Raw genomic sequence first — 56,521 nt, forward strand, 5'->3', positions numbered from 1 at the left:
TCGAGTCCCGTCGGGGTCGCAGAGCAGTGCGAACGGGCCCACACCGTCAGGTGTGGGCCCTCGTGCTGTGCCGCACCCCCCGGGAAGGGCGGCCAGTGCAGTGCCAGGCGGCCGCGCTCGCTCTGCGCCCTCCGCCCCACCGTGCTCGACTTCCCGACCTTCTCACGGTTGATGCGACCTGGGACGAAACGCAACGACGCCTCGCGGCGTACTCAGGGTGAAGCACCGGCCCGCCCCCGTGGGTCGTTCACCTCGTGGACCACCGCTGGTCGAGGATCCACGATCTCCGGAAGGTCATCCATGTCTCGTCGACGTCTCCCCCACCCCGCACGGGGCACCGTGCCCGCCTCCCGTGGTCGAACCCGTCCACGGCTCCTGTCCCTCGCCGCCCTCGGCGTCGCGGCTGCCCTGGTCATGGCGCCGAACGCCGCCTTCGCTGCCGACTTCCCCGGTACGACGGATGACGACGTCATCACCGGGACGACCGGTGACGACACCATCGATGGAGGCATCGGCGACGACACCCTTTCCGGCGGGAACGGCAACGACACCATCGAAGGTGGCAACGGGAACGACGACATCAACGGTGGGAACGGGGATGACATCCTGGGCGGTGGCAACGGCATCGACACCATCGAGGGCGGCACCGGCAACGACACCATCAGCGGTGGGAACGACGGCGACCTCATCGACGGCGGGAGCGGGAACGACACCATCGACGGCGGCACCGGAAACGACGATGTCAACGGTGGGGCAGGCAACGACACCATCCGCGGCGGCACCGGCAACGACACCGTCGAAGGAGGCGCCGGGGACGACCTCATCGACGGTGGGGTCGGCGACGACGACCTCAGCGGTGGCGCGGGCGACGACACCATCGACGGCGGGATCGGCAACGACACCCTCGAGGGAGGGACCGGCAACGACACCCTCGACGGTGGCTCCGGGAACGACACCCTCGCCGGGGGGACGAATGACGACGTCCTGAACGGCGGCTCCGGCAACGACATCCTCGACGGCGGGACAGGGAACGACGAGCTCAACGGCGGCGCCGGGAACGACACCCTCAACGGCGGGACAGGGAACGACGAGCTCAACGGCGGCGTCGGGAATGACGAGCTCAACGGGGGCACCGGCGACGACGTCCTGTGCGGCCAGAGCGGCGAAGACACCCTGATCGGCGGCCTGGGCGACGACCTCGCCTGCATCTCGGGCGACAGCCTCGCCGGGCCGGCGGAGAACGGCAGCTTCGATCTGTCCGCGAACGACGAGACCCTTGACGACGAGGCCTCGCAGGCCAACGACCTCATCTACACGCTGCTCGGTGTTCCAGAGGCGCTCCGGAACGCCATGATCGATGCCGACGGCCTGTTCACCTACGCTGCCGCGTGCGAGACCGGTGACTTCTCCCTCGCCTACTCCACCACGCGCGGCATCGACGGCCCGTCGCTCGTCGCGGGCATCGCCCTGACCATCACCGAGGCGTCCACCGGACCGCTGTGCGTCGACCCCGGCCCGATCGATCCGGAGCCGGTCGACCCGGACCCGACCACCCCGGACCCGACCACCCCGGACCCGACCACCCCGGACCCGACCACCCCGGGCCCGACCACTGCGGCCCCGGCCACCCCCGGTGACACCCTGGACCCGGTCAACAACGACCTCGTGGTGGTCGCCACCGACGGTCGAGGCGCGGCCGTCGGTGCGCAACCCACGGCCGCTGGCGGTACGGAGCTCCCCAGCACCGGCGCCAGCAACGACGTGCGGCTGCTGCTGCCCGTCGGGCTCGTCGCACTGCTCGCCGGTGGCGTGATCGTCGCCGCCGGTCGTCGGGGCAGGCATCTCGCCTGAGCCGAAGGTCGATCACCAGCACGGCACGGCGACGGGCATCCACCTCACGGAGGGTGCCCGTCGTCATGCGCGCCCGAGGCTTCGAGGCCCGAACCCCGGCAGTGCCAGCGGTTGCCGTGCGATACGGTGGTCGCTGCCCGTCAGCGGGCACGGCCAGGTAGCTCAGTTGGTACGAGCGTCCGCCTGAAAAGCGGAAGGTCGCCGGTTCGACCCCGGCCCTGGCCACTCATGCACCCGCCGGATCCGACACGTCGACCCGTTCAGCCTCGATCGCACGGCCTGCCTCGCGTTGCAGTGATCACGCGCCTTTCCCGGGCGGTGCGTGGCGGTTCTGCAGACCCTCCTCTCGTGGCCCGCGCATCCGCCGGGTCCGCCATTCTGGCCACATCTGGGGCGGAAGTGAACTAACGTGCCGGGTGTGATGAACCGGCAGTGACCTCGGCGCCATGTCCACGACACCACCGAATGACCCCCTTGGAGGGCCGTGAGCTTTCTCGAGTATCTCGAGCGAAACTACGACAACTTGATCGAGCTCTCGATCGAGCACGTGCAGCTCGTGGTGATCTCGATGGCGCTGGCGATCGTGATCGGCCTGCCGCTGGGCGTCGTCGCACATCGCAAGCGGCTGCTCCGGACGCCGATCCTGAGCGCCACCTCGTTCTTCCTCACGCTGCCCTCGCTCGCGCTCTTCGCGCTCTTCATCCCGCTCTTCGGGCTGGGGGCGCCGCCGGCCATCGCCGGCCTCACGCTGTACGCGCTGCTCCCCGTGGTGAGCAACACCGTCGCCGGGCTGGCCTCCGTCGATCCCGCGGTGGTCAAGGCCTCCCGCGGCATGGGGATCGGGTCCGGGCGCCGACTGCTGCAGATCGAGCTGCCGCTGGCGTGGCCGGTCATCGTCACCGGCATCCGCGTCTCCACCCAGGTGATCGTGGGCATCGCCGCCATCGCGGTCTTCGTCGGCGGCCCCGGCCTGGGCAACGAGATCTTCCGCGGCCTGCGCTCGGTCCCCAACGACAACGCACCCAACCTCATCTACGGCGGGACGCTCGCGATCATCGTGCTCGCGCTGCTGTTCGACGCCGTCTTCGTCCTGATCCGCCGACTGACCACCTCGCGAGGTATCCGATGACCACGACCGAGCCCACGCCGGCAGCACCTCAGCAGACCCGGGACGACGACCGGCCGATGATCGAGCTGGTCGAGCTCACCAAGCGATTCCCCGGGCAGAAGAACGCCGCCGTCGACCGCCTCAGCCTGTCGGTCCGACGCGGGGAGATCGTGGTCTTCGTCGGACCCTCCGGTTGTGGGAAGACGACCTCGATGGAGCTCATCAACCGGCTCATCGAGCCGACGTCGGGACACATCATCCTCGACGGCGAGGACGTCACCAAGGGCAACCCCGACGAGCTGCGACGTCGCATCGGGTACGTCATCCAGGAGACCGGCCTGCTGCCGCACCGCACCATCGCCCAGAACATCGCCACCGTGCCTCGCCTGATCGGTTGGGACAAGGCCAAGGCGAACGCCCGCGTCGATGAGCTGCTCGGCATGATCGGCATGGACCCCGACCTCTACCGCAGCCGCTACCCCAAGGAGCTGTCCGGCGGCCAGCGCCAGCGCGTCGGCGTGGCCCGGGCCATGGCGGCCGACCCGCCGGTCATGCTCATGGACGAGCCGTTCGGCGCCATCGACCCGATCACCCGCGAGCGGCTGCAGAATGAGTTCCTGCGCCTGCAGCAGGAGATCCAGAAGACGATCATCTTCGTCACGCACGACATCGACGAGGCGATCAAGATGGGCGACCGGATCGCGGTGCTGCGCGACCAGTCGCACATCGCGCAGTTCGACACCCCCGAGAAGATCCTCTCCGACCCCGCCGACGACTACGTGGCGGACTTCATCGGTGCCGGTGCCTCGTTGAAGCGCCTGAACCTCAGCCGCATCCGCGACGTGGAGATGACCACCGACACCCCGACCGGCCTGCTCTCGGAGGACCCCGCCGCGCTGCGTCGGCGTCTGATGGACTCCGACTGGTCGGCCATGCTGCTGCTCGATGAGAACCGTCGTCCGCAACGGTGGGTCACCAGCTCCGACCTGAGCCGCGCGGGCAGCGGCCTGGGCCGCGCCGGCCTGCAGGCGCACGCCGTGGTCGAGCCCCACGCGACGCTCGCCGACGCGCTCAACGAGCTCATCACGTCCAACGGTGGGGTCGCGATCGTCGTCGACACCCGTGGCGCTTACCAGGGCATCGTCGACCTCGAGACCATCATGACCGCCGTCCGGGCGATGCGTGAGCAACACTCGGCGTTCTACCTGGCCCAGAAGACCCACCACGATGAGGTGCCGCAGTGAGCGACGACGCTGCCAGCATCGTCCCGACGACGACCGGGGCGGCACCGGTCAAGATCGCGAAGGCCTCCGACGGCGGCTCGCTGATCTCGTGGATCGGCATGCCCCTGTTCCTCCTGGCCATCGGCGGCGCGACGTGGCTCTGGGTCGGCTCGCAGGACCTCGACACCATCGAAGCCCGGGTGCTCACCCGCGACCAGCTCGTCGAGCGCACCCTCGAGCACCTGCAGCTGACCGCCGTCTCGACCCTCATCGTCATCCTCATCGCCATCCCCATCGGCGTCGTGCTCACCCGGCGCGCAGCCCGCGCGGCCGTGCCCGTGGTGATCGGCATCGCCAACATCGGGCAGGGCATCCCGTCGCTCGGCCTGCTGGCCGCGATCTTCGTGGCGTTCGGCCAGCTCGGCTTCACCCCGGTCATCTTCGGGCTCGTGGCCTACTCCACGCTGCCGATCCTGCGCAACACGATGGTCGGGCTGCAGCAGGTCGACCCGAGCCTCATCAAGGCCTCGCGCGGCATGGGCATGTCGCCGATGGGCGTGCTGCTGCGAGTGGAGCTGCCCCTGGCCATCCCGGTGATGATCGCCGGCATCCGCACGGCCCTCATCATCAACGTCGGCACCGCGACCCTCGCCACCTTCTTCGGTGCCGGTGGGCTCGGCTACATCGTCTACAACGGCATCACGTTGAACCGTACGGCCATCCTCATCACCGGGGTGGTGCTGGTCTCCGGCTTGGCCCTGCTGGTCGACTACCTGGCCGGAGCGGCCGGCCGGCTGCTGTCGCCTCGCGGCCTCTGACCCACCGAACGCCACACCCACGACGCTCTTGAAAGGAGCATCATGAACAAGAAGATCCTCTCCGCAGCGGGAACACTCACCCTCATGGCAGGCCTCGCGGCCTGCGGAGGCGACGAGGGCGGAGGCGGCGCCACCGAGGGAATCCTCGAGGGCGCCTCGATCACCGTCGGCTCGAAGGACTTCGACGAGCAGCTGATCCTGGGCCACATCAGCCGACTCGCCCTGGAGAACGCCGGCGCCGAGGTCACCGACGAGATCAACACCGGTGGCACCGACGTCGCCCGGGCGGCTCTTGAGTCCGGCGACATCGACACCTACTGGGAGTACAACGGCACCGCCTGGATCTCCTTCTTCGGCGAGACCGAGCCCGTCCCGGACCGCATCGAGCAGTACGAGGTCGTGCGAGATCGAGACCTGGAGGAGAACGACCTCCACTGGCTCGCTCCCTCGCAGTTCAACAACACCTACGCGCTGGCCTACGCCCCGGAGGCTGCCGAGGACCTCGGCAACCCCGAGACGCTCTCCGACCTCGGCGACCTGATCGAGAACGATCCCGACGCCGCCACCTTGTGCGTCGAGAGCGAGTTCTCCGCCCGTGACGACGGCCTGCCGGGCATGGAGGAGGCGTACGGCTATGAGTTCCCCGACGAGAACGTCGAGGAGCTCGACACCGCCGTCGTGTACTCCGCCACGGCCGATCGCGACCCGTGCAACCTGGGCGAGGTCTTCTCCGCCGACGGCCGGGTCAGCGGACTCGACCTGACGGTCCTGGAGGACGACGAGGGCTTCTTCCCGCTCTACAACGCCAGCCCCGTCTTCACCGACGAGATCTTCACCGAGTACGGCGACGAGCTCTCGGAGATCTTCGACCCGATCTCGGAGGCCCTGACCCAGGAGGAGATGACGACGCTCAACGAGCGCGTCTCCGTCGACCTCGAGCAGCCCGAGGACGCGGCCGAGGACTGGCTGTCGGAGAACGGCTTCATCTGAGCCGCAGCACCACCTCAGCACCACCGCCCGGGGCGGTCCCGCACGACGGGGCCGCTCTGCGGCGTTCCCGGGCGACCTAGGATGGCCGCCGTGTCTGCCCCGGGGACGGTCTACCGCCAGCACGTCGTGCCCCGTTGGGTGCTCTGGGGGCTGCTGGCCGCGCTCGTCGCCCTCGGTGTCTGGGCGCAGTGGCGCGACCCGGGAGAGCGCGGCAACACCGGCGCGGCCTCCTTCGCGGCGGGTGCCCTCGTCTACGCACTCGTCTGGGGGATCCCGATCTGGGTCGCCCTGATCACGGTGTGGAGCGTCAACCGCTACGGGAGCATCACGCTGGACGGGGAGCAGCTACGCGTCGGACGCGAACGGGTGCGCGTCGAGGACATCGAGAGGGACAGCGTCCTGCGAGCCGCCTCGCGCCCGCCCGGGCGGCGGGCCGCGCGGGCCGACACCTACGCGGCGAGCGGGAAACGACCCGCGGGGGGATCCCTCGCGCTGCCGACGGGCGTCGGGGCCATCACCGTCACCCTGCGCGACGGCCGGGAGGTGGTCCTGCAGACGAGGGACCGTGCAGGTCTCCTCGAGGCGCTCCTGTCCGTGGTCCCCGCGACCGACGACCCGCAGGAGCCCGTCCTCACCGAGGACGGCCGCCGGACCCGCACGCTCTTTCGCCGCGCCGCCTGGGGCCCGGCGCGGCTGCACGCCGCCGACGGCCTCACGACGGTGGAGCTGCCCGACGCCTCGACGATCGCGTTGTCGGACCGAGCACCCCAGGACGCGGCGGCCGGTCGGGCACCGGACAGCACCCAGGCGACGTTGCTGGTCGACGGCCGCCCGTGCGGTGGGCTCCGGTCGCTCGCCGCCCTCGAGCTGGCGGTGGAGGTCGACGACCTCCCCTTCGCCGCACCGGGACTGCGACTGCACCTGCACGTGATCTCCCAGGGGCTGTCCCTCCGGGACGACCGGGGCGCGCTGGTCCGACCACCGACCGTCCGCATGATGATCGCCAACCACCTCCCTTTCTGGCGGGTCGCGCGGCCGACGGTCGCCGACCGGGCCCGGCCCGAGCACGTCGCGCTGTGGCTGGCGGCCTCGTGGCATCTCCGGGACGGCCGCTGAGCTGCCACCCGGCTCCGACGTGTCCCGACCCGTCCGAGCCTCTGGCCTAGGGTGAAGCACATGGACCTCGGACTCGGCGGACGCACGTACATTCTCACCGGCGCGACGCGTGGCCTCGGCCGCGCGACGGCCGAGGCGCTCGTGGCGGAGGGCGCCAACGTCGTGGTCTCCTCCCGCAGCCAGGACTCGGTGGACGCCGCCGTCGAGGCCCTCGGCGAGCGTGCCGTCGGCGTGGCGATCGACAACGCCGACGAGGCCGCCCCGGCAGCCCTCGTCGCGATCGCCCGCCAGCACTTCGGTGGCCTGCACGGGGTGCTCGTGAGCGTCGGGGGACCGCCGCCCGGCACCGTCCTCGGTCGCTCCGACCAGCAGTGGCGCACGTCCTTCGAGAGCGTCTTCCTCGGGGCGCTGCGCCTGGCGACCACCGTGGCCGAGGAGCTCGAGGAGGGCGGCTCCATCGCGTTCGTGCTGTCGACATCGGCCAAGGCCCCGGTGCCCGGGCTGGGCATCTCCAACGGGTTGCGGCCCGGTCTGGCCATGGCGGCCAAGGACCTCGCCGACGAGCTCGGCCCACGCGGGATCCGGGTCAACGCCCTGCTTCCCGGTCGGGTGGACACCGAGCGTGTCCAGGAGCTGGATGCCGCCACGGGGGACGCCGACGCGGCGCGGGAGCGCACCGAGGCGACCATCCCTCTGCGTCGCTACGGTCGTCCCGAGGAGTTCGGGCAGGCGGCGGCGTTCCTGCTCTCCCCTGCCGCCGGGTTCCTCACCGGCGTCATGCTCCCGGTCGACGGCGGGCTCACCCGCAGCCTGTGATGCACGTCGAGGCGATGCGCCCGGAGCACGGACCCGCGGTGCTGGAGATCTTCGGCGAGGGCATCGCCACCGGTCACGCGACCTTCGAGACGCAGGTGCCGTCGTGGGGCGTCTTCGACTCCGCCAAGCTGGCGGACCATCGCTTCGTCGCCGTCGAGGAGGACCGCGTGGTCGGCTGGGCCGCGGTGTCTCCCACCTCGTCCCGAGCGGTGTACCGCGGGGTCGTCGAGGACGCTCTGTACGTGTCGGACCAGGCGCGGGGGCGTGGTGTCGGCCGGGCGCTGCTCACCGAGCTGGTCCGATCAACCGAGCGTGCCGGGATCTGGACGATCACCTCGGGCATCTTCCCCGAGAACGCGACGAGTCTCGCGCTGCACGAGTCCCTCGGGTTCCGCCGGGTCGGCGTCCGAGAGCGTCTGGGTCTCATGCAGGTCGGGCCGCTCTCGGGAACCTGGCGCGACGTCGTCTGGCTCGAGCGGCGGGTGGCCGGGGTGGCCCCACCCCGCCGGTAGGTTGCAGGCATGCACTTCGTCGGCCTGGACCTCGCCTGGGGCGAGAAGAAGCCGAGCGGGCTCGCCGTGCTCGACGACGCCGGACGCCTCGTGCACCTGTCGGCGGTCGGTGACGACGCCGCGATCCTCGACGCGCTCAGGCCGTGGGACGCCGGCCCGTGCCTCGTGGCCATCGACGCACCACTCGTCGTGACCAACCCCACCGGCAACCGTCCCGCCGAGAAGGCGCTCAACCGAGACTTCGCCCGCTTCGATGCCGGAGCCCATCCCACCAACACCGGCAAGCCCGAGTTCGCCGCCCAGCCTCGGGGGGCTCGCGTCGCCGCGCTCCTCGACCTCGACCTCGATCCCGGCTCGTCGGCTGCGCGACGCGCCGTCGAGGTCTATCCGCACGCCGCGTCCGTGGCGTTGTTCCGACTCGGCCGCACCCTGAAGTACAAGAACAAGCCGGGGCGCGCCCTGCCCCACCTGCAGGCCCAGCTGTTGCGCCTGACCGCGCTGCTGGAGTCGCTCGCCGACGCGGAGGTCCCCCTCGACCTCACCGCCCCGGTGTGGCGCGAGCTCGTGCGCTCGGTGGAGGCGGCCACGCGCAAGAGCCAGCTGCGGGTGGCCGAGGACCAGGTCGACGCCGTGCTGTGTGCCTACGTCGCGATGCTCGCGCACCACCGGCCCGATGAGATGACCACCTACGGCGATGCCCGGAGCGGGTGCATCGTCACACCACGCCTGCCCGACGGGCACGAGCCGACGCCCCGCGAGCCCGTTCCGGAGGTGCCCACCGCCGAGGTGGCACCACCGACGCTGTCGACGCCGCGCGAGCAGACCGGGCCCGTGCACCGTGCGGTGCAGGAGTACGCCGCCGTGCAGCCTCGCCTGGCCGCCGTCACCACGGACCTCGTCGAGACCCTCACCACGCTGCTCGACGACGCCGGCATCAACTACCTGAGCATCGACGGTCGCGCCAAGAGCGTCGCCTCCTTCGCCACCAAGGCCACCCGGGAGACGGACGGCCATGCCGTCTTCACCGACCCGCTGCGCCAGATCACCGACCAGATCGGCCTGCGCATCATCACCTACGTGCACAGCGACGTCGCCGCCGTGGCCGATCTCCTGGCCGACCAGCTGACGGTCCTCGACGACCGCGACATGGGCGAGGAGACCGCGAGCGAGGGCAGGTTCGGCTACGCGAGCCGTCACCTGCTCGTGACCCACCCCTCGCTGGAGGGGCGCAGCGCCCAGGTGCAGGTCCGCACCGTCCTGCAGCACGCCTGGGCGGAGTTCGAGCACGACATCCGGTACAAGGGCACCGTCCCCGAGGCCCACGCATCCGACCTCGACCGCCGCTTCACGCTCGCCGCGGGCCTCCTGGAGCTGGCGGACCGTGAGTTCTCCACCATCCGGGACCGGCTGCGCGCCGGCATGGCCGCGGAGCACCCCGACGTCGACCCCCGGGACCCCCGGCTCAGCGCGCAGGAGCTGGCGGCCTTCCTCGCCACCCAGTACAGCGATGCCGGCTGGTCACGCACGGATCACTACGCGTGGGTGTCCGGCCTGCTGCTCGAGCTGGGCATCACGTCGCTGGAGGAGCTGCGCGGGCTGCTGGTGTCGGTCGACAGCGACGCGGTCAACCTGCGGATGGACTACCGCTACCCGCCCGGCGCCGTCCGTCGCCTCGACGACGCCCTGCTCGCGGTCTTCGAGCAGCGGTACGTGGAGCTGCACGGCAACGCGCACCGCCAGCCACTCCTGCAAGCCCGGCTCGAGCGGCTCCGCACCCCGCCGGGCTGAGTCCGGTCGGCCGGGGGACCTCAGCCGGCCAGGGCCACCCGAACGCACGCCGCCACGAGGCGCGGAAGCTCCTCCGCCTCGACGTGACGCGCCAGGCCGGGCCCCGTCCGTGGGACGCCGGCGGCCTCGGCCCCGCGCGCGGCCAGGGCGTCGACGTACGGGGCGACCTCAGGCCAGACGCCCTGCACCTCGCGCAGGAAGATGGCGGCTCCCGCGGGCCCGATGCCCTTGACCCGCTGCAGGCCCTCACCGATGGCCTCGACGTCCCCGTCGGCGTCCCGCCGCAGGCGACGCAGGTCACCGCCCCAGGTGTCGAGCACCAGGTCAGCGGCCTCGGCGAGCTGTGTGGCGGTCTTCTCGTCGTAGCGGCGGTAGCCACCACGGCCCAGCGCGTCGACGCGCTGCTGCCACGTGCTGCCCCGCATCGCCCGCGGGGTGCGCCAACCGGCGCGACCGAGCTCGCGGGCGGACGCCGTGGCGACGCCGGCGTCGATGCGCGCGGAGAGCAGCAGCGACAGCACGAGCAGCCGCCACAGCGGTGACGGCTCGTCGCGCAGCGTGATGCCGGCCTCCTCGGCGAAGGTCGTGCCGTGCTGCTCCAGCAGGTCCTCGATGCTCATCGCACCCCCCCTCTGCCCACGACGGTACGCAGGGCCGAGCGGGACGGCACGTCGTCAACGGCGCGGCAGGACCGGCTCCCGGTCACGCTCGGCCGAAGGTGTCCAGCCCGGGGGCCCGAACACGTAGCCGAGCTTGTTGCGCAGCCCTCGCACCCCGCGGACGTCGCGCGCCATCTGCACGTAGTCGCCGTACTGCAGCCTGAGCAGGTTGAAGGTGTCGACCTCGTAGGTCAGGCCGTAGGTCGGTCGGTGCCGCTCCTGCGTGAACGTGCCGAAGAGGCGGTCCCAGATGATCAGCATCCCGGCGTAGTTCTTGTCCAGGTACTCCGGGTCGCTGCCGTGGTGCACGCGATGGTGCGAGGGCGTGTTCAGGACGTACTCGATCGGCCGGGGGAGCTTGCCGACGAGCTCGGTGTGCACGAAGAACTGGAAGATCAGGTTGACACCGAACGCGACGTAGAGCGTCCACGGCGAGAATCCCAGCAGCGGAAGCGGCAGCCAGAAGAAGAACTCGAACCAGGGATTCCACTTCTGGCGCAGCGCGGTGCCGAAGTTCATGAACTCGCTGGAGTGGTGTGCCTGGTGACCGGCCCAGCCGATCCGGACGCGATGGCTGAAGCGGTGGTGCCAGTAGTAGCCCAGGTCCACGCCCAGGACGACGAGCACCCAGTACCACCACGTGTCGACGGGAAGCTGGAACGGCGCGAGGTAGGTGTAGGCGGCGATGAACCCGACGAAGGAGACGACCTTGAAGACGGTGAGGAAGAACAGCGAGCCGACGCCCATCGAGATGGAGGTCCGGGCGTCCTTGAGGGAGTAGCCGGTGACGCCGTCGTCGTGGTCGAGCCACCGCAGTGCCGCCAGCTCGATGACGATGGTGAGCAGGAAGAACGGCGCGGCGTACGTCACCGGGTTCGTCATGGGGTCCAGCAGTGCTTCCATCAGTCCTCCACGGCGTCCCCGGCAATATGACTTTGGAGTAAGTTACCATGCGATCAGTTGCTGGACTAGGGTCGAGACGTGAGCACCTCGGGCGCCGTCGTACGGACCAACGCGGGCACCAAGGGCGTGCCGCGGGTGGAGCGCGAGGCCCAGATCGTCGCCGCCGGCTCCCTCGCGTTCGGCACAGAGGGCTTCGCCGCCACCAACGTCCAGAGCGTCGCGGCCGCGGCGGGCATCTCCAAGCCCCTGGTCTACCAGTACTTCGGCTCCAAGGAGGGCCTCTACGCCGCCTGCCTGGACGAGGCCGGGGGGCTGCTCGGCCGGGAGATCGAGCGGATCGCCCGGGGCGACTCCGTCGGTGTCGATCGCGGCCTGCGCACCCTGGAGGGGATGTTCGCCCTGCTCGACGGCCGGCGACACCTCTGGCGGCTGCTGCACGACCCCACCGCACCCACGACCGGTGACGTCGCCCGCATCGTGGGAACGCACACCTCGCGGATCGCGGCGCTCGCCCACGAGGGGGTCACGGAGCTGCTCTCGCTCGCCGGCGTCGAGGACGAGCTCGACGTCTCGGCCATGACCGCCACCTGGCTGGGGATCGTCGACTCGCTGATGGACTGGTGGGTGACCCATCCGCAGGAGTCCGCGGACGCGATGGTCCAGCGGTGCGCGCGCCTGGTGATGGCCCTGTTCACCGACGCCCAGCAGGCCGGACGATGAGCCGGGGTCCCGGGGTCGTCGTCGTGACTGGCTCCTCCAGCGGCATCGGCGCCGAGGCGGCCGTCCAGCTCGGCGAGCACGGCTGGACAGTGTGCCTGCTCGCCCGGCGCCCGGACGAGCTCCTTGCCGTGGCGGAGCGCGTCCGTGCGGCCCAGGAGTCCAGCGGGAGCACCGGTGCCACCGTCCACACCTACCCCGTCGACCTCACCGACGACGCCGACGTCGCCCGCGTCGTGGGGCTCGTGCTCGACGACCACCCACGCGTCGACGTCCTGGTGAACAACGCCGGCCGCTCGATCCGCCGCCCCATCCGGGAGTCCATCGATCGCGTGCACGACTACGAGCGCACGATGGCCGTCAACTACCTCGGCGCCGTCCGGCTGACCCTGGGCCTCCTGCCACGCTTCCTGGAGCAGGGGCAGGGGCACGTGGTGTTCAGCTCGACGATGTCCACCCAGCTGCCGATCCCGCTGTTCTCGGCCTACCTGGGCAGCAAGGCGGCCCTGGAGTCGTTCGCGCGCTCGCTGCTGGCCGAGCACGGCCACCACGGCGTCACGACGACCACCGTGTACTTCCCGATGGTGCGCACACAGATGTCCGGCGCCACGAGCATCTACTCCGCGATGCCGATGATGGACGCCCACCGAGCCGGCCGATGGCTGGTCAAGGGCGCCGTCGACCAGCCGACCCGGGTCACGAGCCTGGGCGGTGCGATGAGCGAGGCCGGCATGTCCGTCCTGCCCGGCGTGCTCACCAAGGTCATCACTCCCGGCATCCGACGAATGGACAAGCGCCTGGCCAGACGGGCCCGGCGCATGCCCTAGGGAGTCACCGCCGTCACGAACGCGTCCAGGGCGTACGGCCAGGCCTGCTCCATCTGGTCCCGATAGGCGGCGCCCAGCTCGCCGTGCACCTCGAAGCGATGGTGCCGCAGGTGCACGCGCGTGGCAGCGTCCACGGCCGTGAGCGTCAGCTCGACGACCGATGCCTCGTCAGGATGCGGGACCGGAACCCGGTCCGGACCGATCTGCCAGCTGAGGGCGATCCGGACGGGTGGCTCGTGGACCAGCACCACGCCGAAGTCCCACCGCACGCCCCGGGCGCCGATCTCCCACGCCGCACCGCCCGCCTCGTCGACGATGCCGGTGTCGACCAGGTGGTCGGCCCCGGACCAGGTGAACTCTCGCGGCCACCAGCGGCCGAAGCCGCCGACGAGCGCGGCATAGGCCTTCTCCGGAGCGAGGGGCACGGAGACCGCCACCTCGACGGGCTGGATGATCGGACTTGTCGTCATGGCAGGACTACAGGGCGATGTTGAAGACCCACACGGCGAGGGTCATCGTTCCCACGGTGGTCAGGACGAGCGCGACCAGGTTGACCCACACCCCACCCTTGATCATCTGCCCGATCGAGACGTAGCCGGAGCCGAAGGCGATCGCGTTGGGCGGGGTGGCCACCGGCAGCATGAAGGCGCAGGTCGCCGCGATCGCCACCGGGATGGTCAGGAGCATCGGGTCCATGTCCAGTCCGAGGGCGACACCGCCGGCCAGGGGCAGGAACGTGGCCGCCGTGGCCGTGTTGCTGGTGAGCTCGGTGAGCATCAGGACGCCCGCGGCGACGATGAGGACGAGCAGCACGACCGGGATCCCGCCGAGTCCCTCGGTCTGCTCGCCGATCCACTCGGTCAGGCCGCTGGAGCCGAACTGGGCGCTCAACGCCAGGCCGCCGCCGAACAGCAGCAGCACACCCCACGGCAGCTTGACCGCCGCCTCCCAGTCCAGCAGGCGCACGCCGCGACCGGTGCCGGAGGGCAGGATGAACAGCAGGACACCGATCGTCATCGCGATGCCGGCATCGTCGATGAAGGGCTCGTCCTGGATCAGCGGGATGCTCACCCAGCTGGCCGCTGCGAGCCCGAAGACCGCGAGGACCATCCACTCCGGCCGCGACATCGCGTCCAGCTTGCGGATCTCGGCGTCCATGAGCTCGCGTCCGCCGGGGATGTCGTCCATCTCGGGCGGGAAGACGAGCCTGGTCAGGATCAGCCAGCAGGCGACCAGCAGCACGACCGCCAGCGGCAGGCCCAGCATCATCCACTGGCCGAACCCGATGGAGATGTCGTGGTTCTCCGAGAGGTAGCCGACCAGGAGTGCGTTGGGAGGCGTGCCGATGATCGTGGCCAGCGATCCGATCGACGCCGCATAGGCGATGCCCAGCATGAGCGCCGTGCCGAAGTTGGACCGCACGATCTCCTGGACCCCGACCCCGGTCTCCTCCATCTTGTCGGGGTCGCCGCCGGCCTTCTCCATCCGGGCCACGAGCATCAGGACCGAGACGCCGATCGGCAGCATCATCACGGCCGTCGCGGTGTTGGAGACCCACATGCTGATGAAGCCGGTCGCGATCATGAAGCCCGCGATGACCATCGACGGCTTGGTCCCCATCGCCCGCACGGTGACGAGAGCGACCCGGCGGTGCAGGTTCCAGCGCTGCATCGCCAGGGCCAGCAGGAACCCGCCCATGAACAGGAAGATGATGTTGTTGCCGTAGGAGGCTCCGACGTCGTCGACCGTGCCGTCGCCCAGCACGGGGAAGACCACGAGCGGCAGGAGGGCCGTGGCCGGGATGGGGATGGCCTCGGTCATCCACCACACGGCCATCAGGACCGCGGTCGCCGCGGTCAGCCTGCCGGCGTGGCCCAGGTCGGCCGGCAGGACGACGTAGACGAGCACGGCGAGGATCGGGCCGGCCGCGAGTCCCACCCACTGGCGGCGGGCTCGCGAGGGCGGTTCGGGCTCGGCGCGCAACCCCTCGGAGCGGTCGTCCTGGGTCTGCTGCGCTCGGGCAGCCGTCGAGTCACTCAAGGGGTCCCCCACCGTCGGTCGTGTGACCGACACCATACGAGATGACGACCCGGTTCCGCTCATCGCGGTCGGTCCGTCTCGGGTCGTGATGCGGCTCCACGGGCGTACCATCGATCCAGGCCACACCACCCCGTGGCCCGACCCGGTCAGGGCCCACCACCGCCCGACCTTCGAACTCGACGAGAGAGCACCACCGTGACCGATCGCACCCCCGCACCCACCGACCCTGCCGGCACCGTCTTCGGGCAGCCGCACGAGCAGGTCGTCTTCTGCCACGACGAGGCCAGCGGCCTGCGGGCCATCATCGGGTTGTACTCCACCGCCCTCGGTCCCGGCCTGGGCGGCACGCGCTTCCACCCCTACGCGAGCGAGGCCGCGGCACTCACCGACGTCCTTGCACTCAGCCAGGGCATGGCCTACAAGAACGCCCTCGCCGGGCTCGACCTCGGCGGCGGCAAGGCCGTCATCATCGGTGACCCGCGGACCATGAAGACCGAGGCACTGCTGCGCGCCTACGGTCGGTTCGTCCAGACCCTGAACGGGCGGTACTACACCGCGTGCGACGTCGGCACGTTCAGCGCTGACATGGACGTCATCGCCCGCGAGACCAGCTACGTCACCGGGCGGACCGTCGAGCACGGCGGTGCCGGCGACTCCTCGGTGCTGACGGCCTTCGGCGTCTACCAGGGCATGCGAGCCAGCGCCCAGCACGTCTGGGGCTCGACGTCGCTGGCCGGTCGTCGGGTCGGCGTCGCGGGCGTGGGCAAGGTCGGCAAGCACCTCGTGGACCACCTGGTCGCCGAGGACGCCCACGTCGTCGTCACCGACGTCGATCCCGCCGCCCTGGACCTCGTCACGGCCAAGCACCCGCACGTCCGCGTGGTGGAGTCCACCGACGCCCTCGTGGCCGAGCCGCTCGACGTCTACGCCCCGTGCGCCCTCGGCCGCGCGCTCACCGACGACGTGGTCGGCGCGCTCTCGGCCACCATCGTCTGCGGTGGCGCCAACAACCAGCTCGCGCACGACGGCATCGGCAAGCTCCTCAGCGGCCGCGGCATCACCTACGCCCCCGACTACTGCGTCAACGCCGGTGGGGTCATCCAGGTCTCCGACGAGCTCGACCCGCAGGGCTTCAGCTTCGAGCGGGCCAAGGCGCGCGCGACCGGGATCTTCGACTCGACGCTCGCCGTCCTGGAACGGTCCGACCGCGACGGACTCACGACCGCGGAGGCAGCCGACCGGGAGGCCGAGCAGCGCATCCGCACCATCGGCCGCCTGGGTCAGATCCACCTGCCCTGACCTCGGCGACGGCCTGCGCCCTCAGCCCACGACGTCCACGGGCACCGGCGCGTCGGCGACGAGCGCGCGCAGGTGGTCCAGGTCCAGCGGCGACGCTGCGACGAACGCGGCGTCGGGCAGAAAGCGCACCGTGGTGCCGGTGGTGCCGTCGGGTGCGAGTGCTCGCGTCGGGCCCGCGGGCAGGCCGTGCTCGTACCGCCGGGACCAGGCCCCGGTCGCCCGACGATTGACGTGCTCCAGCCAGCAGCTGACGGCACAGACCGCGGAGAGACCGGATCGTGACCGGCCATCGGCCAGGACCGGGGCGTCCACGGCGTCGAGGAACCGCAGGTCGGGCGTGGCCATGATTGGCTTGACGACCGGGGCCCCCGTGGCGTCCGTCCGGGTGTCGGTGCCGCGACCGTCGTCGCAGATCGTGACCGACCCGTCGTCGTGCCGCTCGATCCACACGTGCCGGGTCAGCCCGTCGAGCGCCTCGTCGAGGGGGTAGGCGAGCACCTCGAGCACCAGGTGCAGCAGCTCCGGGGCCTCACGGGCGGCGTCTGCACGTAGCCGAGCCACGTGGGACGCGAGGACGTCGTGGGTCCAGTCGTGCGTCGTCCTCAGACCGGGCAGCACAGCACGACTAGGAGGCGGAACGGTCCTCGTCGGCGAGGTCGGCGTACTGGTCCGGGATCGGGTCCCCAGACTCGCCGGACTCCCCGTGCAGCTCACGCTGCAGGTCATCGAAGTCCGGATCAAAAGTCTGATACTTCAGGTTGCGTGCAACCTTCGTCTGCTTCGCCTTCGCACGGCCGCGCCCCATGGGTCCGACCCCCTCGCACAAGAATAGTCAGTATGTCGTGCTGGCAACCCTACCGAAGATCGCCCACCTTTTCGTCACCGGGGCCGACACGGTCCGCGTGACCTCTCACACCGCGTCGCGATCCATCAGCACGACCGTCAGGACGACGGCATGATCGGCACTGTGCCAGACCACGCAGGGACTGGCGTCCGTGGCCACCTGGTCCTCGGCGTAGACCAGCTGGAGCCCGAGCGCCGAGGTCAGCGGCACCGTGCGGGTCTGCCCCGCGTCGTCGACGTAGTCGACGGTCCCGGTGAAGCGATGGGCCGCGCCGGCGGGCTCGCGCTGCATCGACGGACGCGCAGCGGTGGCGCGCCTCGGGTCCTCCGCGAGGTGGGCGTAGGCGCGGTTCCAGGCCGTGAGGTCGGCGCGGGCCTGCCTGATCTTCCACGAGGCCAGTGCACTGAAGTAGACCAGCACGGCCGCGACCGTCCCCACCACGAGGCGGCCCCCGAAGTGAGCCACGGACGGGTGGAGCACAGCGCAGGCCAGCGGGACGAGGGCTGCCGTCGCGAACGCGATCCTCACGTCCAGCCCGGAGGCCCGGCGCAGCACGAGCGCCACCACCGCGCCCGTGACAAGCGCCACGACGGTGGCGAGGATGTCACCGGACAGCAGGGTGAAGGGCACCAGTGCCACCGCCGCGGCGAAGCACCCGACCACGAGACCGGCGACGACGGAGGTCAGTCGGGCGGTGAGGCCCAGCGTGCTGCTCTCGTGCTCGGCGGTGAGGTCGGCGGGCTGCGGGCGGCGATCGAGGTCCTCGACGTCGTGCACCAGGGCCAGCATCGTCACGGGGGCACCCATCACGGCATGGCCCTCGCGGCCCTCCTCAGGCGTGCTCACCGTGCAGCGTCACCGAACCGGCGCCGCCATGGACGCCCGCCTCGGCGACGTCGCCGGCGATCCAGGCCTCGACGCCTTGGTCGGTGAGGAAGCGCACGGCCGCGTCGGCATCCTCACCGGCCACCAGCGCGACCATCCCGACGCCGATGTTGAGTGCTTCCTCCAAGTCGTCGCGCCGCACCGAGCCGACGTCGGCGACGAGGTCGAAGACGGCCGGCCGCGACCACGAGGAGCGGTCGACGCGCACGGAGACGGTCTCGGGGACGACGCGCGCCAGGTTGGCGGCCAGGCCGCCACCGGTCACGTGGGACATCGCGTGGACGTCGAGCGCGTCCGCGAGCCCGAGGCACGGCAGCGTGTACAGGCGGGTCGGGGTCAGCAACGTCTCGCCCAGGCGTCCGCCCAGCTCGGGGACCTCACGATCCAGGGTCCAGCCCGCGCCGCCGAGGAGCACGTGGCGCACGAGCGAGTACCCGTTGGAGTGCAGCCCGGAGGAGGCCATCGCCACGACGGCGTCGCCGGGTCGGACGAGCTCGGCACCCAGCAGGCGATCGGCCTCCACCACACCCGTCGTGGAGCCGGCGACGTCGTACTCGTCGGGCTCCAGCAGGCCCGGGTGCTCGGCCGTCTCCCCGCCCAGCAGTGCCGTGCCCGCCTCGGCACACGCCTGGGCGATGCCCTTGACCACGTCGGCGATGCGCTCGGGCACGACCTTGCCGCAGGCGATGTAGTCGGTGAGGAAGAGCGGCTCGGCCCCGCACACCACGAGGTCGTCGACGAGCATGCCGACGAGGTCGTAGCCGATCGTGTCGTGCACGTCCATGGCCTGGGCGATGGCGACCTTCGTGCCCACGCCGTCGGCCGACGTGGCCAGGAGCGGGCGTCGGTAGTCCTTGAGCGCACTGGCGTCGAAGAGACCGGCGAACCCGCCGATCCCACCGACCACCTCCGGCCGCCGGGCCTTGTCGACCCACTCCTTCATGAGCTCGACGGCGCGGTCGCCCTCCTCGATGGAGACCCCGGCCGCGGCGTACGACCCACCACTCACTGGATGACCTTCAACGGCTCGACGTCGGCCTCCAGCAGGTGCTTGCCGATGAGGTCGTCCTCCGGCAGCGCAACGGGGTAGATGCCGTCGAAGCAGGCCCGGCAGAGCCGATCCTTGGGCACGTTCGTGGCCTCGACGAGCTGGTCGAGCTCGACGTAGGCGAGGGAGTCCGACCCGATGGAGCGACGGATCTCCTCGACGCTGATGCCGCCGGCGATGAGCTCGGCTCGCGAGGCGAAGTCGATGCCGTAGAAGCACGGCCACTTCACCGGCGGGCTGGAGATGCGCACGTGCACCTCCGCAGCGCCGAACTCGCGCAGCATCCGCACGAGGGCGCGCTGGGTGTTCCCGCGCACGATCGAGTCGTCGACCACGACGAGCCGCTTGCCCTCGATGACGTCGCGCAGCGGGTTCAGCTTGAGCCGGATGCCGAGCTGGCGGATGGTCTGCGAGGGCTGGATGAAGGTCCGGCCGACGTAGGAGTTCTTGACCAGACCGTGCCCGAAGGGGATGCCGCTCTCCTCGGCGTAGCCGATGGCGGCCGGGGTGCCGGACTCCGGGACCGGGATGACCAGGTCCGCCTCCACCGGGTGCTCACGGGCGAGGCGGCGGCCGATCTCCGCGCGCACGGAGAAGACCCGTTGGCCGGAGATCGTCGTGTCCGGTCGGGCGAGGTAGACGTACTCGAAGATGCAACCCTTGGGAGCGGCCGGCGCGAAACGCTCGGTGCGCAGCCCGTCGGCGTCGATCGCGATGAACTCGCCCGGCTCGACCTCACGGATGAAGGAGGCACCCACGATGTCCAGGGCCGCCGTCTCGCTGGCCACGACCCAGCCGCGCTCGAGCCGACCGAGGACGAGGGGCCTGATGCCCTGCGGGTCGCGGGCGGCGTAGAGCGTGTTCTCGTCCATGAAGACCAGGGAGAAGGCGCCGCGCAGCGCGGGCAGCACCTCGATCGCAGCCTCCTCGACCGAGCGGTCCTGGTACGACGACAGCAGGCTCGCCATGACGGCGGTGTCGGTGGTGGCGGTCTCGCCCTTGCCGGCGGAGACGGAGCCGGGGGCGGCGGTCCGCTCGCGCAGCATGGCGACGAGATCGGCGGTGTTGGTGAGGTTGCCGTTGTGCCCCAGGGCCACCGCGCCGGACGCCGTGGGGCGGAACGTCGGCTGGGCGTTCTGCCAGACGCTCGCGCCCGTCGTGCTGTAGCGCGCGTGGCCGATCGCCACCTCACCCTTCAGGGACTCCAGCGTGGCCTCGTCGAAGACCTGCGAGACGAGCCCCATGTCCTTGTACACGAGGATCTGGCGCCCGTTGCTGACGGCGATGCCGGCCGACTCCTGACCACGATGCTGCAGCGCGTACAGCCCGTAGTAGGTCAGCTTGGCGACCTCCTCACCGGGCGCCCAGACGCCGAAGACGCCACAGGCGTCCTGGGGTCCGACGTCCTGAGGATCGATGTCGTGGGTCAGTCGACCATCTCCGCGAGGCACACCCTCAGTGTAGGGCCAGCCACCGCGCCATCGCCCCTGACGGGGGCCGGCGGGCGCGGGCGAGCAGGTCTGGGCCGCGGGGCCTACCGTGGGCGCCATGGACTCCGACACCGTCAGCGTCGAACGCGTCATCCGGGCCGAGCCGGAGGAGATCTTCGCACTCCTCGCCGACGCCGGCCGGCACGAGAGCTTCGACGGGTCCGGCACCGTGCAGGGGACCAGCGCGCCGAGCCGACCGCTCGAGCTGGGCTCGGTGTTCGGCATGTCGATGAAGATGGGACTGCCGTACTCGACCAAGAACACCGTCATCGAGCTCGAGCCCGGCCGGCGCATCGCCTGGCAGACCAAGGGGTTCGGCGGCGTCGTCGGTGGACGCATCTGGCGCTACGAGCTCGAGCCACAGCCGGAGGGCAGCACCCTGGTCCGCGAGACCTGGGACCTGTCACAGGACAAGCAGGCTTTCCTGCTCAAGCGGTCGTCGATGCCGGCAACCACCGAGAAGAACATGCGCCGCACCCTGGACCGCCTGGCCGAGGCCGTCGAGGCTTGACCGGGGCCGGGGGTCCGGACACGCCGAACACTCGTGCGAGCGACCCCGATGGGCTCCTCGCTTCGACAGTGACGTCGCCCACCGACCCGTAGGCTGGCGTGACCCACGTCACCCTGCGAGGAGCATCCATGCACGTGCCCGACGCCACGTTCCTGTCCGACTTCCACGCCCACCGCGCCGAGCACGAGCCCGACGGACTCTGCTGGACCTACCTCGACCGCACCTGGACGTGGGCGCAGGCGTGGGACGACGCCCGTCGCCTCGCCGGGGCGCTGGTGGCCGAGGGCATCGGGCGCGGCGACCGCATCGCGACGCTGGACAAGAACAACCCGGCCATCCTCACCGCGACCCAGGCCTCGTGCCTGGTCGGCTGCGCCAACGCGATCGTCAACTGGCGTCTCGCCGGCGACGAGCTCGACTACGTCATCAACGACTCCGGAGCGCGCATCCTGCTCGTGGGTCACGAGCTCGTGGACCAGGTCGCGCTGATCCGCGACCGGCTCACGCACGTCGAGCGGATCATCGTGCTCGGCGGTCCCGATGACGAGTACGACGACCTGCTGGCCGCTGCCGACCCGATCGACCGCCGGGCCGACGTCGAGCCGGACGACCCGTGCCTGGTCATGTACAGCTCCGGCACCACCGGCCGTCCCAAGGGCGTCGTGCTGACCCAGCACAACATGGTCGTGCACACCCGCAACGCGATCGGCGACATCGTCTACGGCGAGGGCGACATGATGCTGATCGCGATGCCGATGTTCCACGTCGGCGGCTCCTCCTACGCCCTGTTCGGCCCGGCCACCGGGACTCCGGGGTACGTCATCCGCGAGGTCGACCCCCAGCTGCTGGCGCAGGCCATGATGGCCGGCGTCACGCACGCGTTCCTCGTCCCCGCGGTGGTCGCGGGTCTGCTGCAGGCCGGACCCGATGCCATGGCGTTGTTCAGCCGGCTCAAGGTCTTCACCTACGGCGCGGCCCCGATGCCGCTGCCCGTGCTGCGCGGCGCCCTCGAGCACTGGACGGCCACTGAGTTCACGCAGGTCTACGGGATGACCGAGATGGGCGGGGTCGTGACGATCCTGGACCACGCCGCGCACCAGGAGGCGCTGTCCGAGGGTGGACACGAGGAACGCCTCGTCTCCGCCGGCAAGCCGATCCCGGGGGTCGAGGCGCGAGTCGTCGACCCGGCCACGCTCACCGACGTCGATCCCGGAGCCTCGGGCGAGCTGTGGTGGCGGACCGAGCAGGCCACGCCGGGGTACCTCGGCAAGCCGGAGGCCAGCGCCGACCTGCTCGTGGAGGGATGGCTGCGGTCCGGGGACGTCGGGCGCATCGACGACGACGGTTTCGTCTTCATCGAGGACCGCGTCAAGGACATGATCATCACCGGTGGCGAGAACGTGTACTCGCCGGAGGTGGAGCGGGTCCTCGCCGAGCACCCCTCCGTGCTGGAGATCGCCGTCATCGGCGTCCCGGACGACCGGTGGGGCGAGTCCGTCAAGGCCGTCGTCGCGCTCAAGCCCGGCGAGGTCGTGACCTCCGACGAGCTGATCGCCTGGACCCGCGAACGCCTGGCCGGCTACAAGACGCCGCGCTCCATCGACGTCGTCGAGGCGCTGCCGCGCAACCCGTCGGGCAAGATCCTCAAGCGCGACCTGCGCAAGCCCTACTGGGGCGGCGGCCGTCAGGTCTGACCCGGCCCGGCACGCAAGACGCGGTCCCGACCCTCCAGGGGTGATGGGTCGGGACCGCGCTGTCCCACACGATACATAGGCACGGCGGAGCGGGCACACCGAACGCCGCCGGCCCAAGACGTGCCCGGCTCGGCCACGATCGTCAGGAAAGGACGTGCCGAGCACTCACAGCGGGAGATGGGCGGAGAGGTCCGAACGCTCCCCCGACGCCTGCACCGTCGCGTCCGCCCAGGCCAGCCGGCCTCGGGCGAGGTCGATCCACGTCAGGGCGTCGGTCTCGACGACGGCCGGCGGGGTCCCTCGCGTGTGCGTGGCGCCCTCGATGCACTGCACCGCGGCGAAGGGCGGCACGCGGACCTCCACGCTGCGGCCCGGCGCCTTGCGCGCCAGCTGCCCGAGGTAGTGCTTGGTGAGCGGCTTGAGGACCTCGCGGGCCGTGTCGCCGGCGTCGAGACGGGCCAGCAGGCCGTCGAGCACCTCCGGCGTCAGCTGGGCGGAGGGGCGAGCCATCAGAGGCCGGGGCTCGCCGAGCCGCCGCCGAGGATGGGTCCCAGGACGGCCGGGAGGGTCGCGGTCCAGGCGGCGCGCAGCTCTGCGAGCGGGACCCTGAACGAGCCCGCCACCTCCACCGCGTCTCCGCCGGTGAGCCCGATCGACGCGACGTCGACGCCGTGCTGCTCGCACAGGGCCAGGACGGCGTCGTGCTGGTCCTCGGGCACCACGACGATCGCGCGGGCCGCGGACTCGCTGAACAGCGCCAGGAACGCGTCGTCGTCGATCTCGACGTGGACGCCGACGCCGTGGCGCAAGGTCCCCTCGACCAGCGCCATGGCGAGTCCGCCGTCGGAGAGGTCGTGGGCGGCGGTGAGCAGGCCGTCGGCCGCGGCGGCACGCAGGACGGCCGCGAGGGCCTGCTCCGCGGGCAGGTCGACGCTCGGCGGGAGACCACCCAGATGCCCGTGGACGACGTCGGCCCACGACGAGCCGGAGAGCTCCTCGCGCGTCTCGCCGAGCAGCAGCACGTGCTCGTCCGGGCGCTCGAAGCCCTGCGTCACCCTGCGCCGGACGTCGTCGACCACGCCGAGCACGCCGACGACCGGCGTCGGCAGGATCGGGGTGTCGCCGGTCTGGTTGTAGAAGGAGACGTTGCCGCCGGTGACCGGGATCCCCAGCTCGGCGCACGCGTCCTTGAGGCCGTGCGTGGCCTGCTCGAACTGCCACATGACGTCCGGGTCCTCCGGCGAGCCGAAGTTGAGGCAGTCGGTGACGGCGAGCGGCAGCGCGCCGGTGACGGCGACGTTGCGGAAGGACTCGGCGAGCGCCAGCTGGGCCCCGACGTAGGGGTCGAGCTTGGCGAAGCGGCCGTTGCAGTCGGTGGACACCGCGACGCCGAGGTGGCTGTCCTCGTCGACCCGCACGACGCCGGCGTCCTCGGGCTGGGCCAGGACCGTGTTGCCCTGCACGTAACGGTCGTACTGGTCGGTGACCCAGGACTTGTCCGCGAGATTGGGCGAGCCGACCAGGCGCAGCAGGGCCTCGCGCAGCTCGTCGCCGGTCGTGGGGCGCGGAAGGGCCTCCGCACCGTCGGCCTGCAGGGCGTCCTGCCAGTCGGGACGCGCGTACGGGCGCTCGTAGGTGGGGCCGTCGTGCGCCACCGAGCGCGGCGGCACGTCGACGACGGTCTCGCCGTGCCAGTCGATGACGAGGTGCTCGCCGTCGGTGACCTCGCCGACCACGACGGCCTCGACGTCCCACTTCCCACAGATGGCCATGAAGGCGTCGAGGTGCTCGGGCTCGACGACGGCCATCATCCGCTCCTGGCTCTCGCTCATCAGGATCTCCTCCGGCGAGAGCGTGGAGTCGCGCAGCGGGACGGTGTCGAGCTCGACGTGCATGCCACCGTCGCCGGCGGAGGCCAGCTCGCTCGTGGCGCAGGAGAGGCCGGCGCCACCGAGATCCTGGATGCCGTTGACCACTCCGGCACCGAAGAGCTCGAGCGTGCACTCGATGAGCAGCTTCTCCATGAAGGGGTCGCCGACCTGCACGCTCGGCCGCTTGGCGGGGCCATCAGCGTCGAAGGTCTCCGACGCCAGGACGGAGACGCCGCCGATGCCGTCGCCGCCGGTGCGGGCGCCGTAGAGGACGACCTTGTTGCCCACGCCCGAGGCGAAGGCGAGGTGCAGGTCCTCGTGCCGCAGGACGCCGACGCACAGGGCGTTGACGAGCGGGTTGCCGACGTAGGTCTCGTCGAACACGACCTCGCCGCCGATGTTGGGCAGGCCCAGGCAGTTGCCGTAGCCGCCGACGCCGGCGACGATGCCCGGGAGCACGCGCTTGGTGTCCGGCGCCGTCAACGGGCCGAAGCGCAGGGGGTCCATGACGGCCACGGGCCGGGCACCCATCGCGAGGATGTCGCGGACGATTCCGCCGACGCCGGTGGCCGCGCCCTGGTAGGGCTCGACGTAGCTGGGGTGGTTGTGGGACTCCACCTTGAAGGTGACGGCGTATCCCTGGCCGATGTCGATGACGCCCGCGTTCTCGCCGATGCCGGCGAGCGTCTTGCCCAGCGGGGTCTCCTGCGGCAGCTCGCCGAACTTCTTCAGGTGCACCTTGGAGGACTTGTAGGAGCAGTGCTCGCTCCACATCACCGAGTACATCGCCAGCTCCGCACCCGTGGGACGCCGGCCGAGGATCTCGACGATGCTCTCGTACTCATCGGGCTTCAGGCCCAGCTCGCCCCACGGCAGCGCACGCTCGGGGGTCCGGCGGGCGACGGAGACGGTGTCGAGGGCGGGCTTCGCCGCAGGGTCCAGGACGGGCTTGGCGGGAGCGTCGGTCACCAAGCGATCGTATCGGCCGCGATGATCGGGGCCGTGTCCGACGTCGGTGCGACGCCGGCCCCGTGCAGGAGCCGGCGCTCGAGTCGATCTCGGCCGGGTCCGGACGCCGTGGACCCGGCCGCTCAGGCCGGTACGTCCAGGCCCAGCACGCCGCGCAGGATCGCCGCGACGAGCTCGAGCACCGCGCCGCACGGGATCACCAGCACGGCCGCCGCCAGCAACCATCGCCACGGCAGCACCTCCGTGGGCCGCAGCCGCACGGCCAGCACCAGGCCGACCGCCACGGCCAGACCGGCCACGAGGATCGAGACCGCCACGTCCGCCCCGACGCCGTCCTCCCACCGGGCACCGAGCAGCAGCACGTCCACCCCGGAGATCCGCAGGATGAGGGCGAAGACCAGCGCCACCGTGGCCGCGACCGCCAGCGCGACGCCGCCGGCCCACCCGGCTGCACGTGCCCAGCTCGTCGTCGGGTCCCGGGTCATGGTCTCGACCCTAGGTCGGGCCGGGTGCGCCGCCTCAGGGCAGGGCGTGGCGAAGCAGGAAGTCGCGCTCGGTGTCGCGGCCCGACTCGGGGTCGGGGACGGCCCGCACGTCGAGCTCGGCGATGGTGTCCTCGAGCCGGATCGGCTCGGGCAGCCGCGAGAATCGACCCTCCGCGGTCGGCTGGCCCATCGCTCACCTCCTGCTGCAGGGGTCACTGCCCGGATCCCCGACCTCCACGGTACGTCGAGGCGAGCCTGCTCGCGCGGCGCTCAGGCCTCGGTCGCCCCGTCGACCGCGTCCGCGGGGCGCTCCGCGGCGGGCGCCAGGACCCGGCGCCGGCCCCCGGGCAGGCGCTGGGCGAGGGTGCCGAGGGGCTCCACCGCGCCGCTGAGCACCGAGACGGCGGCGTTGAGGTTGGGGATGGCGTTGCCCAGCGCCTCCAGACGAGGCACGAGCGAGTCGAAGGTGTTGCCGAGCGAGACGAGCTGGTCCAGCGTGCCGCCGGGCATCAGCAGCGTCTCCAGGATGCCCTCGTCCTCCAGCAGCTGCTCCAGCAGACCGCCGGGCTCGAGCACGTTGTCCATCGGCCCGCCCTCGGCGAGGAGCCGGTCCAGCGCACCGTCGGGCGCGAGCATGCGCTCCAGCGGGCCGTCCGGCGCAGTGAGTCGCTCCAACGGACCGTTCGGGGCCAGCAGCCGGTCCAGCGAGCCACCGGGAGCCAGGAAGCGGTACAGCGGGCCCTCCTCGGCCAGGGCACGATCGAGCGGGCCGTCCGTCTCCAGCAGACGGACGAAGGGCCCCTCCTCCGACGCCATGCGATCGACGAGTCCGTCGCGAGCCAGGGCCCGGCCGATGGGCCGGTCCTCGGACGTGATGTCGGCGACGAGGTTCCCCAGGGCGATGACCCCTCGCTCGTCGGCAAGGAGTCTGCCCAGCTGCTCGAGCAGACCGTCCTCGCCGATCAGCACCGCGATCCGGCTGGCGTACCCGCCCTCACGCAGCAACGGACCCTCCGGCGACGCGAGCTGCCCCAGCGCGAGCGTCGTACGGGTGGCGGAGACCGTGACGCGCACGGGCAGAGTGACGAGGCCGACGAGGTCCATGGGCGTCAGCGTAGGACCGTGACATCGTCGATGTCACGTGAAGTGACGACGCGGTGGGCGAGCGCTGCCGTGGTCCGGACGCCCGGGACGGATCAGCCCGGGCGGGTCGATGCCCGGCGCACGAGCACCGCCGCGAGCTCCTTGGCCGGCCCGACGGACGGCACGGGCTCGCGCAGCCGCATCGCGAGGGTCCCCGAGACCACCAGCAGCAGCTGCTCGGCCAGCTCGGCTGCGCCGTCGCCCGCCACCGGGGTCGCGAGCTCCCCGAGCCGGGAGCGCAGGGCCGCCGTGTCCGTGCGCACCGCCTCGGCCAGCTCCGGCGGCGGCTCGGCGTACTCCGCCGCGGCGCCGAGGAAGGCGCACCACCGCGCTCCGCCCGGTCGGGACCAGGTCAGCTCGAGGGCGTCGAAGACCGCCAGCAGTCGGCCCTCGTCGTCCGCGGCGGAGGCCACCGCCTTGTCCCACGTCGCCATCCAGGCCCGGTGCCGACGCTCCAGCACGGCGGCGACGAGCGCTTCCTTGGTCCTGAACCCGCGGTAGAGCGTGGCCGTCGAGACGCCCGCCCGGGCCAGGATCGCGTCGACCGGCGTGGCAACGATCCCGTCGACGAACAGCACCTCCTCGGCTGCGTCGAGCAGCTTCGTCGCCGTGCGGTCGCGCATCGCCATGAGGGCAGTCTATGCTGTGAAAGTGAAACGTACGTTTTTGGTTGGAGCTGATCGACCGACACTGCTCTCCGCCGCCGGCCTGGGTCTCGTCGCGGCGACCTACGGCCTGGTGCGCCTGACCTACGGGCTGTTCCTGCCCGACGTGCAGGGGTCCCTGGGCCTCGGCGACGGCACGGCGGGGCACATCGCGTCCGCGGCGTCCCTGGCTTACTGCCTCGGTGCGCTCGGCGGGTTCGTGGCCGCCGACCACCGGGCCCGGACGCTCGTCGTCGCCGCCGCCACGACCGCAGGGGCGGGGACGCTGGGCATGGCCGTCGCGCCCTCGGTCGTGGTCTTCGCGCCGTTCGCGGTGCTGAGCTCATCGGCGGCAGGGCTGGCCTCACCCGCCCTCGTCGCCATCGTGGCCCGGAACGTGGACGTGGACCGCCGCGACCGGACGCAGTCCGTGGTCAATGCCGGCACCGGCCCCGGACTCGTGGCGGCGGGGGCGCTGGCGCTCGCCCTGCTGCCGCACTGGCGGCCGGCCTGGGCCCTCACCGGCGTCGCCACCATCCTCCTCGCCGCCACCGTCCTGCGCCTGGACCGTCCCGACCCATCGACGGCCCCCTCGTCCCGACGCGCCCTGCCGCCGCCGACGTGGTTCCGTGAGCACGCCGTCCCGCTCGGCGCGGCGTTGCTGCTGGGCGCCGGGTCGGCCGCGGTCTGGACCTACGGGCGGACGCTGTTCCTGCAGTCCGGTGCCTCGCAGGACGCCTCGGCCCTCGCGTGGGTCTGCATCGGCGTGGGAGGCAGCGCCGTCGTCGCCACGGCCGCACCGATGGACCGCCTGTCACCGCCGCGGGCGTGGGCGTTGACATCGGCGACCACGGCCGTCTCCTGCCTTGCCCTGGCCGTCGCGCCGGGCAGCCGGACGTTGGCGCTTCTCGCCTTCGCCACGTTCGGGTGGGGCTTCGTCGCGGCCACGTCGTCCCTCATCGCCTGGGCCGCACGGATCGACGTCCAGCGCGCTGCCGCGGGAACGTCGGTGCTGTTCGTCGCCCTCGTGGCCGGCCAGTCGGTCGGCGCGGCGGCCATGGGACTCACCGTCGGCCTCACCGGCCTCAGGGCCCAGTTCCTGGCCGCCGCGGTCGTCGTCGCCACCTCGTGCGTCCTCGCCGTGCTCGGAACCATCGCGCCGAGCACGCGCCACCCCGAGCCCCGCCGAGGAGAGAGTTCTCCCCACTGACGAGAGACTTTCCCTCCACCGACGAGAGACTCACCACGGTCCTGCCGCGAAGACTCTCTCGTCACCGTGGAGATCTCTCTCGTCACCGTGGAAAAGTCTCTCCTCAGCGGGAGTCAGGCAGGGGCGAAGCGGGCCCGGCGGGCGGCCCGGCGCAGCGTGGCCAAGATCGCCGGTCCGAGCACGACGATGGCGACCGCGTTGGTGACGGCGCGCCCGGTGTCCCACGTCGCGGTGGACGTCGCGACCGTGTAGAGCGCGAAGGACCGCAGGTTCTCCAGCAGCGGGGCACCCGGGACGAAGGCGAGGGTTCCACCGTCGGCGTCGGCTCCCTCGACGCCCAGCAGGAAGGGCCAGGACCACAGGTTCATGAGCGCGCCGAAGAGGTAGGCGACGGCGACTCCGTAGACGACGAGCATCGCGATCTCCCAGCGCCCGGTGACCCGACGCGGCAACAGCCCCGCCGCCATGCCGATCCAGGCCGCGCACATCATCTGGAAGGGCAGCCACGGACCCACCGCGCCCGTGAGCAACGCCGAGGCGAACAGCGACGTGCAACCCAGCGCGAACCCGAAGCCCGGCCCGAAGACCCGTCCGGCCAGCACGAGGACGAAGAAGACCAGCTCGACCCCCGAGGTCCCCGCCCCGAGCGTCCGCAGCGCCCCGTTGATCGCGGTCAGGACGCCCAGCATGGCCAACGCCTTGGAGTCCATGCCGCCCTCGGTGAGCTCCACGACCACCACGCCGATCACGACCGGCATCAGCACCAGGAAGACGAAGGGCGGATCCACGCGGTCCGTCCCTGCCGCAGGCCTGAGCACCAGCGGCCAGGCGAACATCAGCAGGCCGACGCACGACGCCGCCGCGAGCGTGACCGCCGACCGTGGCCCGACCCGCAGCGCGGCGGTCACCGCAGGGCCCCCGCCACCTGGTCGACGGTCAGCCAGTCGTCCCCGAGGATCTTCCACGTCTGCGGCGCGAAGGCGGGCGACTCCGGCAGCACCAGCTCGGGCGCGCCGGAGGAGACCACCTCTCCCGCGGCCATGACGGCGACGGAGTCAGCGACACCGGCGACGAACTCCACGTCGTGGGTGGCGAGCAGCACCCCGTGGCCCTCGTCGGCCAGTCCGCGCAAGATGGCGCGCAGCTCGGCCTTGGCGGTGTAGTCCAGGCCGCGCGTCGGCTCGTCCAGCGCCACGACGGCGGGCTCGGCCGTCAGCACGATGGCGAGCACGAGGGCCAGCCGCTGCCCCTCCGAGAGGTCACGCGGGTGCCGCCCGGCCTCGATTCCGGGTGCGAGCCGGTCCAGCAGGGACCGGCAGCGTCCCTGCGTCGCGGCGGCCTGGCCGTCCGCCGCAGCACACTCCAGCGCCACCGTCTCCAGGTAGAGCAGGTCGCCCGCCGCCTGCGGGACGAGCCCGACGAGCGAGCGCGCACGCCCGGCGCCCACCTCGAACGGGTCCTCCCCCGCGACCTCCATCTGCCCTGCGTCACGTCGACCGGCTCCCTGCAGGGCCCACAGCAACGACGACTTGCCGGCCCCGTTGCGACCCATCAGGGCCACCACCTCTCCACGATGGACCCGCACCGAGACGTCGCGCACCGCCTGCACCGAGCCGTGGGTCACCGTGACACCGCTCGCGCGCAGCAGGACGTCACCGTGCCCGCGGTCCCTCCGGGGCACGGGTGCCTCCAGGCGTGCGCGCAGCTCCTCCCGCCGACGGCGCGCGGCCCGCACGGACAGCGGCAGCGGTGACCACCCGGCCAGACGCCCCAGCTCGATGACCGGTGGCGCGACCGGTGAGTCCACCAGCAGCGCGGCCGGGTCGCCCACCCGCACCGCGGCCTCCTCGACCAGCGCCAGCCGGTCGGCGAACGGGATGACGCGTTCCATCCGGTGCTCGGCCAGCACCACCGTGAGTCCGACGTCGTCGACGAGGCGGGCCAGCGTCGCCAGGACCTCCTCGGCGGCGGTGGGGTCGAGCGCCGAGGTCGGCTCGTCGAGCACGAGCACGCGCGGGTGCATGGTCAGCACCGCGCCGATGGCCACCCGCTGCTGCTGACCGCCCGAGAGCATCCGCAGCGGCCGGGAGCGCAGCTCCTCGATGCCGAGCAGGTCCAACGTCTCCTCCACGCGGCGACGCATCGTGGTGTGGTCCACCCCCAGCTGCTCCATGCCGTAGGCGAGCTCCTCCTCCACCGTGTCCGCCACGAACCCCGCGAGCGGGTCCTGTCCGACCCACCCCACGAGGTGGGCCAGCTCGCGCGGCGGCACTCCCGCGACGGATGCCCCGTCGATGAGGACGCCACCACGCAGCTCCCCGCCGGTGAAGTGCGGCACCAGCCCGTTCATGATGCGCAGCAGGGTGCTCTTGCCGGTACCGGTGCGGCCGGAGACCAGGACCAGCTCGCTCTCGTCGAGGGTCAGGTCGACGTCGCGCAGCACGGGTCCGTCCGCGCCGTCGTAGGTGAAGGTGACGTCTCGCAGCTCGATCATCGCGACACCGACCCGAGCCGAGGAGGTGGCGTGAGGAAGCCCGGCGCCAGTCCCAGCAGCACGACGACGAGCGCTGCGGGAGGCAGTGCCGGGATCGCGTCCAGTGGCGGGTGCACGGCGCCGGCGGCCCAGACGGGTGCCGAGGTGGCCAGCACCGCGACCGCAAGGCCGGTGAGGGCGGTGAGCACGTCGGCCGCCAGCCACGGGTCGGGCCGGTAGCGCACGCGCTGCACCCGCCGGCCGGCCGAGACGAAGCCCGCGGCCGCGAGGGCGACGCCGCCGACGACCATCGGCCAGGCGAGGACGCGGGGGGCGCTCGCGTCCAGGAAGGCGTAGACCCCGACGGCGAGCCCGGCCAGGGCGGCGAGCAGCAGCGCGCCGGTGACCGCCCGCTCCCCGGTCGAGGCCCGCCCGGACCGTCCGTAGCCCCGGGCGTCCATGCCGGCGGCCAGCGTCATCGACCGCTCGAGCGCGTCCTCCAGCACGGGGACCACCACACGCCGCAGGGCGCCGGTCCCCCGCCCCGGGTCACCGCGCAGCCGTCGGGCCCGGCGCACCCGCTGGATGCTCTCCACGAGCTGGGGGAAGACCGACAGCGCCACGACGACGGCCGTGCCGATCTCGTACAGCGCCGGCGGCAGGGCCGCGAGCAGGCGCTTGGGGTTGGCCAGGGCGTTGGCTGCCCCGATGCAGATGATGATGGCGGCCAGGCGCATGCCGTCGTACAGGCCCGCGAGCACCGCCTCCAGCGTCACCGGTCCGAGCAGGCCCACACCCCCGAGCGCGTCGGGCAGACGCAGCTCCGGGAGGTCGACGAGGACCGTCTCGCCAGCGCCACCGAGGAGCACCCGAAAGAGGACCCGCAGCACCACGATGGCCAGGCCGAACCACAGGTAGAAGCGGAAGCCCAGGGCCCACGGCGCCTCCGTCCTGCGAGCCATCACGACGACCGTCGCCACCAGCACGACGAGCACCAGGAGCCACGGGTTGGTCGTCGAGCCGGCGAGCACGGCCAACCCGAGCGCCCAGGCCCACCAGGCGAGCGGGTGCAGGTTGCGGGCCCTGCCGTCACGACGCCCGACGGAGGTCGGGACGGGCGCGGCCCGCGTCACGTCGGTCACGGCGTCCTTCCCGCGGGACGACGCGGGACTCACCGGAGGGAGACCCACCTGCGAGCCGCGACAGTGTGGAGTGGTCACACCCCGTGCAGGTGCTCCGGCTCGCCACCTGGGTGGCTCACGGTTGCGGGTCAGCGCCGGACTCTCACCGGCTTCCCCTGGCACAGGGCGGTATGGAGTTGGGGACAGCCCCTCGACGGTACACCGGCACCCCGGCCCGGTCCGGTGTCCACTCAGGTGGTGCGACGGCGCAGGAGAACCCAGGCCAGGAGCAGCCCCAGCAGGACCACGGCGGCCGCACCCAGGGCGATCCCCACCCACGGGGTGCCAGTCTCGTCGCCCGCTGCGCCCTCGGCGGGGGCAGGCTCGGCCGCATCCACGGCCTCCTGCGGCGTCACGGCGGGCTGCCGCTCCTCGGCACCCTCCTGGAAGGCCAGCGCGACGACGTCACCGGCGGCCACCTCCTGCGCGTCGACGGCCTCCTGCGCGAAGGCCCAGCCGTCGTCGGCACCGACCCAGGACGTCCAGTAGGCGTCGGCCGACGGCATCGCCTCGCACGGCTCGCTGGACTCGTCGGGGGCTCCGTCCACGCGGCACACGACCGACGACCCGAACTCCGCCGTCCCCTCGACGTCGAAGCCGGCCTCGGTGACGGCCGCCAGCATCGTGGGGCTTTCGGCGGGCACGTCGACGCAGCGCGCGTCGAGCTCGCCACCGACCATCTCGGCGTCGACGACCACGGTCACCGCGTCGGATCCGCACTCCTCACCCTCCGCGGCGAGGGCCGGCCCGGCCAGGGCGGTGGCGGCGAGCACGACGACGGCGACGAGGCGGAGGGAACGCATGGGACGGCAGGCTAGCAATCGCCCCGTCTGGACGCCGCGCACCATGAACGCCGCCCGAGTAGCGTGGGGCCATGACGCTGTCCGACGACCTCCGCATCGCCCTCGACGGCAAGTGGCGCCACGTGCGGGAGCAGTCCCGCACCGAGCTGGCCGAGATGAACCTCGCCTTCGACCACGACCTTCCGATCGCACAGGCCCGCGAGCGAACGTTCGCGCAGCTGAAGGACCTCGTGCCCACCGGCGTGCCGGCCGCCGGCTTCCTGCAGTCGCACGGGGGCACCGGCGATCCCGGGATGGCCGTCACCGGCATCGAGATGCTGGCGCAGTTCGACCTCTCCCTCATGGTCAAGGCCGGGGTGCAGTGGGGCCTGTTCGGCGGCGCGGTCGAGAACCTCGGCACCGAGCGTCACCACGCGCTGATCCCGCAGATCATCAACCTCGACATGGTCGGCTGCTTCGCCATGACCGAGATCGGCCACGGCAGTGACGTCCAGAGCCTGGAGACCACGGCCACGTACGACCCCTCGACGCAGGAGTTCGTGGTCCACTCCCCCACCAAGAGCGCCACCAAGGACTACATCGGCAACGCTGCCTGCCACGCCGACACCGCCGCGGTCTTCGCCCAGCTGGTCACCCGCGGCCAGACGCACGGTGTGCACTGCTTCCTCGTCCCTCTCCGCGACGAGCACGGTGAGGACATGCCGGGGGTCACCACCGCCGACGACCACCACAAGGGCGGCCTGCGCGGCGTCGACAACGGCCGCATCACCTTCGACGAGGTGCGCATCCCCCGCGAGAACCTGCTCAACCGGTACGGACAGGTCGACGAGGGTGGCGCGTACTCCTCACCCATCGACGACGAGGGCAAGCGGTTCTTCACCATGCTCGGCACGCTGATCCGCGGCCGCATCAGCGTCGGCGGCTCCGCGCTGGCGGCCTCGGAGGTCGCACTCAGCATCGCCGGCCGGTATGCGCTCAAGCGTCGTCAGTTCGGCCCCGAGGGCGAGGAGGTGCTGCTGGCCGACTACCGGATGCACCAGCGCCGACTGCTGCCGTTGCTCGCCCGTGCCTACGCCTACCGCTTCGCCCAGAACCAGCAGACCGCCCGGATGGACCGCCTGCAACGCAGCGACGAGCCCCTCACGAACGACACCGCCCAGCAGCAGCGCGAGCTCGAGGGACGCGCCGCCGGCCTGAAGGCCGTGCTCACCTGGCACGCCTCTCGGGCCGTGCAGGAGTCGCGCGAGATGTGCGGCGGCGCGGGCTACCTCGCCGAGAACCGCATCTCGACGCTGCGGGGCGACATCGACGTGTTCACCACGTTTGAGGGCGACAACCACGTCATGCTCCAGCTGGTGGCCAAGGAGCTGCTCACGGGGTACGCGGCCGAGATCGGCGGGCTGGACCCCCTCGGCATGGTGCGCTTCGTGGCCGGAACCGTCACCGACGTCGTCAAGGAGCGCACGGCCGCCTCCCAGCTCATCCAGCGGCTCATCGACGCCCGACCCGGCAGCAGCGACGAGCACGACCTGCTCGACCGCGGTACCCAGCTGGAGCTCTTCGAGGACCGCGAGCAGCACGTCCTGGAGACGGCCGCCCGCCGCCTGCAGCGCGCCTCCGACGCCGGGCCCGCCGAGGCGTTCGAGATCTTCAACAACGCGCAGGACCACGTGATCCGGGCCGGCCGCGTGCACATCGACCGGATCGTGCTCGAGGCGTTCACCGCCGGCATCGCCCGCTGCGAGGACCCGGAGGCCGCGGACCTGCTGCGCGAGATCTGCACCCTCTACGCGCTGAGCACGATCGAGGAGGACCTGGCCTGGTTCATGGGCCACAACCGCCTCTCCGACGCTCGCGCGAAGACGGTCACGACGCTGGTCAACGAACAGCTGGAGAAGCTCCGGCCGCACCTGTTGACCATCGTCGAGGGTCTCGGAGTGCCGGAGACCACGTTGGACGCGGCCCTCCTGCGAGGCTGAGCTCGTGCGCCCGAGGACGGCGACCCTGGTCGCCACGGTCTGCGTCGCTCTCGTGGCCTGCGGTCCCGCACCGGACCGGGTGAATCCCGAGCGGTACCGCCTCACGACCGACGACCTGGCTCGCTCGGTGCTGGAGGCGACCGGCGATGCCCTGCGGCTGCCGACCTCGGAGCTCCGGGGCGTGGCCGATGCCCGCCGCTGCGAGGACCGGACCACCGCCCGGCACCAGGTGGACTCGACCTTCGACGCCGCAGTGGGCAACACCGCCGCCACGACCGACAGCCTGGTGCGCGCACTACGGGCGGAGGGCCTGGACACGACCCTGGCCGACTCCGACGACGGTCGCGTCGTCTCCGGCAGCAACGGGCCCAGCACCTATGAGGTCGTGATCGGTCCCTCGGAGCAGACGGTGTCCGTACGCAGCTCATGCCTGGAGGTGGGGAAGCTGCAGGCGGTCGAGATCTCCTTCGCCGAGCGGTACTCCGTCCGGCCGGGCGAGGAGTCACCCGATCGCTGAGCGTCAGGCCCGGAAGTCGGGCTCCCGGAGCAGTCGCAGCAGCGCGTAGGCGTCCTCGCGCTGATCGGGGACCAGCTCGCCGACGGCGAAGTCGATGTCCATGAGCGCGTCGGTCGCGGCGTCGAGGACTTGCTGACCCTGGGGCGTGAGGGCCGCGAAGGTGCGCCGGCGGTCTGTCGGGTCGGTCCGGCGCTGCACGAGCTGCTGCGACTCGAGCCGGTCCACGAGGTTGGTGACGGAGGTCGGGTGCACCATGAGTCGCTCGCCGATCTTGCTCAGCGGGAGATGCCCCTCGCGGCTGAAGGAGATCAGCCGCAGCACCTCGAAGCGGGCGAAGGTGATGCCGTGGGGCCGGAGCGCGGCATCGAGGCGCTGGCTGAGGATCTGCTGCACGCGCATGATCGACGTCGCGAGCCGCATCGCGCTGGCCTCACCGACGTGCTTCTCCCACAGCTCACCGGCGCGCTCGAGCGGGTCGAAGTCCAAGGGCATGTCGGGAGCCTACTGACTGCCCGACGCGGCGGCGGCTCGGGCGCGCACGCGGCACGGCGTCCCGGACGGGGACGCCGCGGGCTGGCGCACCCGGGTCGCGGCGCGCCACCATGAAGCACGATGCCTCCCACCGCCCTCGCACGCCAACTCCCGAGTCCCGATTCCTCGTCGAGGGTCTGTCCTTTAGTTGGGCTTCCGACTATCGTGCGTCCTACCACCATGTGAGGAAGTCATGACCGACCTGCACGTCCCCCAGCACCCCGTCCGCCTCGTCACCGCCTCGGCCCTGTTCGACGGCCACGACGCCAGCATCAACATCATGCGGCGCATCCTGCAGAGCCAGGGCGCCGAGGTCGTGCACCTCGGCCACAACCGCTCGGTCGCGGAGGTCGTCGACGCCGCCGTCGAGGAGGACGTCCAGGGCATCGCCGTGAGCTCCTACCAGGGCGGCCACGTGGAGTACTTCGAGTACCTCGTGCAGTCGCTCGCCGAGCAGGGAGCCGGGCACGTGAAGGTCTACGGCGGCGGTGGCGGCGTCATCGTCCCGGCCGAGGTGGCCCGCCTGCGGGAGGCCGGCGTCCGGATCTTCTCCCCCGAGGACGGCCAGCGCCTCGGTCTCGCCGGCATGATCAACACGATCATCGCCGACTGCGACGTCGACCTCTGGTCGCAAGAAGGCACAGACCTCTGGTCGCAAGAAGGCACAGACCTCTGGAGCACCGCGACGCTCGACGCCGTCCTCGCCGGCGAGCGGTCGGCCCTGGCCCGCAGCATCACCGGCGTGGAGACGGGCCGGCTGCCCGAGGCCGACCTCAACCGGCTGCGCGAGCTGGCCGAGGCGTCCGGCACCCCCGTCCTGGGCATCACCGGCACCGGAGGATCCGGCAAGAGCTCGCTCACCGACGAGCTGGTGCGCCGCTTCCGCACCGACCAGCAGGACAAGCTGCGCGTCGCGGTGCTCGCCGTCGACCCGACCCGGCGCAAGGGCGGCGGCGCCCTGCTCGGCGACCGGATCCGGATGAACTCCCTCGACCCGGGCGTCACCTACTTCCGCTCCCTCGCCACCCGCGGGGCGCACGAGGTCCCCGAGCACCTGGGCGACGTCATCGCGCTGCTGCGTGCCGCGTCGTTCGACCTCGTCATCGTCGAGACCCCCGGCATCGGGCAGGGCGACGCGGCGATCGTGCCGTTCGTCGACCGCTCGCTCTACGTCATGACGCCGGAGTTCGGTGCGGCGTCGCAGCTGGAGAAGATCGACATGCTCGACTTCGCCGACGTCGTCGCGGTGAACAAGTTCGAGAAGCGCGGTGCCGCCGACGCCCTGCGCGACGTGGGGCGCCAGCTGGTCCGCAACCGGGAGGCCTTCGGGTCCAAGCCCGAGGACATGCCGGTCTTCGGCACGTCGGCCGCCACCTTCAACGACGACGGCGTCACTGCGCTCTACCAGCGCATCAGGGACACCCTGCGCGAGGACGGCCTGGCCGTGGCCGACGGCGTGCTCGACCCCGTGGACAGCCGGTTCTCCACCCGCATCGCCCACGTCCTGCCGGCCGAGCGCTCGCGCTACCTCGCCGAGGTGACCGAGACCGTCCGCGAGTACCACGACACCACCGACCGTCTCGGCGAGCAGGCGCGTCGCGCGCAACGCCTCGAGGCCGTTGCCGCCGAGCTGCCCGACGACGAGCAGCTCGCCGAGCTCGCGGCCTCGGCACGTCGCGACCTCCCGCGTGAGGTCGCCGAGCAGATCGAGGGGTGGCCCTCGGTGGTGGAGTCCTACTCCGGTGACGAGCAGGTCGTCATGGTGCGCGACCGCGAGATCCACACGCAGCTGACCCGCGAGTCGCTCTCGGGCTCCAGGATCCCCCGCGTGAGCCTGCCCCGCCTCACCGACCACGGCGACCTCGTCTCCTTCTGGCGCCGGGAGAACCTTCCCGGGTTCTTCCCGTTCACCGCCGGCGTCTTCAAGTTCAAGCGAGACGGCGAGGACCCGGCCCGCATGTTCGCCGGCGAGGGCGACCCCTTCCGCACGAACCGCCGCTTCAAGCTGCTCTCCGCCGACGGCGAGGCCGACCGGCTCTCGACGGCGTTCGACTCCGTCACGCTCTACGGCCGAGACCCCGACGAGCGCCCCGACGTCTACGGCAAGGTGGGCACGTCCGGCGTCTCCGTCGCGACCCTGGACGACATGAAGGCCCTGTACGGGGGCTTCGACCTCAAGTCACCGATGACGTCGGTCTCGATGACGATCAACGGACCGGCCCCGACCGTCCTGGCCTTCTACCTCAACACCGCCATCGACCAGCAGATCGAGCGCTTCGCGACCGAGCAGGGCCGCGAGCCCGACGTGGGTGAGCGCGCCGAGCTGCGTGCCCTGACGTTGCAGCAGGTCCGCGGCACGGTGCAGGCCGACATCCTCAAGGAGGACCAGGGACAGAACACCTGCCTGTTCTCCACCGAGTTCTCCCTGCGGATGATGGCCGACATCCAGGAGTGGTTCATCGAGCAGGGGGTCCGCAACTTCTACTCCGTGTCGATCTCGGGCTACCACATCGCCGAGGCTGGGGCGAACCCCATCAGCCAGCTCGCGTTCACGCTCGCGAACGGGTTCACCTACGTCGAGGCCTACCTCGCCCGCGGGATGGACATCGACGACTTCGCGCCGAACCTGTCCTTCTTCTTCTCCAACGGGATGGACCCGGAGTACTCCGTGCTCGGCCGCGTGGCCCGGCGCATCTGGGCCGTCGCCATGCGGGAGAAGTACGGCGCCAACGAGCGGAGCCAGAAGCTGAAGTACCACGTGCAGACGTCGGGGCGGTCCCTGCACGCGCAGGAGATGGACTTCAACGACATCCGCACCACGCTGCAGGCACTCATCGCCATCTACGACAACGCCAACAGCCTGCACACCAACGCCTACGACGAGGCCGTGACCACACCGACCGACCACTCGGTGCGTCGCGCGATGGCGATCCAGCTGATCATCAACCGCGAGTGGGGCATCGCGATGAACGAGAACCCCACGCAGGGCGCGTTCCTCACTGACGAGCTCACGGACCTCGTGGAGGAGGCGGTGCTGCGTGAGTTCGACGCCATCAGCGAGCGTGGCGGGGTGCTCGGCGCGATGGAGACCGGCTACCAGCGCGGTCGCATCCAGGACGAGTCGATGCTCTACGAGCAGCGCAAGCACGACGGGTCCCTGCCCCTCGTCGGCGTGAACACCTTCGTCGCCCCGGAGTCCGACCAGGAGCCGCCCGAGGTGCAGCTGGCGCGCGCGACGGAGGAGGAGAAGACCTCCCAGCTGCGCCGGGTCCGCGCCTTCCAGGAGTCGCACCGCAGCGAGGCCGAGGAGGCGCTCGCCCGTCTCAAGCAGGCCGCGACGTCCGGTGACAACGTGTTCGCCGTCCTGATGGACGCTGCCCGCGTGTGCTCGCTGCAGCAGGTCACGGAGGCGTTCTTCGAGGTGGGCGGCCAGTACCGCCGCAACGTCTGAGTGCCAACCCGCAGCCGGATCGGTGCGTGAGCAACGGAATCACGCCCATGAGCCCCGTGGCGCGGGAGGTCGGTGCGTGAGCAACCGAATGTGCGATCTTTGGGTTGCTGAGGCACCGATCTGGGCGCGCGAGTGAGGTGTTCGGCCGGATCGACCCCGACGTCGAGGCACCAGCGTCATCTCGAGCTGATCGGCCTCCCGACCGCTCGGGAGGCGTTCGTCCGGCACCTGCGGTACGAATGATCAGGGAGTCCTGCCACGCCGACCGGCGTCGCCCGGCTCCCGGAGGGAGCAGGACATGTCCGGAACCACCATCATCATCATCGTCGTCACCGTCATTGCCATCCTGGTCGTGCTCGGTGTGCTCGCCGTGCTCGCACGTCAGCGCGCCGCGGCCAACAAGGCTCGGCGCACGGCCGAGAACCGGGAACGAGCCGGGGAGCTGCGTCACGAGGCGCGGGAGGTCGAGGTCGACGCCCGGCGCACGGAGGCCGGCGCCATGACCGCACGAGCCGACGCCGACCAGGCCAGGCTCGAGGCCGACCGGCTCGAGGGGCATGCCTCCGAGCTCGAGGGCGAGGCCGCACGGGCCGAGTCCGCCGCCGAGCACCGTCTCGCCGAGGCCGACCGCATCGATCCCGACGTCGGCACGCCCGACAAGGACCGCCGCACCGCCCCGGTCACCCCGAGCCCCGGCCCGGACACCCACCGCGGCACCGACCACGACGGCCCCGCGACCCACGGCGACACCGACCGACACACACCCCCGGTCACCCCGAGCCCCGGCCCGGACACCCACCGCGGAACCGACCACGACGGCCCCGCGACCCACGCCGGCACCGACCGACACACGCCGCCGGTCACGCCGACCCCCGGCCCGGACACCCACCGCGGAACCGACCACGACGGCCCCGCCACGCACGGTGAGCCGCCCGTCGACCGCACGCGCTCGCCCGAGGGCCTGGCACCGGAGGCCGGCGGCAACGTCTCCCCCGCGACCCACGAGCCGGCCGGGTCCCCGGTCAGCGAGCCGTCCGACGAGCTGTTCCTCGACGAGACCACCGACCGCCCCCTCCACGACGAGGACCTCGCCGCGGGCGGGTCGCATCGTGGGACGACGACACCTCCGACCGACCCGTTTGAGGGAACCGTCCCGCCGCGCGACGAGCGGGGCTGACGCCGGGAGCAGACCCCTTGGAGCAGACCCCGGTGCGCCGACTCAGGCGCGCCGGGGGAACTGCTCGAAGTCGGGGGTGCGCTTCTCCTTGTACGCGTCCCGCCCCTCCTGGGCCTCGGGGTTGCCGTAGAAGAGCAGGTTCGTGTCGTGTGCCAGCTGCTGGATGCCGGCGTAGCCGTCCTCGTGGGCGTGGAAGCTGGCCTTGAGCAGACGCAGCGCGAACGGTGAGAGCTGCATCATCTCCCGGCACCACTGCACGGTCTCGGTCTCAAGCTGCTCCAACGGCACGACGGTGTTGACCAGGCCCATGTCCATCGCCTCGGCAGCGTCGTACTGGCGGCACATGAACCAGATCTCCTTGGCCTTCTTGGGCCCGACGAGATCGGCCAGGATGCTGGCACCGAAGCCGCCGTCGAACGAGCCCACCTTGGGCCCGACCTGGCCGAAGCGAGCATTGTCGGCCGCGATGGTCAGGTCGGCCACCAAGTGCAGCACGTGTCCGCCACCGATGGCCCAGCCGGCCACCATCGCCACGATCGGCTTGGGCGTGCGGCGCATCTGCACGTGCAGGTCCGTGACGTGGAAGCGGCCCACGGCGTCCTCGTCGGTCTTGTAGCCGCTGTCTCCGCGCACCCGCTGGTCACCGCCGGAGCAGAACGCCTTGTCTCCCGCGCCGGTGAGGATGATGACACCGACCGACTCGTCCTCGCGGGCCACGTTCAGTGCGGTCGAGATCTCGATGATGGTCTGCGGCCGGAAGGCGTTGTGCACCTCGGGCCGGTCGATCGTGATCTTGGCGAGGCCGTCCTCGCTGGTCTCGTAGCGGATGTCGGAGTAGTCACCGCTGGCCTGCCAGACGACGTCGGAAGATGTGCTCATGGGGGAATTGTCTCGCGCGCCGACGTCGGACCGGCCCCGGGTAGGGTCGCGGGGTGAGTGAGTTCCCCAGCGTCGACCAGGTCCGCGAGCTGCCCGCCTCACGGACGACGACCGTCCCCGAGAGCTACATCGACGAGAACGACCACATGAACATCGGTCGCTACTTCGAGGAAGCGGCGACCGGCCTGTGGCACCGAGCGATCGCTCTAGGCCTGGGTCAGGCCTACATCGACGAGCGTGGCCTCAGCACGTTCACCGCCGAGCACCACATCACCTACCTGAACGAGCTGCGCCTGGGCGACCAGCTCACGGTGCACGTACGGCTGCTCGAGCGCTCCGACAAGGTGCTGCACGAGATGGCCTTCGTGGTCGACGACACCCGCGATCGCCTCGCCTGCATCTTCGAGTCGACGCTGGTCCACGTCGACATGTCCGAACGCCGTCCGGCACCGTTCCCCGACGACATCGCTGCCGTCCTCGATGCCGAGATCGCCGCGACGACCGGCTCCTGGGCCGCACCCGTGTGCGGCGCGATGGGCGTGCGCCGGCGATGACGACCCGGGACGCCACGCCCGACGACCTCGGTCACGACGTGGCGGTGCCCCGGGCGGCTGGACGGGTCGTCTCACTGGTGCCGTCGCTCACCGAGGCGATCGCACTCACGCGTCCGGAGGCGCTCGTGGGTGCAACCGAGTGGTGCACCCACCCAGCCGACCTCGACGTGCCGCGGGTCCGCGGGACCAAGAACCCCGACCGGGCGGCCATCATGGCGCTCGAGCCGGACCTCGTCATCGCCAACCAGGAGGAGAACCGCGAGCTGGACGTCCGGCGGCTGCGCGAGGCCGGCGTCGCCGTGTGGGTCACGCGCATCGAGACGCTCGACGAGGCGTTCACCTCCATGCGGCGACTCTTCACCCACGCACTGGGCTGGCAGGAGCCGGCATGGCTCGGCGAGGCCGAGATGGCGTGGTCACGGCCGGCCCCGTTGCGGGGCACCGTCGCGGTGCCGATCTGGCGCGACCCGTGGATGGTCGTCGGACCGCGCACCTTCACGACGGATCTGCTGCGCCGCCTGGGCTGGCGCAACGCCTTCGCACCTGACGGTGGCGGTGGAGCAGAGGACGACCGGTACCCCCACGTCGACGTCCCTGACATCGACACCGCGGCCGTCGACCTCGTCCTGCTGCCCGACGAGCCCTACGTCTTCACCGCCGACGACGGGCCGGAGGCCTTCACGGCGGCGCCGACCGCGCTCGTGTCCGGACGGCTCCTCACCTGGTACGGACCCTCGCTCGTCGAGGCCGCCGGGAGCCTGCCCCGCCCTGAGGACACGTGATCTAGTCCGCCAGCCCGGGCCGCTTGCTGGACTGCCGCTCGCGCGAGGACGAGCGCGATGCGGCTCGTCGCTCCAGGATGCGGCGTTCGGCTCGCTGCTTCTCCAGCGGCGTGATGGTCACCTTGTGCTTGGAGACGACGTAGGGCGTCTCCCCGACGATGGCGTTGTGGCTGCCGCTGAAGAGGTACTTGCTGCTCAGGTTGATCATCGTGGCGAGCCGGTTGCGGTTGCCCAGCAGCGTCGCGATGTGCAGCCCCACCCAGATGATCCAGGCCAGGAAGCCCTTGAGCTTCGGCAGGTGGGCGATCTCGGCGACCGCGGAGGCCTTGCCGATCGTGGCCATCGTGCCCTTGTCGGAGTACTTGAACGGCTTGACCGTCGTGCCCTTGAGGTCGGCCTTGATGACCTTGGCGACGTGCTTGCCACCCTGGATCGCCGGCTGGGCGAGCTGCGGCAGCGCGTCGGGACCGATGGAGATGTCGCCGATGGCGAAGGCACCGTCACGGTCCTTGACCCGCTGGTGCTCGTCGACCTCGATCCGGCCGCCACGGCCCTGCGGGACGTCCCAGTCGAGCACCGTCGGGTGCGCGGTGACACCCGTGGCCCACACGACGATGCCGGCCTCCAGGAACTCCTCGTGGCCGTCGTGCTCCACCAGGACGCCGTCCTCGCGGACCTCTTTGACGGCAGTGTTCAGTCGCAGGTCGACCTCGCGCTTCTCCAGGGAGCGCCGGGCGTAGTCGCGCAGCTTCTCGTCGAAGGGCCCCAGGACGTGCGGCGCCATCTCCAGCAGCGTGATGTGGATGCGCCCGCGGTCCAGCTCGGGGTAGGTCGTGGGCATGTCGTTGTTGCGGAACTCCGCGAACGCGCCGGCCGTCTCCACACCCGTCGCGCCACCGCCGACGACGACGAGGCGCAGGTCGGACTCCTGGCCGTTGATCGCGAACTCCTCGAGGTTGGCGAACATCCGGTCGCGGACCTTGAGGGCGTCGGAGCGCTTGTAGAGCGGGACTCCGTGCTCCTCGGCCCCTGGGGTGCCGAAGTAGTTGGTCGTGACGCCGTTGGCGAAGATGACGTGGTCGTAGGTCACCGAGATGTCACCGTGCAGGCTGAGCGTCTTGCTGGCGTGGTCGACGTGGGTGACGATCCCCTTCACGAAGCGCACGTTGGTCTGCTTGGCTCGGATGGCGCGCAGGAACCACGTGATGTCGCCGGGGTTCAGGCTCGCGGTCGCGACCTGGTACAGCAGCGGCTGGAAGGTGTTGTACGTGTGCCGGTCGATCAGGGTGATGTCGACGTCGGCGCGCTTGAGCTTGCGGACGGCGGCGAGACCGCCGAAGCCGCCGCCGACGATGACGACGTGCGGGCGGTTCCGCGTCGGAGCAGTTGTGCTTGCCATGCCCCAAATGCTACTCGCGTGACGCCCCTCACGACGGGCCGCGGGCCCCGGGGCCGGCTCCGTCGTCCGTGCAGAGCGTTCTCCGGCTCAGGCCGTGGAACGGGCGAACCAGGCGCGAGCCAGCGGGTTGCGCAGCTGCACCAGCACGACGATGGCGGCGGCGCCCGTCAGCAGGTTGAACGGGATGAAGCCGAGCGTGGCCACCACCGACACGACGAGGGTCAGGATGCTCATCGCCACGAGAGCGCCGCGCGCCACAGGGTGACCCGTGCGCGCCCAGAGCGCCACGGCGAGACCGACCAGCCCCAGCACGAGGAAGCCCCCGAAGGCGGCCTGCATGAAGGTCAGGAAACCTTCGGCGGACCAGCCCGAGGAGCTCAGGTAGTCCTGCAGGAAACCGGGCTGCTCGAGGGCCTCTCGGTACAGGTCGCCACCCACGAGGACGGCCAGCAGACCGAGCCCACACAGCCCGGCCACAGCCGCCGAGGAGGCACCGGCCACCCAGACGGCGACGGTGACCGGCCGCGGGCGACGGGCGGGATCGACGGGAGGCGGCCCCGTGGCCCCGGGCTGCTGCGCAACGCCTTGGTGGGACGGCGCCGGTTGCGCAGGGTGCGGTGACGTCGACGGATGCACCGGCGCTGACGCCTCGGGTGGCGCCGTGGCCGTGGCGAACGGATCAGGTCGGGCTGCCGCCCCGCCCCGGGTCCTGGCCTGCACGGGCGGGCGGCCGTTCTTGGCAGCGAACCACTGGCGCGAGTCCTGGGTCCACAGGACCGCGGCGGCGACGAAGGCCATGACCCCCGGAAGGATCCCGACCAGGCCCGTCGCGGCGAACATCACTCCGGCGAGCACCAGCATGCCGCTGAGGATCCAGCGCGAGGGCTCGTGACCCCGGATGACGTAGACGGCGAACACGCCCGCGGCGATCGCCAGGACGATCACGACCTGGGCGAGGATCTCCAGGAGGCCGAGCAGGTCGTCCATCGCGATGTCCATCGATGCCAGCGGCTCGGTCGCCAACATGTCACGCAGGCTCTCCTGCATGTCCAGGGAGCCCCACTGGGAGAGAGCACTGGCCAGGTTGACCACGATGAGCACGGAGCTGAAGATGACGAAGAAGCAGGCCATCGTCACCGGCAGCGGTCTGCGGGGGGCCTCTGGCATGCCGTCACCCTACAGACGAGCGCCCGACCGCCTCGACGGCCGTATCCCGGTGTCGAGGGGGCCGGGGCGTGGTAGACACGGCTCATGAACCGGTACGCCCTCGGGGGCCTCGTGGTGGCGATGGTGCTGGTGCTCGTGGCGTGCGGTGGCGACGAGGGCGGTGCCGAGCCGTCTCCCTCGCCGTCCGCGACTGACTCGCTCGACGAGGAGGGACTCGCGGGTGTCATCTCCGACGATCCCGAGGACGTCACCTGGGGCGTCGGCGAGGTCCCCGGCTCGTGGCGCCAGCTGGAGACCGGGGACGGCGAGGCGCAGTGGCAGGTCACGGAACGCTGTCTGCTCACACTGTTCCAGCCGGCCGGCCTGGGCTCGGACCCCTCGCCCACGCAGGACGAGGTGCTCGACGACTACGCCACCCGGCTCGGGGAGAGCGTGTCCGGCGGCCTGCAGGTCGCCGAGCGCGGCACCGAGATGTTCCCGGTCCGGAGCAACGTCGAGGGCACGATGTCGAGCAAGGTCGCGCGGGCCGAGCTGCGGGGCGGCGACGGGGTCGCGGGCGAGATCATCGCCCACCGCAGCGGCGACTTCGCGCTGGTGACCATGACGCTCTGCGCCGACGGTTCCTTCGACGAGGTGGACGCCTCGGACTTCCAGCCGTTCATCGACGACCTGGTCATCGAGGCGACCTACTGACGCCCGCCCCGCCGCGCAGGACGAGACGGGCGTCGGCAGGGGTCAGCTCGTCACGGTGAGAGCGTCGGCGTCGGGCGAGCGGTCCACGTGCACGACGTCGCCGTCACGGACCTCCCCCGAGAGCAGCGCCCGGGCGAGCTGGTCGCCGATGGCCTGCTGCACCAGGCGGCGCAGCGGCCGGGCGCCGTAGGCCGGGTCCCAGCCGGTGAGCGCGAGCCACTCCTTGGCCGCGTCGCTGACCTCCAGCGCGATCCGACGCACGGCGAGCCGACGCCCGAGCGCCGCGACCTGCAGATCTACGATGTGGGTGAGCTCGTCGGTGCCGAGCGGGTCGAAGGTGACCACCTCGTCCAGCCGGTTCAGGAACTCCGGCTTGAACGAGGCCTTCACGACGTCCATCACCGCGGCCCGCTTGGCCTCGTCCTCCAGGGCAGAGTCGGCCAGGATCGACGAGCCCAGGTTGGAGGTGAGCACGAGGATGACGTTGCGGAAGTCCACCGTCCGTCCCTGCCCGTCGGTCAACCTGCCGTCGTCGAGCACCTGCAGCAGGACGTCGAAGACCTCCGGATGGGCCTTCTCGACCTCGTCGAGCAGCACCACGGAGTAGGGCCGGCGACGGACCGCCTCGGTGAGCTGGCCGCCCTCGTCGTACCCGACGTAGCCCGGAGGCGCTCCGAGGAGCCGCGACACGGAGTGCTTCTCGCCGTACTCGCTCATGTCGATGCGGATCATCGCGCGCTCGTCGTCGAAGAGGAACTCAGCGAGCGCCTTGGCGAGCTCGGTCTTGCCGACGCCGGTGGGGCCGAGGAACAGGAAGGAGCCCGTGGGGCGGTCGGGGTCAGAGATGCCCGCGCGGGCGCGGCGCACCGCGTCGGAGACGGCGGCCACGGCGGTCCGCTGACCGATGAGTCGCCGCCCGATCTCCTCCTCCATCCGCAGCAGCTTGCCGGTCTCGCCCTCGAGCAGGCGGCCCGTGGGGATGCCGGTCCAGGCCGCGACGACCTCGGCAATCTCGTCGGCCGTCACCTCGTCGTGGACCATGCGGTCCTCGATCGGCGCCGCGGCCTCGGCCTCCTGCGCCTCGGCGAGCTGGCGCTCCATGGCCGGGATCTCGCCGTAGAAGAGCTTGCTGGCGGTGTCGTAGTCGCCCTCGCGCTGGGCGCGCTCGGCAGCGACGCGGACCTCGTCGATGCGCTCCTTGATCTCACCCACGGCGTTGAGGCTCTGCTTCTCGGTCTCCCAGCGCTGCTCCAGCGCACGGAGGGTCTCCTGCTGGTCGGCGAGCTCCACGCGCAGGGCGGACAGCCGCTCGACGGAGGCGGCGTCGCTCTCCTTGGCCAGGTGCAGCTCCTCCATCCGCAGACGGTCGACGCTGCGGCGCAGCTCGTCGACCTCCACGGGGCTGGAGTCGATCTCCATCCGCAGCCGGCTGCTGGCCTCGTCGACGAGGTCGATGGCCTTGTCCGGCAGCTGGCGGCCGGGGATGTAGCGTTCGGAGAGCGTCGCGGCGGCGACGAGCGCGGAGTCGGCGATGGCGACCTTGTGGTGCGCCTCGTACCGCTCCTTGAGGCCGCGCAGGATCGCGATGGTGTCCTCGGCCGAAGGCTCACCCACGAGCACCTGCTGGAAGCGGCGCTCCAGGGCAGGATCCTTCTCGATCCGCTCGCGGTACTCATCGAGCGTCGTGGCGCCGATCATCCTCAGCTCACCGCGGGCGAGCATCGGCTTGAGCATGTTGCCGGCGTCCATCGCGGAGTCGCCGCCCGCACCCGCGCCGACCACGGTGTGCAGCTCGTCGATGAAGGTGATCACCTGCCCGTCGGACTGCTTGATCTCCTCCAGGACGGCCTTGAGCCGCTCCTCGAACTCACCGCGGTACTTGGCGCCGGCGACCATCGCGGCGAGGTCGAGGCTGATGAGGCGCCGTCCGCGCAGGGACTCCGGGACGTCGCCGGCGACGATGCGCTGGGCGAGCCCCTCGACGACGGCGGTCTTGCCGACGCCTGGCTCACCGATGAGGACGGGGTTGTTCTTGGTGCGGCGGCTCAGCACCTGCACGACGCGGCGGATCTCGGCGTCGCGGCCGATGACCGGGTCAAGTCGGCCGTCGCGGGCGACGGCGGTGAGGTCGACGCCGTACTTCTCCAGCGACTGGTAGCTGTCCTCGGCGTCGGCGCTGGTGACCCGCGCACCACCACGGACTGCGGCGAACGCGGCCTGCAGCGCGTCGGGCGTGGCGCCCCGCGACGTCAGGAGCTGCCGGGCGGGGGAGTCGACGGTGGCGATGCCGACGACGAGGTGCTCGGTGGAGACGAAGTCGTCACCGAGCTCGCCGGCGAGGTCACGGGAGCGCTGCAGCACCTCGTGGCCGGCGCGCGACAGCGCCGGGTTGGCGACCGTCTGCCCGGCCGCGGACGGCAGTGCGTCGAGCGTGGCCTTGAGCTCCCCGAGCACGGTGGCGGGGTCCACTCCGGCCGCCTGCAGCAGTGGTGCAGCGGTGCCGCCGTCCTGGGTCAGGAGGGCAGCGAGCAGGTGGGCGGGCTCGACGGACGGGTGGCCCGCCGCGGCGGCCTGGCTGACGGCGGCGGCCAGCGACTGCTGCGAGCGCGTCGTGAACGCGGAAAGGTCCATGGATCCTCCTGGGGTCGTACGAGAACGTCACTGATCACAACACCACAAGAGTTGAGTCCATTCCACTCAACCCTGTCCGTTCCTCCGCGAGTCACTCCCACGGCCTCGCGAGTCACTCCCACGGCCCTGCGAGTCACTTTTCTCAGGACGCTCGCGAGGAAGTGACTCGCGAGCGGGGCGGAGTGACTCGCGGCCGCGTGGGAGTGACTCGCGAGCGTCAGTAGCCGGTGAAGTGGTCCGTCCGGACGCGGCGGCAGTGGGGGCGCAGGGCGGTGCGCACGGCGTCGACCATCACCGGCGGGCCTGAGACGAGGGCCGTGCGCTGCCCCGCGTCCGGCGCAGCCCCGACCACGACGTCACTGCTCAGCACGGTGGCCGGCACGTGCTCCCACTCGGCGGGCAGGGATCCCGGCGGCTCCGGGGACACCAGGACGACCCGCACGCCCGACGCCACCAGCTCGTCGCGATACGGCACGTCATCACCATCGGCCACGCCGTAGACGAGCAGGACGTCGCGGCCCCCACCGCCATCGGACCCGTGCTCGCGCAGCTGGCTGAGGAAGGGGGTGACTCCGATGCCGCCTGCCACGAGCAGGAGCGGCGAGTCCCCTCGCGGCCACAGGAAGTCGCCGTGCACGCCGGTGGCACGGATCCGGGCGCCCGGCCCCAGACCCACGAGCTCGCGCTTGAGGCTCGAGCCCGGCTCGGGCACCCGCAGCGCGACCGTGAGGTCGGAGGCCGACGGAGGGGAGGAGATGCTGAAGACCCGACGGGTCCCGCGCAGGTCGCTGCGGTGCGGGACGTGCAGCTCGAGGTACTGACCGGCCCGGAACGCGACCCGACGGCGCGGAGCGAACGTCACCTCCTGCACGTCGCCACCGATCGGGCGGACCCCCACCACCTCCAGGCCGATGCCCGTGCGGGGCGCGAGCGCGAACGCGAGCAGGTTGCCGATCAGCAGCGCTAGCTCCGGCGTGATGGTGAGGACGCCGAGGTCGGGGAGGACGACGCCCAGCCGCGGCAGCGCCACCGGCAGGGCGAAGACCACTCCGGTCACCCCGGCCACGGTCAGCTGCTGCCACCGACGCGGCGGCAACGTGAGCGGCTCGCTGAGCATGAACCCGGCGAGGAAGAGGATGGGGTAGGCGGTGGCCGTGGTCCGCAGCGCGTCACCCACGGGCTGCCCTGCCGCCAGACCCCACACCACGAGAGCAGCGGCCACGACGATGAACAGCACGCCGACGTCCAGCCGACGCGTCCGCCACAGCACCAGCAGTGCCCCCACGCCGACGAACGGCAGCATCTGCTCCGACGCGATCCACCACGTGGCGTTGATCGGCGCCTCGCGACCGACGAGCGACTGCAGCACGACGGCCAGGAACGCGCCCGCCGCCGTCGGGTTGAGCAGGTGCCGGCCGCGCCAGGCGATGACGTACTTGGACGCGTTGGCCAGCACCGCGACACCTGCGAGCCAGGCGAGGTCGACCATCTCGGCGGTCGGCCAGAACAGCATGAACAGCAGCAGGGCCGTGATGACGGCGGACTCCGTGTGCGTGCGCACCCGCACCAGCCGGCCCAGCACGGCGTTGCTGACGACCGAGGCGACGAGCAGCACGGCGAGGGTCGCCAGCTGCCCGGGCACGGTGAACGGCTCCACGAAGACGCCGGCAGCGGTCTGCGCCACCATGACTGCGGTGAGGGCCAGCAGCAGGATGGTCACGAGCCGGTACATCGTGACGCGGCCCAGCATGGCGTCGACACGGGTCACGAGGGTCCTCATGTGCGTCCCATCGTCGCACGACGGGAGGCGACGCCCGGCCTCATCGGAACACCTCGGCCGGCAGGTCGCGGGACCAACGGAACCGCCCGTCGCGGTGCATGAGCGCCCACTGCACGTCCCACCGCTCGGTCACGGCCTCCGGCGAGGCGAAGAACAGCGCGGTGGCCAGGCCGTCGGCGAGCATCGCCTCCTCTGCGAGGACCCACGTCGCGACGACGTCGTCGGTCGGCTCGCCGGTCCGTCCGTCGAGGACGTGGTGCAGGCCCTCGCCCCACACCCTGCGGTTGACGGCCGAGGCGCACAGGGCACGTCCGGGCGGAACCTCGACGATGCCCACAGCCTTCCGCGCGTCCCGCGGATCCTCCAGGGCGACGCGCAGCGGCCACTCCCCCCGGTGCACCAGGTCTCCGCTGGCATCGACCGTGAGGTAACGGTGGCCGGCGTCCGCGAGCACGGCGGAGACGAGGTCGACGAGCATGCCCTTGCCGGCAGCGCCGACGTCCAGCAGCACCGGCTCGCGCAGGGTCAGCACGGGCGACTCCCACCGCACGAGGTCCCAGAGCGGGGCCGCCGATGGGTCGGCGGAGGGCCTCAGGGAGTAGTCGGCGTCGTAGCCGAGGTCGCTCAGGGCGCGAGCGACGAGCGGCGTCACGGCGCCGCCGGTGAGCGCGTGCAGCGCGTCGTACAGCTCCAGCAGGCGGCCGTCGGCCTCACTCAGGATCCAGGATCCCCCGTCACGGGCGGCGCGGCTCACGACGGAGTCCGCCCGGAACCGCGACCACGTCCGGTCGACGTCCTCGATGCACCGCAGCACCGCAGCGCGGGTGACGTCGGCCAACGGTCGGTCGACAGTGATCTCCCAGCGCGTCCCGATGGCCTCCAGGGCCCAGGTCGCGCCGGCGAGGGCGGCGTCAGGCCGAGGCATCGGCCTTGATGTCGTCGAGGGCGGAGTTGAAGCCGCCGGAGGTCAGCGACGACCCGGCGACCTTGCTGACGTCCAGCTCGTCGAGGTCCTTGCCCACGACCTCGTCGGCGATGCCCCCGGCGAACTGGCCCTGGAACTGCCCGGACGTGCCGGAGGCCTCGGGGGTGACGGTGATGTCGGTGACGGCATTGCCCTCGAGGGTCAGCTCGACGGAGACCTCCGACGTCCCGCTCGGGTTGGAGTAGCTGCCGCTCGCCTCGTAGGTGCCGTCCTCGTAATCGCCGCTGCCCTCACCACCGGAGTCCTCGGAGTCCTCGGTGGACTCGGTCGACTCCGTCGAACCGGCGCCGGAGGAGTCGTCCTCGGCGGCGTCCCCACCGCACGCGGCGGTGGTCAGGACGGCCGTCGCGGCGACGGCGGTCAGGAAGGGCTTGGCCAGGCGGGGCAGGGACACGAGGTTCTCCTCGGAGGTGGTCTGGTCAGTGGCGCACACTCATCGTTGCACGGTCAACCACTCCAACGCAGGGCAAGGAGCGTCGGTTCCATCGTCCGCGGAGTCACAGGTCACGCAGGGGTCACAGGCCACGCAGGGCCCGAGTGGCGGCGTGGAAGCCCGCCATCCCGTGCACACCACCCCCCGGGGGCGCTGACGACGAGCACAGGTGGACGCTCGGCCCGCTCCCCCGGCGCGGGGTGAGCCGGTACGGATCGGGCGCCAGCTGGGGGCGGAAGACCAGCTGACCCAGCGTGAGGGCACCACCGGAGATGTCGCCGCCGACGTAGTTGGCGTTGTCGGCGTACAGGTCGGCCGGGGTGCGCACGGCGGAGGCGACGACGCGCCCGCGGGTGCCGGGTGCGAACCGCTCGAGCTGCGCGAGGATCGCCTCGGTGGCGTCCCCGGTGAACCCGTTCGGGACGTGGGCGTAGGTCCACACGGGGTGGACGTCGCCCACGGAGCGTCCCGGGTCGGCGAGGTACTGCTGCGCCACGAGCACGAAGGGCCTGGCGGGCATGCTGCCGGCCGAGACCGCGGACTCGGCCGCGTGCACCTCCTCGAAGCGACCCCCGACGTGCACCGTGCCCGCGCGCCGGGCGGACTCGTCCTGCCACGGGATGCCGCCCTCGACGGCGAGGTCGAGCTTGAAGACGGCCGGGCCGTGCTTCCACCGCTCGAAGGCCCGCCGCGTCCGCGAGGGCAGCCGGTCACCCAGCATGGTCACGGCCTGGTCCGGTGCAGTGTCGAGCATGACGACGTCAGCGTCGGGCAGGTCGGTGACGCGGGTGCCCGTCTCGACCCTGCCACCGGCCTCGCGCAGGACGGAGTGCAGCGCATCGGCGATGGACGCCGAGCCTCCGACGGCCACCGGCCAGCCGTACGCGTGGGCCGTCACACCGAAGGCCAGTCCGATGCCGCCCGTGGCCGGGGCGTCCAGCGGACGGACGGCGTGGGCGGCGAGACCGGCGAAGAGGGCACGGGCCTCCTCGCCCTTCCAGCACCTGGCGAGGAGGCTGGCCGGGAGCAGGGCCGGCACCCCGAACCGGGCGAGCGCGAACGGGTGCCGGGGCACGTGCGGCACCGGCCCCAGCACCTCGGGGATGATTGCGTCGGCTCGTGCCACCAGCGGCGCGAAGAGGCGACGCCAGGCGTCGCCGTCGGCCCCCAGGCCACGGACGGTGCGATCGAGGTCGCGCACCAGGACGCCGGCCCGACCGTGGTCGAGGGGATGGGCGACGTCGATCTCGGGCCAGGCCCACTGCAGGCCATGGGCGCCGAGGTCGAGCGAGTCGAAGAAGGGCGAGGCCACCCCCATCGGGTGCACGGCCGAGCAGACGTCGTGCACCAGGCCGGGCACGGTGAGCTCGGCGGAACGCGTCCCCCCGCCGATGGTCTCGGCGGCCTCGACCACCGTGACGTCGAGCCCCGCCTGCGCCAGCACGATGGCAGCGGCCAGCCCGTTGGGGCCGGACCCGACGACGACAGCAGTGCTCACCCTTCGAGCCTAGGCCGTCACCACGGATCGGCCCGCCAACCACCCTGACGAGAGACCTTTCCACGCTGACGAGAGGGTTCGCCAGCCTGACGAGAGACTTCTCCCTGTTCCACGAGAGCTCTCGTGACTCACTGGGGCGGCGAAGTCTCTCCTCGGTGCCGGGAAGTTCTCTCGTCGGACAGGGAAAGTCTCTCCTCGCGTGAGGAAAAGTCTCTCGTCACCGGACGGACGTGGGCGATATCGCATCGTGGACGCCTTCCCGACCCTTGGTCCCAGAAATTAGGATGGCCTCATGCATGCTGGATGACGCCCGCGTGCCCGCTGTCCTTCAGGAGCAACCTTCCATGAGCAGGAACCTGCGTGTCGCCGTCGTGGGCGCCGGACCCGCCGGCGTCTACGCCGCGGACATCCTCACCAAGTCCGAGCTGCCCGAGGGCGTCTCGGGCGTGACGGTCGACCTCATCGAGCGCGACCCGACGCCGTTCGGGCTGATCCGCTACGGCGTCGCGCCGGACCACCCACGCATCAAGGAGATCGTCAAGGCCCTCAAGCGCGTCATGGCCAACGACGACATCCGCTTCTTCGGCAACATCGCGTTCGGTGACGACCTCAAGCTCGACGAGCTGCGTCAGTTCTACGACGCCGTCGTGTTCGCCACCGGCGCGCGCCGTGACCGCGACCTCGACATCCCAGGCATCGACCTGGACGGCAGCCACGGCGCCGCCGACTTCGTCAACTGGTACGACGGTCACCCCGACGTCGACCGGGACTGGGACTTTCAGCCGCACGCGGAGTCCGTCGCCGTCCTCGGTGTCGGCAACGTCGGACTGGACGTCTCGCGCATCCTGGCCAAGACCGCCGAGGAGCTGCTCGTCACCGAGATCCCCGACAACGTCTACGAGGGCCTGAAGAAGAACGTCACCAAGGACGTCCACGTGTTCGCACGCCGTGGGCCGGCCCAGGTGAAGTTCACGCCGATGGAGCTGCGCGAGCTGTCCCACTCCCCGACGATCGACGTCATCGTCCACCCCGAGGGGTTCGAGCTCGACGAGGGCTCCCTGGAGGCGCTGCGGGCGGCCAAGAGCCAGAAGCTCGTCGTCGACGTGCTGCAGAACTACCTCGCCAAGGAGCCCACGGGCGCCCCGCACCGCATCCACATCCACTTCTGCCAGAGCCCCGTCGAGGTGCTCGGCGAGGACGGCAGGGTCGTGGGCCTGCGGACCGAGGTCACCGAGCTCGACGGCACCGGCAACGTCCGCGGCACCGGCGAGCACATCGACTGGCCGGTCCAGGCCGTCTACCGGGCGATCGGCTACTACTCCGACAACCTCGCCGGCCTTCCGTTCGACCTCGCCACCGGCACCGTGCCCAACGACGGCGGCCGCGTCATCGAGATCGACGGCTCCCCCCTGCCGGGCGCCTACGTCACCGGGTGGATCAAGCGCGGACCGGTCGGCCTCATCGGACACACCAAGTCCGATGCCGCCCAGACCGTCGAGCTCCTGCTCTCCGACGTCCCGAACCTGCAGGCGCCCGACAGCGCCGAGCCCGAGGCCTTCGACGCCCACCTGGACAGCCGCGGAGTGCAGTACACGACATGGGACGGCTGGGAGAAGCTCGACGCCCACGAGCTCTCCCTCGGCGAGGCGCACGATCACGAGCGCGAGCGCGTCAAGGTCGTCGCCCGCGACGAGATGGTCCGCATCTCGCGCTCCTGACGCCTGAGGGTCACGCAGGCGGGACGGCGAGCACCTGCACGCGGCACGGGCCCTCGGAGCCGGCGGCGGGCAGCTCGTCGAAGGTGAAGGTCGCCTCCTTGCCGGCCGCGACGTCGTCGAGCTCCACGACGGCGGCCGCGACGTCCTCGCCGCTCTGGCCCACCTGCACGGTGACGCGATAGCTGGTCACCTGCTCCGAGGCGTTGGCGACGTCGCCCACGGCGAACCAGGCGCCGTCCGGATCCGCCTCGCACCGGAATCGCTTCAGTGCCTCGGGGACGGCGACCGCCTCGTCGCTCACGCTCTTGCCGTCCTGCTCCGCGGCTGCCGACTCGCGCGCCTGCACGGCAGCATCGCCGGCATCGGAACCGCCGCAACCGGCGAGCAGCAGGCCGAGGGCGAGCAGCAGGGCCGGGACACGCATGGGGC

52 protein-coding genes, 1 tRNA gene and 1 riboswitch are annotated in these 56,521 nt (G+C 71.5%); of the genes, 24 read left to right on the plus strand and 29 right to left on the minus strand.

Translation table 11 applies throughout. The features are described 5' to 3' along the window. Positions 1–339 precede the first annotated feature (339 nt). The 10 genes from ACHAAC_RS07680 (at position 340) to ACHAAC_RS07725 (ending at position 10,222) form a co-directional block, all read left to right on the plus strand. Positions 340–1,851, plus strand: a complete 1,512-nt coding sequence (locus tag ACHAAC_RS07680) for a calcium-binding protein (protein WP_435715533.1) — start codon at positions 340–342, stop codon at positions 1,849–1,851. A 151-nt stretch (positions 1,852–2,002) separates the two neighbouring features. After that, positions 2,003–2,076 (plus strand) — tRNA-Phe (locus ACHAAC_RS07685). 259 nt (positions 2,077–2,335) lie between these two features. Continuing rightward, positions 2,336–2,980: an ABC transporter permease gene (locus tag ACHAAC_RS07690; RefSeq protein WP_435715535.1), complete on the plus strand. Its 645-nt coding sequence runs from the start codon at positions 2,336–2,338 to the stop codon at positions 2,978–2,980. Next, entirely contained in the window at positions 2,977–4,203 is a 1,227-nt protein-coding gene (locus ACHAAC_RS07695) for a betaine/proline/choline family ABC transporter ATP-binding protein (protein WP_435715536.1), read from the plus strand. The genes ACHAAC_RS07690 and ACHAAC_RS07695 overlap by 4 nt, the downstream gene beginning before the upstream one ends. Beyond that, positions 4,200–5,000: an ABC transporter permease gene (locus ACHAAC_RS07700; protein WP_435715538.1), complete on the plus strand. Its 801-nt coding sequence runs from the start codon at positions 4,200–4,202 to the stop codon at positions 4,998–5,000. Before ACHAAC_RS07695 ends, ACHAAC_RS07700 begins: the two co-directional genes overlap by 4 nt. Positions 5,001–5,042: 42 nt before the next feature. Then, a complete protein-coding gene (locus ACHAAC_RS07705; protein WP_435715539.1) occupies positions 5,043–5,990 on the plus strand; it encodes a glycine betaine ABC transporter substrate-binding protein in 948 nt (315 codons plus the stop codon). A 90-nt stretch (positions 5,991–6,080) separates the two neighbouring features. After that, entirely contained in the window at positions 6,081–7,106 is a 1,026-nt protein-coding gene (locus tag ACHAAC_RS07710) for a hypothetical protein (protein ID WP_435715541.1), read from the plus strand. 60 nt (positions 7,107–7,166) lie between these two features. After that, the gene (locus ACHAAC_RS07715; RefSeq protein ID WP_435715543.1) at positions 7,167–7,922 is read left to right on the plus strand and encodes an SDR family oxidoreductase; all 756 of its coding nucleotides are present in this window, start codon (positions 7,167–7,169) and stop codon (positions 7,920–7,922) included. Next, a complete protein-coding gene (locus tag ACHAAC_RS07720; protein ID WP_435715965.1) occupies positions 7,922–8,434 on the plus strand; it encodes an N-acetyltransferase family protein in 513 nt (170 codons plus the stop codon). Before ACHAAC_RS07715 ends, ACHAAC_RS07720 begins: the two co-directional genes overlap by 1 nt. 9 nt (positions 8,435–8,443) lie before the next feature. Continuing rightward, positions 8,444–10,222, plus strand: coding sequence for a DUF429 domain-containing protein (locus ACHAAC_RS07725; RefSeq protein ID WP_435715544.1), 1,779 nt, complete (start codon positions 8,444–8,446; stop codon positions 10,220–10,222). A 20-nt stretch (positions 10,223–10,242) separates the two neighbouring features. Here the strand turns inward: ACHAAC_RS07725 and ACHAAC_RS07730 are convergent, their stop codons facing one another. Together ACHAAC_RS07730 and ACHAAC_RS07735 are read right to left on the minus strand one after the other, a co-directional pair. Then, entirely contained in the window at positions 10,243–10,842 is a 600-nt protein-coding gene (locus tag ACHAAC_RS07730; RefSeq protein WP_435715545.1) for an endonuclease, read from the minus strand. Between the two features lie 54 nt (positions 10,843–10,896). After that, positions 10,897–11,784: a sterol desaturase family protein gene (locus tag ACHAAC_RS07735; RefSeq protein WP_435715546.1), complete on the minus strand. Its 888-nt coding sequence runs from the start codon at positions 11,782–11,784 to the stop codon at positions 10,897–10,899. 78 nt (positions 11,785–11,862) lie between these two features. On the opposite strand from ACHAAC_RS07735, the gene ACHAAC_RS07740 reads away from it, so the two are divergent. Continuing rightward, positions 11,863–12,504, plus strand: a complete 642-nt coding sequence (locus tag ACHAAC_RS07740; protein ID WP_435715547.1) for a TetR/AcrR family transcriptional regulator — start codon at positions 11,863–11,865, stop codon at positions 12,502–12,504. Further along, a complete protein-coding gene (locus ACHAAC_RS07745; RefSeq protein WP_435715548.1) occupies positions 12,501–13,328 on the plus strand; it encodes an SDR family NAD(P)-dependent oxidoreductase in 828 nt (275 codons plus the stop codon). Before ACHAAC_RS07740 ends, ACHAAC_RS07745 begins: the two co-directional genes overlap by 4 nt. Here ACHAAC_RS07745 and ACHAAC_RS07750 read toward each other — a convergent pair. Both ACHAAC_RS07750 and ACHAAC_RS07755 read right to left on the minus strand, forming a co-directional pair. Then, positions 13,325–13,798, minus strand: a complete 474-nt coding sequence (locus ACHAAC_RS07750; protein WP_435715549.1) for an SRPBCC domain-containing protein — start codon at positions 13,796–13,798, stop codon at positions 13,325–13,327. The two genes, ACHAAC_RS07745 and ACHAAC_RS07750, sit on opposite strands and share 4 nt — an antisense overlap. Positions 13,799–13,805: 7 nt before the next feature. Next, positions 13,806–15,368 (minus strand): SLC13 family permease, encoded by a 1,563-nt coding sequence (locus ACHAAC_RS07755; RefSeq protein ID WP_435715550.1) that lies wholly within the window; start codon positions 15,366–15,368, stop codon positions 13,806–13,808. A gap of 195 nt (positions 15,369–15,563) precedes the next feature. On the opposite strand from ACHAAC_RS07755, the gene ACHAAC_RS07760 reads away from it, so the two are divergent. Beyond that, a complete protein-coding gene (locus ACHAAC_RS07760) occupies positions 15,564–16,667 on the plus strand; it encodes a Glu/Leu/Phe/Val dehydrogenase dimerization domain-containing protein (RefSeq protein WP_435715551.1) in 1,104 nt (367 codons plus the stop codon). 21 nt (positions 16,668–16,688) lie between these two features. On the opposite strand, the gene ACHAAC_RS07765 is transcribed toward ACHAAC_RS07760, so the two are convergent. The 5 genes from ACHAAC_RS07765 to purF form a co-directional block, all read right to left on the minus strand. After that, entirely contained in the window at positions 16,689–17,285 is a 597-nt protein-coding gene (locus ACHAAC_RS07765; protein ID WP_435715552.1) for a hypothetical protein, read from the minus strand. Between the two features lie 7 nt (positions 17,286–17,292). After that, a complete protein-coding gene (locus ACHAAC_RS07770) occupies positions 17,293–17,472 on the minus strand; it encodes a DUF3073 domain-containing protein (RefSeq protein WP_435715553.1) in 180 nt (59 codons plus the stop codon). Between the two features lie 105 nt (positions 17,473–17,577). Then, complete coding sequence (locus ACHAAC_RS07775) at positions 17,578–18,357, minus strand: hypothetical protein (RefSeq protein WP_435715554.1); 780 nt, start codon at positions 18,355–18,357, stop codon at positions 17,578–17,580. Beyond that, positions 18,344–19,405, minus strand: a complete 1,062-nt coding sequence (gene purM, locus ACHAAC_RS07780) for a phosphoribosylformylglycinamidine cyclo-ligase (RefSeq protein ID WP_435715555.1) — start codon at positions 19,403–19,405, stop codon at positions 18,344–18,346. Before purM ends, ACHAAC_RS07775 begins: the two co-directional genes overlap by 14 nt. Then, positions 19,402–20,895 (minus strand): amidophosphoribosyltransferase, encoded by a 1,494-nt coding sequence (gene purF / locus ACHAAC_RS07785; RefSeq protein WP_435715556.1) that lies wholly within the window; start codon positions 20,893–20,895, stop codon positions 19,402–19,404. Before purF ends, purM begins: the two co-directional genes overlap by 4 nt. 97 nt (positions 20,896–20,992) lie before the next feature. On the opposite strand from purF, the gene ACHAAC_RS07790 reads away from it, so the two are divergent. Both ACHAAC_RS07790 and ACHAAC_RS07795 read left to right on the plus strand, forming a co-directional pair. Beyond that, positions 20,993–21,445: an SRPBCC family protein gene (locus ACHAAC_RS07790; RefSeq protein WP_435715557.1), complete on the plus strand. Its 453-nt coding sequence runs from the start codon at positions 20,993–20,995 to the stop codon at positions 21,443–21,445. Positions 21,446–21,573: 128 nt separating this feature from the next. Continuing rightward, positions 21,574–23,139 carry a long-chain-fatty-acid--CoA ligase gene (locus ACHAAC_RS07795; protein ID WP_435715558.1) on the plus strand — a complete coding sequence of 522 codons (1,566 nt, stop codon included), beginning with the start codon at positions 21,574–21,576 and terminating at the stop codon, positions 23,137–23,139. Positions 23,140–23,304: 165 nt separating this feature from the next. Here the strand turns inward: ACHAAC_RS07795 and ACHAAC_RS07800 are convergent, their stop codons facing one another. From ACHAAC_RS07800 to ACHAAC_RS07825, 6 genes are all read right to left on the minus strand, one after another. After that, positions 23,305–23,649, minus strand: a complete 345-nt coding sequence (locus ACHAAC_RS07800) for a sterol carrier family protein (protein ID WP_435715559.1) — start codon at positions 23,647–23,649, stop codon at positions 23,305–23,307. Beyond that, positions 23,649–25,979, minus strand: coding sequence for a phosphoribosylformylglycinamidine synthase subunit PurL (gene purL, locus ACHAAC_RS07805; protein WP_435715560.1), 2,331 nt, complete (start codon positions 25,977–25,979; stop codon positions 23,649–23,651). Before purL ends, ACHAAC_RS07800 begins: the two co-directional genes overlap by 1 nt. A gap of 122 nt (positions 25,980–26,101) precedes the next feature. Continuing rightward, positions 26,102–26,464: a hypothetical protein gene (locus ACHAAC_RS07810; RefSeq protein WP_435715561.1), complete on the minus strand. Its 363-nt coding sequence runs from the start codon at positions 26,462–26,464 to the stop codon at positions 26,102–26,104. A gap of 34 nt (positions 26,465–26,498) precedes the next feature. Beyond that, entirely contained in the window at positions 26,499–26,654 is a 156-nt protein-coding gene (locus ACHAAC_RS07815; protein WP_435715562.1) for a hypothetical protein, read from the minus strand. Positions 26,655–26,734: 80 nt separating this feature from the next. Then, complete coding sequence (locus ACHAAC_RS07820) at positions 26,735–27,568, minus strand: hypothetical protein (RefSeq protein ID WP_435715563.1); 834 nt, start codon at positions 27,566–27,568, stop codon at positions 26,735–26,737. Between the two features lie 92 nt (positions 27,569–27,660). Continuing rightward, positions 27,661–28,236 (minus strand): TetR/AcrR family transcriptional regulator, encoded by a 576-nt coding sequence (locus ACHAAC_RS07825; protein ID WP_435715564.1) that lies wholly within the window; start codon positions 28,234–28,236, stop codon positions 27,661–27,663. A 22-nt stretch (positions 28,237–28,258) separates the two neighbouring features. Between ACHAAC_RS07825 and ACHAAC_RS07830 the strand changes: the two genes are divergently transcribed. Then, on the plus strand, positions 28,259–29,461 hold the full coding sequence (locus ACHAAC_RS07830) for an MFS transporter (RefSeq protein WP_435715565.1): 1,203 nt from the start codon (positions 28,259–28,261) through the stop codon (positions 29,459–29,461). 113 nt (positions 29,462–29,574) lie between these two features. Here ACHAAC_RS07830 and ACHAAC_RS07835 read toward each other — a convergent pair whose 3' ends face one another. The 4 genes from ACHAAC_RS07835 to ACHAAC_RS07850 all read right to left on the minus strand — a co-directional run bounded on the left by ACHAAC_RS07835 (position 29,575) and on the right by ACHAAC_RS07850 (position 33,918). Beyond that, positions 29,575–30,369: an ECF transporter S component gene (locus tag ACHAAC_RS07835; protein WP_435715566.1), complete on the minus strand. Its 795-nt coding sequence runs from the start codon at positions 30,367–30,369 to the stop codon at positions 29,575–29,577. Beyond that, a complete protein-coding gene (locus ACHAAC_RS07840) occupies positions 30,366–31,955 on the minus strand; it encodes an ABC transporter ATP-binding protein (protein ID WP_435715567.1) in 1,590 nt (529 codons plus the stop codon). The genes ACHAAC_RS07835 and ACHAAC_RS07840 overlap by 4 nt, the downstream gene beginning before the upstream one ends. Then, entirely contained in the window at positions 31,952–33,076 is a 1,125-nt protein-coding gene (locus tag ACHAAC_RS07845) for a CbiQ family ECF transporter T component (RefSeq protein WP_435715568.1), read from the minus strand. The genes ACHAAC_RS07840 and ACHAAC_RS07845 overlap by 4 nt, the downstream gene beginning before the upstream one ends. Before the next feature lie 67 nt (positions 33,077–33,143). Beyond that, a riboswitch (cobalamin riboswitch) is annotated at positions 33,144–33,255 on the minus strand. Positions 33,256–33,306: 51 nt separating this feature from the next. After that, positions 33,307–33,918: a hypothetical protein gene (locus ACHAAC_RS07850; protein ID WP_435715569.1), complete on the minus strand. Its 612-nt coding sequence runs from the start codon at positions 33,916–33,918 to the stop codon at positions 33,307–33,309. Between the two features lie 71 nt (positions 33,919–33,989). Between ACHAAC_RS07850 and ACHAAC_RS07855 the strand changes: the two genes are divergently transcribed. Both ACHAAC_RS07855 and ACHAAC_RS07860 read left to right on the plus strand, forming a co-directional pair. Next, positions 33,990–35,897, plus strand: a complete 1,908-nt coding sequence (locus ACHAAC_RS07855; RefSeq protein ID WP_435715570.1) for an acyl-CoA dehydrogenase family protein — start codon at positions 33,990–33,992, stop codon at positions 35,895–35,897. A 4-nt stretch (positions 35,898–35,901) separates the two neighbouring features. Then, entirely contained in the window at positions 35,902–36,414 is a 513-nt protein-coding gene (locus ACHAAC_RS07860) for a hypothetical protein (RefSeq protein ID WP_435715571.1), read from the plus strand. Between the two features lie 3 nt (positions 36,415–36,417). Here ACHAAC_RS07860 and ACHAAC_RS07865 read toward each other — a convergent pair whose 3' ends face one another. Beyond that, entirely contained in the window at positions 36,418–36,906 is a 489-nt protein-coding gene (locus tag ACHAAC_RS07865; protein ID WP_435715572.1) for a MarR family winged helix-turn-helix transcriptional regulator, read from the minus strand. A 232-nt stretch (positions 36,907–37,138) separates the two neighbouring features. On the opposite strand from ACHAAC_RS07865, the gene icmF reads away from it, so the two are divergent. After that, entirely contained in the window at positions 37,139–40,396 is a 3,258-nt protein-coding gene (icmF, locus tag ACHAAC_RS07870) for a fused isobutyryl-CoA mutase/GTPase IcmF (protein WP_435715573.1), read from the plus strand. A 298-nt stretch (positions 40,397–40,694) separates the two neighbouring features. Further along, the gene (locus ACHAAC_RS07875; protein ID WP_435715574.1) at positions 40,695–41,573 is read left to right on the plus strand and encodes a hypothetical protein; all 879 of its coding nucleotides are present in this window, start codon (positions 40,695–40,697) and stop codon (positions 41,571–41,573) included. A 42-nt stretch (positions 41,574–41,615) separates the two neighbouring features. On the opposite strand, the gene menB is transcribed toward ACHAAC_RS07875, so the two are convergent. Further along, the gene (gene menB / locus ACHAAC_RS07880; RefSeq protein WP_435715575.1) at positions 41,616–42,452 is read right to left on the minus strand and encodes a 1,4-dihydroxy-2-naphthoyl-CoA synthase; all 837 of its coding nucleotides are present in this window, start codon (positions 42,450–42,452) and stop codon (positions 41,616–41,618) included. Between the two features lie 53 nt (positions 42,453–42,505). On the opposite strand from menB, the gene ACHAAC_RS07885 reads away from it, so the two are divergent. Then, on the plus strand, positions 42,506–43,006 hold the full coding sequence (locus ACHAAC_RS07885) for a thioesterase family protein (protein ID WP_435715576.1): 501 nt from the start codon (positions 42,506–42,508) through the stop codon (positions 43,004–43,006). Beyond that, complete coding sequence (locus ACHAAC_RS07890; RefSeq protein ID WP_435715577.1) at positions 43,003–43,788, plus strand: helical backbone metal receptor; 786 nt, start codon at positions 43,003–43,005, stop codon at positions 43,786–43,788. Before ACHAAC_RS07885 ends, ACHAAC_RS07890 begins: the two co-directional genes overlap by 4 nt. A 1-nt stretch (position 43,789) precedes the next feature. Here the strand turns inward: ACHAAC_RS07890 and ACHAAC_RS07895 are convergent, their stop codons facing one another. Further along, positions 43,790–45,187 carry an NAD(P)/FAD-dependent oxidoreductase gene (locus ACHAAC_RS07895; protein WP_435715578.1) on the minus strand — a complete coding sequence of 466 codons (1,398 nt, stop codon included), beginning with the start codon at positions 45,185–45,187 and terminating at the stop codon, positions 43,790–43,792. A gap of 87 nt (positions 45,188–45,274) precedes the next feature. Then, positions 45,275–46,354 (minus strand): hypothetical protein, encoded by a 1,080-nt coding sequence (locus tag ACHAAC_RS07900; protein WP_435715579.1) that lies wholly within the window; start codon positions 46,352–46,354, stop codon positions 45,275–45,277. An 84-nt stretch (positions 46,355–46,438) separates the two neighbouring features. Between ACHAAC_RS07900 and ACHAAC_RS07905 the strand changes: the two genes are divergently transcribed. After that, positions 46,439–47,047, plus strand: coding sequence for a hypothetical protein (locus ACHAAC_RS07905; protein WP_435715580.1), 609 nt, complete (start codon positions 46,439–46,441; stop codon positions 47,045–47,047). A gap of 42 nt (positions 47,048–47,089) precedes the next feature. On the opposite strand, the gene clpB is transcribed toward ACHAAC_RS07905, so the two are convergent. The 5 genes from clpB to ACHAAC_RS07930 all read right to left on the minus strand — a co-directional run bounded on the left by clpB (position 47,090) and on the right by ACHAAC_RS07930 (position 54,374). Continuing rightward, positions 47,090–49,678: an ATP-dependent chaperone ClpB gene (gene clpB / locus ACHAAC_RS07910; RefSeq protein ID WP_435715581.1), complete on the minus strand. Its 2,589-nt coding sequence runs from the start codon at positions 49,676–49,678 to the stop codon at positions 47,090–47,092. A 217-nt stretch (positions 49,679–49,895) separates the two neighbouring features. After that, positions 49,896–51,458, minus strand: a complete 1,563-nt coding sequence (locus ACHAAC_RS07915) for an FAD-dependent oxidoreductase (protein WP_435715582.1) — start codon at positions 51,456–51,458, stop codon at positions 49,896–49,898. A 40-nt stretch (positions 51,459–51,498) separates the two neighbouring features. Continuing rightward, a complete protein-coding gene (locus ACHAAC_RS07920; RefSeq protein ID WP_435715583.1) occupies positions 51,499–52,383 on the minus strand; it encodes an FAD:protein FMN transferase in 885 nt (294 codons plus the stop codon). Further along, positions 52,370–52,837 carry an FMN-binding protein gene (locus ACHAAC_RS07925; RefSeq protein WP_435715584.1) on the minus strand — a complete coding sequence of 156 codons (468 nt, stop codon included), beginning with the start codon at positions 52,835–52,837 and terminating at the stop codon, positions 52,370–52,372. The genes ACHAAC_RS07920 and ACHAAC_RS07925 overlap by 14 nt, the downstream gene beginning before the upstream one ends. A gap of 121 nt (positions 52,838–52,958) precedes the next feature. Further along, positions 52,959–54,374, minus strand: coding sequence for a phytoene desaturase family protein (locus ACHAAC_RS07930; RefSeq protein WP_435715585.1), 1,416 nt, complete (start codon positions 54,372–54,374; stop codon positions 52,959–52,961). A gap of 344 nt (positions 54,375–54,718) precedes the next feature. Between ACHAAC_RS07930 and ACHAAC_RS07935 the strand changes: the two genes are divergently transcribed. Then, the gene (locus ACHAAC_RS07935; RefSeq protein WP_435715586.1) at positions 54,719–56,092 is read left to right on the plus strand and encodes an FAD-dependent oxidoreductase; all 1,374 of its coding nucleotides are present in this window, start codon (positions 54,719–54,721) and stop codon (positions 56,090–56,092) included. 10 nt (positions 56,093–56,102) lie between these two features. Here the strand turns inward: ACHAAC_RS07935 and ACHAAC_RS07940 are convergent, their stop codons facing one another. Then, positions 56,103–56,516 carry a hypothetical protein gene (locus tag ACHAAC_RS07940; protein ID WP_435715587.1) on the minus strand — a complete coding sequence of 138 codons (414 nt, stop codon included), beginning with the start codon at positions 56,514–56,516 and terminating at the stop codon, positions 56,103–56,105. Positions 56,517–56,521 lie beyond the last annotated feature (5 nt).

It is taken from the genome of Aeromicrobium sp. CF4.19, assembly GCF_051262555.1.
Taxonomy (GTDB): Bacteria; Actinomycetota; Actinomycetes; order Propionibacteriales; family Nocardioidaceae; genus Aeromicrobium.

Excerpts from the sequence above, each read along its gene's own strand:
- ACHAAC_RS07745 (WP_435715548.1), top strand. The coding sequence starts at position 12,501 with ATGAGCCGGGGTCCCGGGGTCGTCGTCGTGACTGGCTCCTCCAGCGGC.
- ACHAAC_RS07900 (WP_435715579.1), bottom strand. The coding sequence starts at position 46,354 with ATGCCAGAGGCCCCCCGCAGACCGCTGCCGGTGACGATGGCCTGCTTC.
- ACHAAC_RS07720 (WP_435715965.1), top strand. The coding sequence starts at position 7,922 with ATGCACGTCGAGGCGATGCGCCCGGAGCACGGACCCGCGGTGCTGGAG.
- ACHAAC_RS07825 (WP_435715564.1), bottom strand. The coding sequence starts at position 28,236 with ATGGCGATGCGCGACCGCACGGCGACGAAGCTGCTCGACGCAGCCGAG.
- ACHAAC_RS07705 (WP_435715539.1), top strand. The coding sequence starts at position 5,043 with ATGAACAAGAAGATCCTCTCCGCAGCGGGAACACTCACCCTCATGGCA.
- ACHAAC_RS07800 (WP_435715559.1), bottom strand. The coding sequence starts at position 23,649 with ATGGCTCGCCCCTCCGCCCAGCTGACGCCGGAGGTGCTCGACGGCCTG.
- ACHAAC_RS07770 (WP_435715553.1), bottom strand. The coding sequence starts at position 17,472 with ATGGGGCGCGGCCGTGCGAAGGCGAAGCAGACGAAGGTTGCACGCAAC.
- ACHAAC_RS07715 (WP_435715543.1), top strand. The coding sequence starts at position 7,167 with ATGGACCTCGGACTCGGCGGACGCACGTACATTCTCACCGGCGCGACG.
- ACHAAC_RS07790 (WP_435715557.1), top strand. The coding sequence starts at position 20,993 with ATGGACTCCGACACCGTCAGCGTCGAACGCGTCATCCGGGCCGAGCCG.
- ACHAAC_RS07810 (WP_435715561.1), bottom strand. The coding sequence starts at position 26,464 with ATGACCCGGGACCCGACGACGAGCTGGGCACGTGCAGCCGGGTGGGCC.
- ACHAAC_RS07795 (WP_435715558.1), top strand. The coding sequence starts at position 21,574 with ATGCACGTGCCCGACGCCACGTTCCTGTCCGACTTCCACGCCCACCGC.
- ACHAAC_RS07730 (WP_435715545.1), bottom strand. The coding sequence starts at position 10,842 with ATGAGCATCGAGGACCTGCTGGAGCAGCACGGCACGACCTTCGCCGAG.
- clpB (WP_435715581.1), bottom strand. The coding sequence starts at position 49,678 with ATGGACCTTTCCGCGTTCACGACGCGCTCGCAGCAGTCGCTGGCCGCC.
- ACHAAC_RS07865 (WP_435715572.1), bottom strand. The coding sequence starts at position 36,906 with ATGCCCTTGGACTTCGACCCGCTCGAGCGCGCCGGTGAGCTGTGGGAG.
- ACHAAC_RS07935 (WP_435715586.1), top strand. The coding sequence starts at position 54,719 with ATGAGCAGGAACCTGCGTGTCGCCGTCGTGGGCGCCGGACCCGCCGGC.
- ACHAAC_RS07895 (WP_435715578.1), bottom strand. The coding sequence starts at position 45,187 with ATGGCAAGCACAACTGCTCCGACGCGGAACCGCCCGCACGTCGTCATC.
- ACHAAC_RS07905 (WP_435715580.1), top strand. The coding sequence starts at position 46,439 with ATGAACCGGTACGCCCTCGGGGGCCTCGTGGTGGCGATGGTGCTGGTG.
- menB (WP_435715575.1), bottom strand. The coding sequence starts at position 42,452 with ATGAGCACATCTTCCGACGTCGTCTGGCAGGCCAGCGGTGACTACTCC.
- ACHAAC_RS07915 (WP_435715582.1), bottom strand. The coding sequence starts at position 51,458 with ATGAGGACCCTCGTGACCCGTGTCGACGCCATGCTGGGCCGCGTCACG.
- ACHAAC_RS07850 (WP_435715569.1), bottom strand. The coding sequence starts at position 33,918 with ATGCGTTCCCTCCGCCTCGTCGCCGTCGTCGTGCTCGCCGCCACCGCC.
- ACHAAC_RS07725 (WP_435715544.1), top strand. The coding sequence starts at position 8,444 with ATGCACTTCGTCGGCCTGGACCTCGCCTGGGGCGAGAAGAAGCCGAGC.
- ACHAAC_RS07695 (WP_435715536.1), top strand. The coding sequence starts at position 2,977 with ATGACCACGACCGAGCCCACGCCGGCAGCACCTCAGCAGACCCGGGAC.
- icmF (WP_435715573.1), top strand. The coding sequence starts at position 37,139 with ATGACCGACCTGCACGTCCCCCAGCACCCCGTCCGCCTCGTCACCGCC.
- ACHAAC_RS07750 (WP_435715549.1), bottom strand. The coding sequence starts at position 13,798 with ATGACGACAAGTCCGATCATCCAGCCCGTCGAGGTGGCGGTCTCCGTG.
- ACHAAC_RS07920 (WP_435715583.1), bottom strand. The coding sequence starts at position 52,383 with ATGCCTCGGCCTGACGCCGCCCTCGCCGGCGCGACCTGGGCCCTGGAG.
- ACHAAC_RS07815 (WP_435715562.1), bottom strand. The coding sequence starts at position 26,654 with ATGGGCCAGCCGACCGCGGAGGGTCGATTCTCGCGGCTGCCCGAGCCG.
- ACHAAC_RS07820 (WP_435715563.1), bottom strand. The coding sequence starts at position 27,568 with ATGGACCTCGTCGGCCTCGTCACTCTGCCCGTGCGCGTCACGGTCTCC.
- ACHAAC_RS07735 (WP_435715546.1), bottom strand. The coding sequence starts at position 11,784 with ATGGAAGCACTGCTGGACCCCATGACGAACCCGGTGACGTACGCCGCG.
- ACHAAC_RS07855 (WP_435715570.1), top strand. The coding sequence starts at position 33,990 with ATGACGCTGTCCGACGACCTCCGCATCGCCCTCGACGGCAAGTGGCGC.
- ACHAAC_RS07840 (WP_435715567.1), bottom strand. The coding sequence starts at position 31,955 with ATGATCGAGCTGCGAGACGTCACCTTCACCTACGACGGCGCGGACGGA.
- ACHAAC_RS07875 (WP_435715574.1), top strand. The coding sequence starts at position 40,695 with ATGTCCGGAACCACCATCATCATCATCGTCGTCACCGTCATTGCCATC.
- ACHAAC_RS07940 (WP_435715587.1), bottom strand. The coding sequence starts at position 56,516 with ATGCGTGTCCCGGCCCTGCTGCTCGCCCTCGGCCTGCTGCTCGCCGGT.
- ACHAAC_RS07890 (WP_435715577.1), top strand. The coding sequence starts at position 43,003 with ATGACGACCCGGGACGCCACGCCCGACGACCTCGGTCACGACGTGGCG.